This window comes from Bradyrhizobium genomosp. III, from assembly GCF_000261705.1.
In the GTDB taxonomy this organism is placed as follows: domain Bacteria; phylum Pseudomonadota; class Alphaproteobacteria; order Rhizobiales; family Xanthobacteraceae; genus Bradyrhizobium; species Bradyrhizobium ottawaense.
The window spans coordinates 1-44,360 of sequence record NZ_AJQF01000075.1; the positions used below are offsets into that span (position 1 = coordinate 1).

Annotated in this window: 44 protein-coding genes and 2 pseudogenes; 25 read left to right on the forward strand and 21 right to left on the reverse strand. The window is 61.7% G+C overall.

The genetic code is table 11. The features are described from left to right. Positions 1–377 (reverse strand): annotated as a pseudogene (locus tag IC66_RS0107330) (DNA-binding protein); the annotation flags it as partial. A 194-nt stretch (positions 378–571) separates the two neighbouring features. On the opposite strand from IC66_RS0107330, the gene IC66_RS0107335 reads away from it, so the two are divergent. Both IC66_RS0107335 and IC66_RS0107340 read left to right on the forward strand, forming a co-directional pair. Further along, positions 572–1,411 carry a universal stress protein gene (locus tag IC66_RS0107335; protein ID WP_038947180.1) on the forward strand — a complete coding sequence of 280 codons (840 nt, stop codon included), beginning with the start codon at positions 572–574 and terminating at the stop codon, positions 1,409–1,411. Positions 1,412–1,478: 67 nt separating this feature from the next. Further along, positions 1,479–4,172 carry a bifunctional acetate--CoA ligase family protein/GNAT family N-acetyltransferase gene (locus IC66_RS0107340; protein ID WP_038947181.1) on the forward strand — a complete coding sequence of 898 codons (2,694 nt, stop codon included), beginning with the start codon at positions 1,479–1,481 and terminating at the stop codon, positions 4,170–4,172. An 11-nt stretch (positions 4,173–4,183) separates the two neighbouring features. Here IC66_RS0107340 and IC66_RS0107345 read toward each other — a convergent pair whose 3' ends face one another. Then, a complete protein-coding gene (locus IC66_RS0107345; protein ID WP_038947182.1) occupies positions 4,184–4,672 on the reverse strand; it encodes a hypothetical protein in 489 nt (162 codons plus the stop codon). After that, positions 4,673–4,948: a hypothetical protein gene (locus IC66_RS0107350; protein ID WP_038947183.1), complete on the reverse strand. Its 276-nt coding sequence runs from the start codon at positions 4,946–4,948 to the stop codon at positions 4,673–4,675. It lies immediately after the preceding gene. A gap of 175 nt (positions 4,949–5,123) precedes the next feature. On the opposite strand from IC66_RS0107350, the gene IC66_RS0107355 reads away from it, so the two are divergent. Genes IC66_RS0107355 through IC66_RS0107365 form a run of 3 tightly spaced genes read left to right on the forward strand, consistent with a single transcriptional unit; the run spans position 5,124 to position 8,137 of the window. Continuing rightward, positions 5,124–6,260: an ABC transporter permease gene (locus IC66_RS0107355; RefSeq protein ID WP_028142570.1), complete on the forward strand. Its 1,137-nt coding sequence runs from the start codon at positions 5,124–5,126 to the stop codon at positions 6,258–6,260. Positions 6,261–6,262: 2 nt separating this feature from the next. After that, positions 6,263–7,030 carry an ABC transporter ATP-binding protein gene (locus IC66_RS0107360; protein WP_038947184.1) on the forward strand — a complete coding sequence of 256 codons (768 nt, stop codon included), beginning with the start codon at positions 6,263–6,265 and terminating at the stop codon, positions 7,028–7,030. 3 nt (positions 7,031–7,033) lie between these two features. Continuing rightward, positions 7,034–8,137, forward strand: a complete 1,104-nt coding sequence (locus IC66_RS0107365) for an ABC-type transport auxiliary lipoprotein family protein (protein WP_038947186.1) — start codon at positions 7,034–7,036, stop codon at positions 8,135–8,137. Between the two features lie 6 nt (positions 8,138–8,143). Here the strand turns inward: IC66_RS0107365 and IC66_RS0107370 are convergent, their stop codons facing one another. Continuing rightward, positions 8,144–8,461, reverse strand: a complete 318-nt coding sequence (locus IC66_RS0107370) for a c-type cytochrome (RefSeq protein ID WP_028142567.1) — start codon at positions 8,459–8,461, stop codon at positions 8,144–8,146. A gap of 153 nt (positions 8,462–8,614) precedes the next feature. On the opposite strand from IC66_RS0107370, the gene IC66_RS0107375 reads away from it, so the two are divergent. Both IC66_RS0107375 and IC66_RS0107385 read left to right on the forward strand, forming a co-directional pair. Beyond that, positions 8,615–9,328, forward strand: coding sequence for a helix-turn-helix domain-containing protein (locus tag IC66_RS0107375; protein WP_028142566.1), 714 nt, complete (start codon positions 8,615–8,617; stop codon positions 9,326–9,328). A gap of 495 nt (positions 9,329–9,823) precedes the next feature. After that, a complete protein-coding gene (locus tag IC66_RS0107385) occupies positions 9,824–10,552 on the forward strand; it encodes a Crp/Fnr family transcriptional regulator (protein WP_028142565.1) in 729 nt (242 codons plus the stop codon). A 10-nt stretch (positions 10,553–10,562) separates the two neighbouring features. Here the strand turns inward: IC66_RS0107385 and IC66_RS0107390 are convergent, their stop codons facing one another. Further along, positions 10,563–11,339 (reverse strand): cyclase family protein, encoded by a 777-nt coding sequence (locus tag IC66_RS0107390; protein WP_028142564.1) that lies wholly within the window; start codon positions 11,337–11,339, stop codon positions 10,563–10,565. A gap of 292 nt (positions 11,340–11,631) precedes the next feature. Between IC66_RS0107390 and IC66_RS0107395 the strand changes: the two genes are divergently transcribed. The 4 genes from IC66_RS0107395 to IC66_RS0107410 all read left to right on the forward strand — a co-directional run bounded on the left by IC66_RS0107395 (position 11,632) and on the right by IC66_RS0107410 (position 15,330). Continuing rightward, complete coding sequence (locus IC66_RS0107395) at positions 11,632–12,603, forward strand: TRAP transporter substrate-binding protein (RefSeq protein ID WP_028142563.1); 972 nt, start codon at positions 11,632–11,634, stop codon at positions 12,601–12,603. Between the two features lie 64 nt (positions 12,604–12,667). Next, complete coding sequence (locus IC66_RS0107400) at positions 12,668–13,219, forward strand: TRAP transporter small permease (RefSeq protein ID WP_028142562.1); 552 nt, start codon at positions 12,668–12,670, stop codon at positions 13,217–13,219. Beyond that, complete coding sequence (locus IC66_RS0107405) at positions 13,210–14,502, forward strand: TRAP transporter large permease (RefSeq protein WP_028142561.1); 1,293 nt, start codon at positions 13,210–13,212, stop codon at positions 14,500–14,502. The genes IC66_RS0107400 and IC66_RS0107405 overlap by 10 nt, the downstream gene beginning before the upstream one ends. 21 nt (positions 14,503–14,523) lie before the next feature. Further along, positions 14,524–15,330, forward strand: coding sequence for an SDR family NAD(P)-dependent oxidoreductase (locus IC66_RS0107410; protein WP_028142560.1), 807 nt, complete (start codon positions 14,524–14,526; stop codon positions 15,328–15,330). 13 nt (positions 15,331–15,343) lie between these two features. Here IC66_RS0107410 and IC66_RS0107415 read toward each other — a convergent pair whose 3' ends face one another. Genes IC66_RS0107415 through IC66_RS0107430 form a run of 4 tightly spaced genes read right to left on the reverse strand, consistent with a single transcriptional unit; the run spans position 15,344 to position 19,628 of the window. Then, positions 15,344–16,042, reverse strand: coding sequence for a molybdate ABC transporter substrate-binding protein (locus tag IC66_RS0107415; RefSeq protein WP_028142559.1), 699 nt, complete (start codon positions 16,040–16,042; stop codon positions 15,344–15,346). Further along, the gene (locus IC66_RS0107420) at positions 16,039–18,171 is read right to left on the reverse strand and encodes a xanthine dehydrogenase family protein molybdopterin-binding subunit (protein WP_038947188.1); all 2,133 of its coding nucleotides are present in this window, start codon (positions 18,169–18,171) and stop codon (positions 16,039–16,041) included. The genes IC66_RS0107415 and IC66_RS0107420 overlap by 4 nt, the downstream gene beginning before the upstream one ends. Then, positions 18,168–18,638 carry a (2Fe-2S)-binding protein gene (locus tag IC66_RS0107425; protein ID WP_038947189.1) on the reverse strand — a complete coding sequence of 157 codons (471 nt, stop codon included), beginning with the start codon at positions 18,636–18,638 and terminating at the stop codon, positions 18,168–18,170. Before IC66_RS0107425 ends, IC66_RS0107420 begins: the two co-directional genes overlap by 4 nt. Before the next feature lie 15 nt (positions 18,639–18,653). After that, on the reverse strand, positions 18,654–19,628 hold the full coding sequence (locus IC66_RS0107430) for a tripartite tricarboxylate transporter substrate binding protein (RefSeq protein ID WP_038947190.1): 975 nt from the start codon (positions 19,626–19,628) through the stop codon (positions 18,654–18,656). Positions 19,629–19,862: 234 nt separating this feature from the next. On the opposite strand from IC66_RS0107430, the gene IC66_RS0107435 reads away from it, so the two are divergent. Continuing rightward, positions 19,863–21,953, forward strand: coding sequence for a molybdopterin oxidoreductase family protein (locus IC66_RS0107435; RefSeq protein WP_038947191.1), 2,091 nt, complete (start codon positions 19,863–19,865; stop codon positions 21,951–21,953). Here IC66_RS0107435 and IC66_RS0107440 read toward each other — a convergent pair. Then, entirely contained in the window at positions 21,950–23,341 is a 1,392-nt protein-coding gene (locus tag IC66_RS0107440) for a caspase family protein (protein WP_193375306.1), read from the reverse strand. The genes IC66_RS0107435 and IC66_RS0107440 overlap by 4 nt on opposite strands. Positions 23,342–23,509: 168 nt before the next feature. Here IC66_RS0107440 and IC66_RS0107445 point away from each other — a divergent pair, with 168 nt between their 5' ends. From IC66_RS0107445 to IC66_RS0107480, 11 genes are all read left to right on the forward strand, one after another. After that, entirely contained in the window at positions 23,510–24,292 is a 783-nt protein-coding gene (locus IC66_RS0107445; RefSeq protein ID WP_038947193.1) for an enoyl-CoA hydratase/isomerase family protein, read from the forward strand. A gap of 560 nt (positions 24,293–24,852) precedes the next feature. Further along, entirely contained in the window at positions 24,853–26,103 is a 1,251-nt protein-coding gene (locus tag IC66_RS0107450; protein ID WP_038947195.1) for a tyrosine-type recombinase/integrase, read from the forward strand. Positions 26,104–26,105: 2 nt separating this feature from the next. Beyond that, complete coding sequence (locus IC66_RS46110; protein ID WP_157158024.1) at positions 26,106–26,645, forward strand: hypothetical protein; 540 nt, start codon at positions 26,106–26,108, stop codon at positions 26,643–26,645. A 155-nt stretch (positions 26,646–26,800) separates the two neighbouring features. After that, on the forward strand, positions 26,801–27,070 hold the full coding sequence (locus tag IC66_RS43195; protein WP_083859266.1) for a hypothetical protein: 270 nt from the start codon (positions 26,801–26,803) through the stop codon (positions 27,068–27,070). Positions 27,071–27,198: 128 nt separating this feature from the next. Further along, on the forward strand, positions 27,199–27,516 hold the full coding sequence (locus IC66_RS46115; protein ID WP_157158025.1) for a hypothetical protein: 318 nt from the start codon (positions 27,199–27,201) through the stop codon (positions 27,514–27,516). Then, a complete protein-coding gene (locus tag IC66_RS43200) occupies positions 27,513–28,430 on the forward strand; it encodes a DUF7146 domain-containing protein (RefSeq protein ID WP_083859267.1) in 918 nt (305 codons plus the stop codon). The genes IC66_RS46115 and IC66_RS43200 overlap by 4 nt, the downstream gene beginning before the upstream one ends. Beyond that, positions 28,427–30,199 (forward strand): hypothetical protein, encoded by a 1,773-nt coding sequence (locus IC66_RS0107460; RefSeq protein WP_049806474.1) that lies wholly within the window; start codon positions 28,427–28,429, stop codon positions 30,197–30,199. Before IC66_RS43200 ends, IC66_RS0107460 begins: the two co-directional genes overlap by 4 nt. A 425-nt stretch (positions 30,200–30,624) precedes the next feature. Then, a complete protein-coding gene (locus IC66_RS0107465; RefSeq protein WP_038947198.1) occupies positions 30,625–30,954 on the forward strand; it encodes a hypothetical protein in 330 nt (109 codons plus the stop codon). A gap of 623 nt (positions 30,955–31,577) precedes the next feature. Continuing rightward, positions 31,578–31,832 (forward strand): hypothetical protein, encoded by a 255-nt coding sequence (locus IC66_RS0107470; protein WP_157158026.1) that lies wholly within the window; start codon positions 31,578–31,580, stop codon positions 31,830–31,832. Beyond that, positions 31,829–32,536 carry a hypothetical protein gene (locus IC66_RS0107475; RefSeq protein ID WP_038947200.1) on the forward strand — a complete coding sequence of 236 codons (708 nt, stop codon included), beginning with the start codon at positions 31,829–31,831 and terminating at the stop codon, positions 32,534–32,536. Before IC66_RS0107470 ends, IC66_RS0107475 begins: the two co-directional genes overlap by 4 nt. 9 nt (positions 32,537–32,545) lie before the next feature. After that, on the forward strand, positions 32,546–32,992 hold the full coding sequence (locus IC66_RS0107480) for a helix-turn-helix domain-containing protein (RefSeq protein ID WP_038947201.1): 447 nt from the start codon (positions 32,546–32,548) through the stop codon (positions 32,990–32,992). A gap of 223 nt (positions 32,993–33,215) precedes the next feature. Here IC66_RS0107480 and IC66_RS43205 read toward each other — a convergent pair whose 3' ends face one another. Beyond that, complete coding sequence (locus IC66_RS43205; protein WP_083859268.1) at positions 33,216–33,677, reverse strand: hypothetical protein; 462 nt, start codon at positions 33,675–33,677, stop codon at positions 33,216–33,218. Between the two features lie 206 nt (positions 33,678–33,883). After that, complete coding sequence (locus IC66_RS43210; RefSeq protein ID WP_157158027.1) at positions 33,884–34,192, reverse strand: hypothetical protein; 309 nt, start codon at positions 34,190–34,192, stop codon at positions 33,884–33,886. 246 nt (positions 34,193–34,438) lie between these two features. Here IC66_RS43210 and IC66_RS43215 point away from each other — a divergent pair, with 246 nt between their 5' ends. Next, a complete protein-coding gene (locus IC66_RS43215; protein ID WP_083859269.1) occupies positions 34,439–34,660 on the forward strand; it encodes a LuxR C-terminal-related transcriptional regulator in 222 nt (73 codons plus the stop codon). Positions 34,661–35,141: 481 nt separating this feature from the next. Then, the gene (locus IC66_RS48165) at positions 35,142–36,347 is read left to right on the forward strand and encodes a DUF4424 family protein (protein WP_049806475.1); all 1,206 of its coding nucleotides are present in this window, start codon (positions 35,142–35,144) and stop codon (positions 36,345–36,347) included. 49 nt (positions 36,348–36,396) lie between these two features. Here IC66_RS48165 and IC66_RS46120 read toward each other — a convergent pair whose 3' ends face one another. The 9 genes and pseudogenes from IC66_RS46120 to IC66_RS0107550 all read right to left on the reverse strand — a co-directional run. After that, entirely contained in the window at positions 36,397–36,690 is a 294-nt protein-coding gene (locus tag IC66_RS46120) for a hypothetical protein (protein ID WP_157158028.1), read from the reverse strand. 467 nt (positions 36,691–37,157) lie between these two features. After that, positions 37,158–37,610, reverse strand: a complete 453-nt coding sequence (locus tag IC66_RS0107515; protein WP_038947206.1) for a DUF2441 domain-containing protein — start codon at positions 37,608–37,610, stop codon at positions 37,158–37,160. 280 nt (positions 37,611–37,890) lie between these two features. Next, a complete protein-coding gene (locus tag IC66_RS0107520; RefSeq protein WP_038947207.1) occupies positions 37,891–38,490 on the reverse strand; it encodes a hypothetical protein in 600 nt (199 codons plus the stop codon). Positions 38,491–38,539: 49 nt separating this feature from the next. Beyond that, positions 38,540–39,202, reverse strand: coding sequence for a GNAT family N-acetyltransferase (locus IC66_RS0107525; protein ID WP_157158029.1), 663 nt, complete (start codon positions 39,200–39,202; stop codon positions 38,540–38,542). Positions 39,203–39,256: 54 nt separating this feature from the next. Beyond that, positions 39,257–39,736, reverse strand: coding sequence for a RipA family octameric membrane protein (locus IC66_RS0107530; RefSeq protein WP_038947209.1), 480 nt, complete (start codon positions 39,734–39,736; stop codon positions 39,257–39,259). Positions 39,737–39,849: 113 nt separating this feature from the next. Beyond that, positions 39,850–41,844, reverse strand: a complete 1,995-nt coding sequence (locus IC66_RS0107535) for a DUF262 domain-containing protein (RefSeq protein ID WP_049806477.1) — start codon at positions 41,842–41,844, stop codon at positions 39,850–39,852. A gap of 64 nt (positions 41,845–41,908) precedes the next feature. Then, positions 41,909–42,736, reverse strand: a complete 828-nt coding sequence (locus tag IC66_RS0107540; RefSeq protein WP_157158030.1) for a DUF3800 domain-containing protein — start codon at positions 42,734–42,736, stop codon at positions 41,909–41,911. A gap of 873 nt (positions 42,737–43,609) precedes the next feature. Beyond that, positions 43,610–44,038, reverse strand: coding sequence for a GlcG/HbpS family heme-binding protein (locus tag IC66_RS0107545; RefSeq protein ID WP_018319272.1), 429 nt, complete (start codon positions 44,036–44,038; stop codon positions 43,610–43,612). Continuing rightward, positions 44,031–44,360: pseudogene (locus tag IC66_RS0107550) on the reverse strand (FAD-binding oxidoreductase); the annotation flags it as partial. The pseudogene IC66_RS0107550 and the gene IC66_RS0107545, both read right to left, overlap by 8 nt.

The following is a 44,360-nucleotide window of genomic DNA, read 5'->3' on the forward strand; positions in this document are numbered from 1 at the left end:
GGGCCGGCCTTTGCCAGATGATCGAGCGTCCGGTTTTCGTCGAAGCGCGCCATCTCCACCGCATATTCCACCGGCAGGCCCTGTCCGTCGACCTTCAACGATCCGTCCGCCTCTTCGGTGATCGCGACGACCCGGTGGTAGATCTGTGGCGCCAGCGGCCGGTTGATCCGGATTTCCTCCTCGCAGGCCGCCTTACGTTTCTCGAGCGTCGAATAGTCGAGGAAGGGAAACTGCACAGCCCGCTTGATCTTCAGCGCTCGCTTGCCTTCGAGAAAGACCGAAGCTGCGTGCGTGTCGACCCGCTTCACGCCCGGATGCCTGCCAGAATCGGAGAGCGCCGCAAAGATCCGGTCCTGGGTCGCAGAATCGTCTGTCATTCCCGCTGGCACATCCAGATGCGTCGGAAGGCGGCCCGTCCGCCGACCAAGGTAACCCTTAGAAGCAGATCGCGGCCAGTCCTTGACGTCGGTTAACCCCTGTTACTGGTGAACTGGACGAGGTTCCCTTGGCTTGACCAGGATCAAGCATCCGGGCGAACGCGGGCGTATTCTGACGACCAAGGAGAATCCCGATGCCCATCAAGGATGTCTTTCTGCCGCTTGTCGGCCAGCCCCGCGGATCGGCCCTGATTGCGATCGAGAAATGCGTGGCCGTCGCCGCCGACCTCGGCGCCAGGATCACGGGGCTCGCGCTCGAGGAAGACATTTTCGAGCGGCCGAAGGTGATGCTGTCTCATGATCGCGATTCCGCGGAGGCCGGCGTTTCGCGTGAGGCGAACGAGACGCAGCAGCTCCTCGATGCCTTCACCAGCGCGGCGTCCCGCGCCAACATTCGCGCCCAGAGCAGAACGGGCAAGGTACCGGCGGACCAGATCGCGGCGATCCTGGCCGAGCATGCCCGTTTCAGCGATCTCACGCTGTTTCCCGTGAAGCCGCACGACAGCCGAACGGAGCACATCATCGAAACTCTCCTGTTCGAATCCGGGCGGCCGCTGCTGCTCTGCCCGGAGCAGCGTGCGGAGCAGCTGCGGCCGGAATTCGAGAACGTCATGATCGCCTGGGATCATTCTGCCCGCGCTGCGCGTGCGGTCGGCGACGCTTTGCCCATTCTTCAGGCTGCCACCGTGGTCCGCGTGGTGACGGTCGCAGAGGACAAGGCTGACGCTGTCGCGCAATCCGGCGCGGCTCTCGTCGACCATCTGAGAGAACACGGGGTCTATGCCTCCTTCGAAACGGTGACCGGCAACGGCAGCTCGATCGGCAAGGTACTGGGAAGTTGGGCGAATTCCCATGGCATGGATGCCATCGTGATGGGCGCCTACCATCATTCACGCCTGAACGAGATCGTGTGGGGCGGTGTGACAAAGACCGTCATTGGCCAGCCACCATGCTGGGTTATGATCTCGCACTAGGCTCGCCAATTTTCCCGGCCTGATCGTCAACCATCGGAACCGCCGTTGACCCGGCGCATTTGCTTTCATGTCAACCTATCGTCTCAACAATCTGCTGGCGCCGCGTTCAGTTGCGCTCGTTGGCGCGAGCGCCCGTCCGGTCTCAGTCGGACGCGCCGTTCTGGAGAACATTCACAAGGCCGAATTCAAGGGGCGCTTCGGCCTCGTCAATCCACGCCATGCCGAAATCGGCGGCGTCGCGGCGGTGAAGAGCCTGGACAGCTTGGACTTCGTGCCCGAGCTCGTGGTCATCACCGCGCCGGCGCGCGAGATTCCCGGTATCATCGACCAGGCCGGGCGTCGCGGATCGGCGGGCGCGCTGATCGTCTCGGCCGGGCTCGGCCACGGACCGGGCTCTCTGCACGAGGCTGCAATCGCGGCGGCCCGCAAATACGGCATGCGGCTGATCGGACCGAATTGCCTCGGCATCATGATGCCCGGGGTCAGCCTGAATGCCAGCTTTGCCGCGCACATGCCGGGGGCGGGCAGCCTCGCGCTGATCTCGCAATCGGGCGCGATTGCTGCCGGCATGGTCGACTGGGCTGCACAGCGCGGCGTCGGCTTTTCCGGCATCGTCTCCATCGGCGATCAGATCGACGTCGATATCGCCGATCTGCTCGACTATTTCGCGATGGATCACAAGACTCGCGCGATCCTGCTCTACATCGAATCCATCAAGGACGCGCGCAAGTTCATGTCGGCAGCGCGTGCCGCCGCGCGCGTGAAGCCCGTCGTCGTAGTGAAGTCGGGGCGCATGGCGCAGGGCGCAAAGGCGGCCGCCACGCATACCGGCGCGCTCGCCGGCGCGGACGCGGTCTATGACGCGGCGTTCCGCCGCGCGGGTGTCCTGCGGGTCTCCGATCTGCGTGAGCTGTTCGATTGTGCCGAGACGCTCGGCCGCGTCGAATCGCCGACGGGAAAGCGTCTCGCCATCCTGACCAACGGTGGCGGCATCGGCGTCCTCGCCGTCGATCGATTGGTCGAACTCGGCGGAATCCCGGCGACCATCTCGCCGGAGGTGCGCAAGACGCTCGATGCGGCCCTGCCGCCGACCTGGTCCGGTGCAAATCCCGTCGACATCGTGGGCGACGCCGACGCCTCGCGCTACGCGGCGGCGCTCGAGGTGCTGCTGGCCGATCGCGACAATGACGCGGTGCTGGTCCTCAACGTGCAAACGGCGATCGCCTCGGCCGCCGAGATTGCCACGACCGTGACCGAGCTCGTCGCTAAATATCGCGAGAAGCACCGCCGATGGGCCAAGCCCGTATTGGCCGCCTGGGTCGGGGCCGATCAGGACATCATCCAGGCGCTTTCCGGCGCCGGTATGCCCAACTATCCGACCGAGGACGACGCCGTGCGCGGCTTCATGCATCTGGTCCGGCACCGAGAAGTGGTGGAGGAGCTGAGCCAGGTTCCTCCCGCGATGCCCGATACGTTCGTGCCGGATGCCCGGGGGGCGAGGCAGATCGTCACCGCCGCGATCGCCGATGGCCGTGAATGGCTCGAACCGGTCGAGATCAGGCACCTGCTCGAAGCTTACGACATCGCCATGGTGCCGACCTATGCGGCGACCGATGTCGAGCAGGCGGTGGCCTATGCGAAGGAAATCTTCGCGCAGGGCGGCACCGTGGTGCTGAAGATCATGTCGCGGGACATCATCCACAAATCCGATGTCGGTGGCGTCGTGCTCAATCTGACGACGCCGGAGGCCGTGCGAGCGGCCACCTCCGACATTCTCGCCCGGGCGAGAAAGCTGCGGCCCGAGGCCCGCATCGGCGGCGTCATCGTCCAGGCGATGGTCGTCAAGGCGAAGGCGCGCGAGCTGATCCTGGGCCTCGCCGACGATCCCACCTTCGGCACCGTCGTCGTGTTCGGCCGCGGTGGCACGGCGGTGGAGATCATCAACGACAAGGCGCTGGCGCTGCCCCCGCTGGACTTGCAGCTCGCTCGCGATCTGATCGACCGCACCCGCGTGTCGCGGCTGCTAAAGGCCTATCGTGATGTGCCGGCGGTCAAGCAGGACGCCGTCGCCATGGTGCTGGTCAAGCTGGCGCAGATGGCGGCCGACATTCCCGAGATCCGCGAATTCGACATCAATCCGCTGCTGGCGGACGAAACCGGCGTGACCGCGGTCGATGCCCGCGTCGCGGTCGGGCCGCCGCAACGAAAGTTCGTCGGCTCAGGCCCGGCCAATTTCGCCGTTCGCGCCTATCCGTCGCAATGGGAGCGGCGCCTCAAGCTCAAGGACGACTGGCGCATCTTCGTGCGGCCCATGCGCCCCGAGGACGAGCCGACCATCCACGAATTCCTGCGTCACGTCACGCCGCACGACCTTCGCCTGCGGTTCTTCGCACCGATGAAGGAGTTTACCCACGAGTTCATCGCGCGCCTGACCCAGCTCGACTATGCGCGCGCGATGGCCTTCATCGCCTTCGACGAGGCCACCGGCGAAATGGTCGGCGTGGTCCGGCTCCATTCGGATTCGATCTACGAGAGCGGCGAATACGCGATTTTGCTCCGGTCCGATCTCAAGGGCAGGGGGCTCGGCTGGGCCCTCATGCAGCTGATCATCGACTACGCGCGGTCGGAGGGACTGAAGATCATATCGGGCGACGTGCTCAAGGAGAACAGCGTGATGCTCGAGATGTGCCGGCACCTCGGCTTCGAGGTCAAGCCGGACCCGGCCGAGCCCGATATCTGCGACGTCAAATTGAAGCTGTGAGCGCGCCTGCTTCACGAGCGCGCTTCAGCCGAATTCGCCGCGGCGGATGATTTGGCCGTGGTCCGCAAATTCCTGATGATGATCGCGATCAACGGCACCAGCACCGGCACGATCGTGCTGAGCGGATGATGTACCGCGCCTGACACCTGGGCCTGGAGCGCGCGCGCCTCGAGCTGAAGGGCTTCGATGGAGGTGTCGTGAATTTCGTTGGCGAGCTCGATATCGCGGCCTGACGGAGCGCGGCCGGCGATTGCGAACAGAGCGGCCGCGATGGCGAAATTGACGGCGCCGAGGATGGCCGCCGCGGCAATCGCGCTCCAGATCTGCACCAGCGCGAAATAGGCCGACAGTTCCAGCATCAGAAGCCCGAACGCCGCGATCAGGGCCGCAAAGGCACGCAGGCCGAGGCCAACAAGCAGATGGCGCAGCCTGATGTCCGCGATGATCCTGTCGGTGCGCCACAACGCGCGCAGATGTTTGACCACATTCTCGGTATTCACCTAGTGTCTCCTCAGCATGAAGCCGACAACGACGCCGAGCGCGAAGGCGGAGGCGAGCGATGTGATCGGACGGTCCGCAATGAGACCCTGAAGCTGCGCCTGCTCTTCGTCCACGGTCTCGCCGAGCTCGGTCAGCGCCGCCCTGATCTGATGGGCGAGGGCCTCGGCGCGGTCCTTCGAGCTCTCGAACATTTCCTCGCCGGCGGTCCTCAGCAAGCGTGTGACGTCAACCTTCAGTGCCCGCAATTCTTCGCTCATCCTGTCTCTGTCGAACATGGACTTGATATCCCCATTGAATGGACGCAAGCCTAGGGCCCGCGCGCGCGATCGCGCTTGATTTGCGTCAATCGGGCAGCGCAGTTCAGCTCTTGAGACAGGTCAAGCGGGCCGCCATATGCTGGCCTAGAAATGCCGTCTGAATGGGGACCGATTGTCCCGATGAGGTGGAAGCGTGAACCACGAACCGCTGTTGCTCGCGACGCCGTCCGGCGACGTGCTGAACCTGCGCCCTGAAGGGCCCTGGACCGCCGCGAATGTGGTCACGCTCGAGACATTGTCCCGGTCGGTCGGTGCCGACGTCGATCGCTCGCGCGTCGTCACCCTGGACATGTCGGGCGTCAGTGCGCTCGACACGCTCGGTGCCTGGGTCCTGGAAAAGCTGTCGCGCAGGGCCGCAACATCGGGCAGGTCGGCCGAATTCGTCGGCGTCGCCGATCATTTCAGCGGGCTGCTGGATGAGGTGCGCCAGGTCAACCGCCACACGCCGGCCCCGACGGCTGCGCCCAATCCGGTGCTGGCGAGGCTGGGCGATCTCGGCAAGTCCACGGCCGACGCGCGGGAAGACGTCACGATCTTCCTGCAGATGCTCGGCGCATTGTTCATGGCCGTGATAGGCGTGCTGCGTCGGCCGCGTTCGCTGCGGCTGACCTCGCTGGTGTATCAGCTCTACCGCATCGGGTGGCAGGCGATCCCCATCGTCGCGCTGATCACCTTCCTGATCGGCGCCATCATCGCACAGCAGGGCTTCTTCCACTTCCGCAGGTTCGGCGCGGAGTCCTACACCGTCGATATGGTCGGCATCCTGGTGCTGCGCGAGCTCGGCGTGCTGATCGTCGCCATCATGGTCGCGGGACGGTCGGGAAGCGCCTACACCGCCGAGCTCGGCTCGATGAAGATGCGCGAGGAGATCGACGCGCTCTCGACCATGGGGCTCGATCCCGTCGACGTCCTGATCCTGCCGCGCGTTGCGGCCCTGGTCATTGCGCTGCCGATCCTCACTTTCATCGGATCGGTCGCCGCGCTCTATGGCGGCGGTCTCGTCGCGCAGTTCTATGGCGACATGGGGCCGGCGATCTACATCGCGCGGCTGCACGAGGCCATCTCCGTTACCCATTTCGAGGTGGGCATCCTGAAGGCGCCGTTCATGGCGCTGGTGATCGGAATCGTGGCCTGCAGCGAGGGCTTGCGCGTCAAGGGCAGCGCGGAGTCGCTGGGGCGGCAGACCACGACGTCGGTGGTGAAGTCGATCTTCCTGGTGATCGTGCTCGACGGCCTGTTCGCGATCTTCTTTGCCTCGATCGGAATGTGACGATGGACGTATCGCAAGACGAGTTCGCGATCCGCGTCCGTGATCTCGTGGTCGGATTCGGCCGCCAGACCGTGCTCGACCATTTGTCGCTCGACGTTCGCCGCGGCGAGATCCTCGGGCTGGTGGGGGCGTCCGGCGGCGGCAAGTCGGTGCTGATGCGCACCATCATCGGCCTCATTCCGCGCCAGGGCGGGACCATCGAGGTCATGGGCCAGCCCACAGGCGGCCACGGCCGCGGCGCAGCCACGACCTGGGGCATCCTGTTCCAGCAAGGCGCGCTGTTCTCCTCGCTGACGGTCCGCCAGAACGTCCAGTTTCCCTTACGCGAAAATCTTGTCCTGTCGCAGGAGCTGATGGACGAGATCGCGATCGCCAAGCTCGAGATGGTCGGCTTGCGCGCCCAGGACGCCGACAAATATCCGGCGGAGCTGTCGGGCGGCATGACCAAGCGCGTGGCGCTGGCGCGCGCACTCGCGCTCGATCCGCCGATCCTGTTCCTGGACGAGCCGACCTCCGGCCTCGATCCGATCGCCGCCGGCGATTTCGACGCGCTGATCGCGACGCTGCAAAAGACGCTGGGGCTGACCGTGTTCATGGTGACCCACGACCTTGCGAGCCTGACCACGGTCTGTGACCGCGTCGCCGCGCTCGCCGACGGCAAGATCGTGGCGATCGGCCCGATGCGCGAATTGCTGCAATCCGAGCATCCCTGGGTGCGCGCCTATTTCCACGGCAAGCGCTCGCAGATGCTGCAACACGAGATGAGATGAGACATGGAAACCCGCGCTCCCTACGTGCTGATCGGCAGTTTCGTGCTGGCCGCGATCCTCGCGGTGTTCGGCTTCGTCTATTGGCTGAACAACACCGGCGGCATCGGACCGCGCACGAACTACCACGTGCAATTCCAGGGGCCGGTCCCGGGCCTCCTGGTCGGCGCCGGTGTGCTGTTCAACGGCATCCGTGTCGGTGAGGTGACCCAGCTCGCGCTCGCGCCGGATAACCCGCGCTTCGTCAATGCGACGATCTCGGTTGCGACCGCCACGCCGGTGCGTTCCGACACCAGGGTCGGCCTCGAATTCCAGGGCCTGACCGGCGTGCCGGTGGTGACGTTGGAGGGCGGGGTGATCGTTGCCAAATCCGGCGAGCCCGTGACCTTGATGGCCGACGCCGGCGCCGGCCAGAGCATGACGCAGGCGGCGCGCGATGCGCTGCGACGGGTCGACACGGTGCTTCAGGACAATTCCGGCCCGCTGAAGGACACCATCGCGAATTTCAGGACGTTCTCCGACGGCCTCGCGCGCAACACCGGCAAGCTCGACGGCATCATTGCGGGCCTGGAGAAGATGACCGGCGGTGGGACGCCCGCGCAGAAAATAACCTACGACCTGCGCACGCCGAAGAATCTCGGGCCGGCCGGCAAGACGCTCTCCGCTTCCCTGGCCATTCCCGAGCCGACCGCGGTCGCAATGCTGCAGACCCAGCGCATGCTGTTCGCGCCCGTCGGGGACAGACCGGGCTTTGCGGATTTCCTCTGGGCCGACAGCATTCCAAAATTGGTGCAGGCACGCCTGATCGACAGTTTTGAGAATTACGACATCGCCCACGCCCCCCTACGCACGACCGACCTCGGTCAGGCGGATTACCAGCTCCTGATCGACATCCGGCGCTTTCGGATCGCCACGGAGGGCGAGACACGGGTGGAGATCGAACTGTCGGCGCGGATCGTCGATAAGAACGGCAAGGTGGTGGCATCCCGCCTGGTCGAGACCAGCGAAAAGCTCGACAAGGTCGAGCCGGCCGCTGCAGTCGCCGCCTTCGATGCAGCCTTTGCCCGCATCGCCAAGGAGCTGATCGGGTGGAGCGTGCAGGCAGTGTGACGCCGTCTATTCCAGCGTCTTCAGGTAGGACAGGAGATCGTGGATCTGGTCCGGACTGAGCTCGAAGGCCGGCATGTCGTCGTGACCGGTGTAGATCCCTTCGGCCAGCGCCTCACCAAGGGTCTCGATCGGATAACGCCGGTGCAGCGTGCGTAGCGGAGGCGCGCCCTCGAGCGGGCTGTGGGAGACGCGGTCGATCGCGTGACAGCGTGCGCAATTGGCCCGTGCGAAGGCCTTGCCGCGTTGTTCGGCGGTCGGGGCCGCCAGCGCAGGCGTCATCAGAAGCAGCCCAATCAGGCCGTGACGCAGGGCAGCTTGCAGCATGGAAAGTGATCCCGTCGAACTCTGGAAGCAGAATATGACGGGGATGCCACTCAAATTTGATCTCTGTCAATTGGCTTTGGCGCAGTGCAGTAAAATGCACGGGCGCGGTGGACCCGACCCGGTGTCGGGAGCAGCCGGCGCGGGGAGCGGTGGATGAAGCCTTCCGTGGTCACGATTGAGCCGAACGGGCATTTTTGCAGCGATTGCGCCGTACGCGGAGCGGCGGTTTGTTCGTCGCTGGATGCGGCCGAGCTCAGGGAATTCGAGCATCTCGGCCGCCGCGTTCATTTTGACTCCGGCGAGACCGTGTTCTCCGAGGAGGACATGACGACCTCGTTCTACAACGTCCTCGAAGGCGTCATGCGGCTGTACAAGCTGCTGCCCGACGGCCGGCGGCAGATCGTCGGTTTTGCCTTGCCCGGCGATTTCCTGGGGATGAACATCTCCGGCCGGCACAATTTTTCGGCCGATGCGATCGGCGCGGTGACCGTGTGCCAGTTTGCCAAAGCGCCCTTCGGCCGCTTCATCGAGGACCGGCCGCAGCTGCTCAGGCGGATCAACGAGCTGGCCATCCGCGAATTGAGCCAGGCACGCGACCATATGGTCCTGCTCGGCCGACGCTCGGCCGACGAGAAGGTCGCGACCTTCCTGCTCGGCTGGCGGGAAAGGCAGGTCGCGCTCAAGGGTCTGTCCGACACGGTCCCGCTTCCGATGAGCCGTCAGGACATCGCCGACTATCTCGGCCTGACCATCGAAACCGTCAGTCGCACCTTCACCAAGCTGGAGCGTCACGGCGTGATCGAGATCATTCACGGCGGCATCAGCCTGCTCGATCCTGTCCGTGCCGAGGCGCTGGCCGCAGCCTGATAGCCCATCCGCAACGCCCCCGACGTTTTTGATCTCGATCAATGACGCTGGCCTGCTGCAGCAAAATAATGCCCCAGACCTTTGGGAGGGGATAATGCCCGCTGATGCGTTGCTGGTGACCATCGTCGTCGTCGCGATCTTCGTCGCATTCGCCCGCAGCTCTGGCTTGGGCAGACCGGCAAACCAGTGCAGGCCGGCTCGATCCGGATTCCAAGCGCTGACCTCCTGAGGTCTTGATCCGCTCAGACGCGCCAACAGCCGACGCTTGGCCGGCTTGGCCTTCGCCAGCGCCTCAACGCAAGCGCGGCTTGCGCTGCCTGCAACTCTGCATCGACCGGACCGCATCGGCGCATCCTTCGGATGCAGGCTTTCGGCTTGAACGCGGCCTTTTCGGGGCATTTGCCACAAATCGCGCGGGTGCTTTCCGGTTGAAAAGCCTGATAACGTTGACTACGCAGGAACCTCAGTGCCTCGCAGTCTTAGGAGCCCCGCGGCGTGCCTCAGGACAAGACCGGCGACCCCCGACAGTCGGCGGGCAATAAACTATCGGTCCTGCGCAAGCACCCGATCTTCGCGGATCTGGAGCCGGAAGCGCTCGATCAGCTTTGCCGCTACGCCAAGCACACCACCGTGAAGCGCGGCGCGACGATCGCTGCCAAGGGCGATCCCGGCAACAATCTGTTTGCGGTGATCACGGGGACAGTGAAGATTTCCTCCTCGTCGCCCGACGGACGGAACGCCATTCTCAATCTGATCGGTCCCGGAGAAATCTTCGGCGAGATCGCGGTGCTTGACGGCGCTCCCCGGTCAGCCGATGCGACCGCCAACACCAATTGCGAGCTCTACATCATCGATCGCCGGGACTTCCTCCCGTTCGTGAAGAGCCAGCCGGCGCTGGCGATGAAATTCATCGAGCTGCTCTGCGCCCGTCTGCGCTGGACCAGCCAGCAGGTCGAGCAGGTCATCCTGCAAAATCTGCCGGGGCGGCTGGCGAGCGCGCTGCTCGGTCTCACCGAGGAGCGCAAGTTCGACTCCGGCAGCGGCACGCTCGCCATCACGCAGCAGGAGATCAGCGAGATGGTGGGGATGACGCGCGAGAGCATCAACAAGCAATTGCGCGCCTGGGCCGGCCGCAACTGGGTTCGCCTCGAGCACGGCGCCATCGTCGTGCTCGATACGGATGCGCTGCGCGAACTCGCCGAGAGCGGCCTCGACGGCGAGTGAGCGCGTACGCCTAGCCATCGATGATGGCGACTGCGCGGGTCCAGCCCGCGGAGGCGCGTTCGATCTTCACCGGAAAGCACGAGACCGTGAAGCCGGTCGAGGGCAGCTGGTCGAGATTGTGCAGTTTCTCCAGATGGCAATAGCCGATGTGCCGTCCCGCCTTGTGGCCTTCCCAGATCAGGCCGGCATCTTTTGTCTCGGCATATTTCTTCGCGGTGTAGAGGAACGGCGCGTCCCAGCTCCAGCCGTCCGTGCCGGTCAGCCGCACCCCGCGTTCGAGCAGATACATGGTGGCCTCATAGCCCATGCCGCAGCCGGAATTGACGTAGTCGGCCTTGCCGAATTTGGCGCCGGCGCTGGTGTTGACGACCACGATCTCTAGCGGCGACAGCGCGTGCCCGATGCGCTTCAGCTCCTTCTCGACGTCCTCAGCACTCGCCACGTAGCCGTCGGGCAGATGCCGGAAGTCGAGCTTCACGCCGGGCTGAAAGCACCATTCCAGCGGCACCTCGTCGATCGTCCAAGACCGCTCGCCGCGGTTCATGGTCGGATGGAAGTGCCAGGGCGCATCGAGATGCGTGCCGTTATGGGTCGACAGCGAGACCTGCTCGACGGCCCAGCCCTGGCCATCGGGCAAATCCTGCGCCTTGAGGCCGTCGAAAAACTGCAGCATGCGCGGCAGGCCCTGCTGGTGATCGATGTACTGGATGGTCGGATGGTTGCCCGGCGGATCGGCCGTCACGTCGTTTCTGAGCGGCACCGAGATATCGATCAGCTTCCGCGGCATGGGCATTCCTTCGAAATAGTCCGCTGTTTCGGACATCTTGAGGGGCCTCTCTTGGTCGCGTCAAGTCACGTGCCGGCGACGCAAGCCGTCCCGCCGGCTTCCACGACGACGCGAATTGCGCCAGATTGATCGATGCAACTGCTGCATCGATCAATGCCGGATTTGGCTTGGACATGGAATGCCGCGCGCCCTAGGGACGACATTGGCGCTTGACTTCACACCTGAAGGGGAGCGACCCAAGGCGGCCTGCAGCCTGCCGACAACGACATAATCAACCCAGGAGGAAGCCCAGATGAAGACACTCACCGGTATCATCGCAGCCGTTGCATTGGTGCTCTCAGCGCCGCTGGCGACCGCACGCGACTTCCGCTCCGCCGACATCCATCCCGCCGATTATCCGACCGTCGAGGCCGTCAAGTTCATGGGCAAGCAGCTCGCGGCGGCGAGCGGCGGCAAGCTCGGCGTGAAGGTGTTTCCGAACGGAGCCCTGGGCTCGGAGAAGGACACCATCGAGCAACTCAAGATCGGCGCGCTCGACATGATGCGGATCAACGCGTCGCCGCTCAACAACTTCGTGCCGGAAACGATCGCATTGTGCCTGCCGTTCGTCTTCCGCGACACGCAGCACATGCGCACCGTCCTCGACGGGCCGATCGGCGATGAGATCCTGGCGGCGATGGAGCCCGCAGGCCTGGTCGGCCTTGCCTATTACGATAGCGGCGCCCGGTCCATTTACACCGTGAAGGCGCCGGTCAAGTCGCTCGCGGACCTGAAGGGTCTGAAGATTCGTGTCCAGCAGTCCGATTTGTGGGTGGGCATGATCCAGAGCCTCGGCGCCAACCCGACGCCGATGCCGTATGGCGAGGTCTACACCGCGCTCAAGACCGGCCTGGTGGATGCAGCCGAAAACAACTGGCCTTCTTACGAGTCGTCGCGCCATTTCGAGGCCGCCAAGTTCTACAACATCACCGAGCACTCCCTGGCACCCGAAGTTCTGGTGATGTCCAAGAAGGTCTGGGACACGCTGAGCAAGGAGGATCAGGCGATGGTCCGCAAGGCGGCCAAGGAATCGGTACCAGTCATGCGCAAGCTCTGGGACGAGCGTGAGCAGGCGTCCCGTAAGACGGTCGAGGCCGCCGGCGTTCAGGTCGTGACGATCGCCAACAAGGCGGAATTCGTCGACGCGATGAAGCCGGTGTACCAGAAGTTTGCGGGTGACGAGAAGCTGCAGGGCCTCGTCAAGCGTATCCAGGACACGAAGTAACGCCACAGCGTCGGGTCCGGCGTCGCCGCGAAGGCGACCCGGACCCTTGCAAGGAGACGCGGGAATGACAGACCCACACGTCGCAGACCACGAGCAGGGGGCGGTTGCCGTACGCCCGGCGACCGGCTTGCTGTCGCGCGTCAATGCCGTCGTCGCGCGCGCGGGCATGTATCTGTCCGTGAGCGGACTGCTCCTCATCGTCACCGTCGTGTTCTATCAGGTGTTCGGTCGTTACGTGCTCAATTCGAGCCCGACCTGGACGGAGAACCTTGCGCTGGTTCTCATCCTGTATGTCACGCTGATCGGCGCCGCCGTCGGCGTGCGCGATGCCGGACACATCGGCATGGACAGCCTGCTGGTGATGCTTCCGGATCACGCGCGAGAGAAGATCGAGCTCGTCATCCACGTCCTGGTGGCCGCGTTTGGCGTCGCGATGGCCTATAACGGCTGGATTCTCGGCGCATCCGTGGGGACCGTGAAGATTCCCAATCTCGGCCTCCCCGAGGTCATCCGCTACGTCCCGCTGATCGCCTCCGGCGTCCTGATCGTCTCCTTTTCAATCGAGCACATCATTGCTCTCCTGCGCGGCGAAGAGGTCGTCCCCTCATGGAACTGATCATCCTCGGCGCCACGTTCTTCGGCTTCCTGATCCTCGGCGTCCCGGTTGCCTTCGCGATCGGTCTTTCGGCGATCTGCACCATCCTCTACGAAGGTCTGCCGGTCGCCGTCATCTTCCAGCAGATGATGTCGGGGATGAACATCTTCTCGTTCCTTGCGATTCCCTTCTTCGTCTTCAGCGGTGAGCTGATGCTGCATGGCGGCGTCGCCGACAAGATCGTGCAGCTCGCCAAGAATCTCGTCGGTCACATCCGCGGCGGGCTCGGCATGTCGAACGTGGTCGCCTGCACCCTGTTCGGCGGCGTCTCCGGATCGCCCGTGGCCGACGTGTCGGCGATGGGCGCGGTGATGATCCCGATGATGAAAAAGGAGGGGTTCGACACCGACTACGCCGTCAATGTCACGACCCACGCTTCGCTGGTGGGCGCCTTGATGCCGACCAGCCACAACATGATCATTTATGCCCTGGCAGCCGGGGGCAAGGTATCGATCGGCGCGCTGATCGCCGCGGGCCTCCTGCCGGCAATCGTGTTGATGGCGTGCATGCTGGTCGCCGCTTATGGCGTTGCCGTGAAGCGCGGCTATCCGGCCGGCAAGTTCCCGGGCTGGGCCGAGGTTTTCCGCTCGCTCGCGGCCGCGCTGCCGGGCCTTCTGATCGTCGGCATCATCCTGGCGGGCATCCTGTCCGGCGTCTTCACGGCAACCGAATCTGCCGCCGTCGCGGTCACCTATACGATGCTGCTGACGTTCTTCATCTACCGCACCATGACCTGGAGCAACTTCCTGCGCGCCGCCGCCAAGGCGGTGAAGACGACGGGCGTGGTGCTGCTGCTGATCGGCGTCTCCACCATGTTCCAGTATCTGATGGGGCTGTACGAGGTGGCGGACCTCGCCGGCGACCTGATGAGCAAGGTCTCCACGCAGCCCTGGGTCATCTTCCTGCTCATCAACGTCATCCTGTTCGTGCTCGGCACGTTCATGGACATGGCCGCGACCATCCTGATCTGCACCCCGATCTTCCTGCCGATTGCGATGAAGGCGGGCATGGATCCGGTGCAGTTCGGCATGCTGATGCTGATCAATTGCGCCCTCGGGCTGAACACCCCGCCGGTCGGAACCACGCAGTTCGTCGGTTGCGCCATCGGCGGCATTTCGGTGGGCGCGGTGATGCGCACCATCCTGCCGTTCTACGCCGCGCTGATCGCAGCACTGATGTTCGTGACCTACGTCCCTGCATTCTCGCTGTGGCTGCCCCGCCTGCTGATGGGTTACAAGGGCTAGCAGCTACAGGAGAAGCCATCAGTGACTGACTATCGCAAGCTCTTTGATCTCACCGGCAAGACGGCCGTGGTGCTCGGCGCCGCGTCGGGCATCGGCAAATCGTCGGCCGAGGCGCTGGCTGGGCTCGGGGCCCGCGTCGTCTGCGCCGATCGCGCGCTTGACGCCGCGGAGGCGACCGCCGCCGGGATTCGCGACAAGGGCGACTGGGCGGAAGCAGCCAGCTGTGACGCCGCGAGCGCTGCGGACGTCAATGCGCTGGCCAAAACCGTGATGCAGAAATTTGCCCGGCTCGACATCGCGGTGACCACGCCCGGGCTCAACATCCGCAAGACCATCCTCGACTACACCGAGGAGGACCTCGACCGTGTCCTCAACCTCAACGTCAAGGGCACGGTGTGGTTCTTCCAGGCCTTCGGCCGCATCATGGTCGCGCAAAAGGGCGGCAGCATCATCGCCTGCTCGTCGGTGCGCGCCGTGACCATCGAGCCTGGCCTCGGCGTCTACGGCTCAACCAAGGCGGCCATCGGCCTGCTGGTGAAGGGCTTTGCCTCCGAGGTCGGCCATGCCGGCGTGCGCGTCAACGCGATCGCGCCGAGCATCGCCGAAACCGCGCTGACCGGCCCGTTCAAGCAGCGCCCCGACATCTACAATCTCTACGCCGGCCACACCGTGTTCAACCGCTGGAGCAGCGCCGACGAGGTCGCGACCGCAGTGGCCTATCTTGCTTCGGATGCCGCCAGCTATGTCAGCGGCAGCACGCTGTTCGTCGATGGCGGCTGGACCGCCGTCGACGGCCCGCCGACAGGCCTCACCCAGCTGCACAAATAGGGCGTCATCGGCTTTAGCCGGTAAAGCCAGCGCGCTGGCGCAGGTCCTTCCGATCTGCGCCGGTCAGCAACGCGATCAGCGCGGCCGCCTCTGTCGGATGCGCTGCCCGCATTGTCACGCCGGCCGTATACATCGTCACGAGTTCGCAGCCGGGCGGCAGCGCCCCTGACAATGCAATGCGGTCTGTCGCGATGATCTCGGTCGCCTGCGTGCATCCGATCGGCTTTGCCGCGCCAGATGCCGCGAGCTCCCGCATCGCGGTTGCACCGTTCGGAAATATCTTCAGGCGCGATGCCACCTCATAGCCGATGCCGAGCTGGTCCAGCACTTTTGCGAAATGCTGGCCCGCGGTCGAGGCCTTGGTGTCAGGGACATAGATTGCATCGGCGCCGCGCAGCACCCCGCGCAGATCGGCCTCGGTCTTCACCGTCACCTTGGCATCGCGGCTGCGGACCGCCAGCGCGGTCTCGACCCGGCCGACATCCGTGATCGATGAGGGGACGACGAGCTTCTCCTCGGCCAGCCTCGCAAGCAGCGCCTGCGTCAGGATCACGAGATCGGCCGGCGTGCTCGCGCGCAGCTTGTCCGCCATCACGCCGACCGCGCCGAACTCGCCGTCGATACCGAGGCCGGTTTGCGCCTTGAAAGCCTCGGTAACGCCGCGCACCAGGCCTTGTGCCGCGCCGCCGCTCAAAACGTTCACTGTCGTCAAGGCGCACGCTCCATCGCTGCAATGATCTTGTCGCGCGTGATCGGCAGGTCGCGCACACGCACGCCGAGGCAATCATACACCGCATTGGCGATCGCCGCCGTCACCGGGCCGTGCGCGGCTTCGCCGGCGCCGACCGGCTCGATCTCCGGCCGCTGGATGATCTCGACGTCCACGGCCGGCACCTCGCTGAAGGTCAGGATCGGATAGTCCGTCCAGGAGGTCGAGGTGATGCCGGTGCGGTCGAACCGGACGCGCTCCTTCAGCACCCAGCTCGTGGCCTGGATCGCGCCGCCCTCGATCTGGTTGACCACGCCGTCCGGATTGATGGCCTCGCCGACGTCGACTGCAAGCGTCAGCCGCTTGACGCGGATGTCGTCGGTGCCCTCGATCTCGGCAATCGCAGCGCAATAGGCGCCCATGTTCTTGTAGCGGGCAAAGCCGACGCCGTGACCGATGCCGGGCTGCTTCTGCGGCTTCCATGCGGCGCGTCGCGCCGCAGCGCTGATGACATCGTGCGCCCGCTCGTCACGCAAATGCCGCAGACGGAACGCGATCGGATCTTCGCCGCGCAGGGCAGCGATCTCGTCGAGCAGGGACTCGATGGCGAACACGTTGCCTTGCCCGCCCAGCGTCCGCAGCGCCGAGGTGCGCACCGGCATGGTCAGCAGCCGGTGGCTCGTGATCGTCCAGGCCGGGAAGTCGTAGAGCGGGACGGAGTTGCGGTCGCCGCCGCCGCCATTGGCGGCCGGCGGGTTTGTCGAGATCATGCGGGGATAGGGATTGGCGATCTCGGTTGCGGCAAGCAGCGCCGGCTGCGCCGCGCGTCCCGGCCTTGCTGCATGGCCGTTGCTCCAGATCGCGTGGCGCCAGCCGGCGATCTCGTTGCCTGCATCGAGATCGGCCTCGATCTCGATGGCCATCGCCGCCCCAAAGGGCGCGTGGGACATCTCGTCGTGCCGTGACCACTGCACGCGCACCGGACGGCCACCGGCCGCCTTCGCCAGCAGCACGGCGTCGAGCGCGACGTCGTCGGCCGCATTGTGTCCGTAGCAGCCGGCGCCCTCGATGTGCTCGACGACGATGTTCTCGGCCGGCAGCTTCAGCACGATCGCGAGATCGGCGCGCAGGAGGTAGACGCCCTGGCTGTGCGTCCAGACATGGACACGGTCACTATCCCATCGGCCGATGGCGCAGGACGGGGCAATCGAGGCGTGGGCGATGTAGGGGCGGGTGTATTGCCGGCGGAGGGTCTGGACGGGCTTGCGCGACGGCTCCGCCATCCTGGTGTCGATGATGCTGCTCTCGACCGGCTGGCTCTTCAAAAAGCCCGCCAGATCGTCTTCATCGGGCAGCGGCTCGCCGGCCGACCATGTCGCGCTCTTGCGCAAGGCCTTGAGCGCTGCGTCCGCGGCCGCCTCGTTGTCGGCGACCACGCCGGCAAAGCCGCCGTCGCGGACGATCGCAATGAGGCCGGGGACTGCGCGTGCAGCCTCCTCATTCAGTGCGATCAATTTGGCGCCCGAGATATCCGGCCGCAGTACCCGTCCGTGCACCAGTCCCGGCAGCGCAAGGTCGTGGATGAAACGCGGCCGCGCGAACACCTTGTCGGGAATGTCGACACGTTGGACCGAATGTCCGGCGACGGTGCGCCCGGCGGCACTCTTCGCTGTCGGGCCTGCGGTTGCGTCGTGGTCGAGCGAGACCTCGCCCATCAACTCCCAATAGCTGGTCCTGACATTGCCGGGACCCAAGATGGTGCCGTCATCGATATCGAGCAGCGCGGCATCGACGCCTAGACGTTCCGATGCCGCACGAAGGAAGCGCTGGCGCACCTCGGCACAGACCTGACGCAGCGCGCGGCCGGACTGCTGGATCGAGAGACTGCCGGAGGTGACGCCTTCGTTCGGGCTCGTCGCCGTCGAGGCACGGATCATGTCAACGCGGCTGATCTCGACATCGAGCTCGTCCGCCGCGATCTGCGCCAGCGCCGTGACGATGCCCTGGCCGATCTCGACCTTGCCGGGTGAGATCGCCACACGGCCGCCATCGGTGAACCGCACCCAGGACGACAGCTTGGGATTGGCCACGAGGCTCACCGGCAGCTTCGGGGCAGGGGACGACGTGCTCATGATGCCGCCATCTCTGCTGCCGCATGCAGCACGGCGCGGACCATGCGGTTGTGCGATCCGCACCTGCACAGATTGCGATCGAGCGCCGCTCTGACCTCCGCCTCCGTCGGGGACGGATTGCGCTGCAGCAGCGCCGCCGCGCTGATCAGGATCCCCGCGACGCAATAGCCGCACTGCATCGCCTGTCCGGCGATGAAGGCACGTTGCAGCGGGTGCGGCTGCTCCACTGTCCCGAGGCCTTCCACCGTGACGACGTCCTTGTCCGCGACCGACCACATCGGCATGTCGCAGGAGGTCATCGCGCGGTCACCGACCATGACGTGACAGGCGCCGCACTCACCGGCGCCGCAGCCGAAATGGGCCCCCGTCGCGCCGAGACGGCCGCGCAGCACATCGAGCAGCGTCTGATGGGGATCGGAATCCACGGTCGTGGCTGCGCCGTTGAGCCGGAATTGAATGGTCGGCATGATCGCTCTGCGGCCTCAGGACTTGTCGAACTTCTTGACGACGTCGGCCCATTTCTCGATGTCGCCGCGCAGGAATTTGTCGAACTGTTCCGGCGTCATCGACATGGGCACGGCGCCCTGTTCTGTCCAGAGCTTGACGATGTCGGGCCGCTTCACCATTGCGTTGACGGCGGCATTGAGCTTATCGATCACGGGCTTCGGTGTGCCGACCGGCGCCATCAGGCCGAGCCAGATGGTCGCCTCGTAGCCTGCTACACCGGCTTCGCCTGCTGTCGGCACGTTCGGCAGCACGGTCGAACGCTGCTTGCCGGTGGTTGCGAGCGCGCGAACTTGATTTTCGCCGATGTTCGGCGCCATCGCCGGCACCGCGTCGATCATCATCTGCACCTGTCCGCCGATCACGCCGCTGCGTGCCTCGCCGCTGTTGCGATAGGGAACGTGCACGACATCGAGGCCGGCCATGGCTTTGAACAACTCGCCGGCCATGTGGTAGGGCGTGCCCTGACCGGAGGAGGCGTAGTTCAGCTTGCCCGGCTGCGCCTTGGCGAGCGCGATGAACTCGGCCAGCGTCTTCGCCGGGACTTGCGGGTTCACCACGATGACAAGATCGGAATAATTCACCGGCGCGATCGGCGCGAGGTCGCGCATCAGCTCATACTTGCGCTTGTCCGCCGTCAGCAGCGATTCATTCGCGGTCTGGGTGTTGGACATCATCAGCAGCGTGTAGCCGTCGGCCGGCGACTTCGCAGCTTCGACCGTGCCGATGACACCGCCGGCACCGGTGCGGTTCTCGACCACGAAGGGCTGACCAAAACTCTCCTGGAGCACGTTGCCGATCAGCCGGGCGGCGACGTCGGCCGGCCCGCCCGCGCCGAACGGCACGACAATCCGGACCGAATGGCTGGGATAATCCTGCGCGAATGAGGGGGCTGCGGAGACTACGGCAAGCAAGCCGGCCGCCAATGCCAGCACGGATCGTCGGGCGATCATGCCCACCTCCCTGATATCGTTCTTGTTGGCCGGCACTGTAGCGGCAGGGAATGCGGACTGTCGACGCCTCACAAAGCCGATCGCATCAGGGAATATCGGGCGGTTTTCGGTGTGACCGCGCCGCCTTCGCGGCTGCAGCAGGAACCCGCGGCGCGCGCGCCTTGAGCAAATCGCATGGGCCGTGCCGGATAAATGCGCTCGGCTGGCTGGTATTTTGGTGTTACGAACTGGGCCATGAACCAGCACGCCAAAATCGAAATCCGCCATTCGACCTGTCCGCATGATTGCCCCTCGGCCTGTGCCCTCGATGTCGAGGTGATCGAAGGCCGCAGCATCGGCCGTGTCCGCGGTTCGAAAAAGCAGACCTACACGGCCGGCGTCGTCTGCGCCAAGGTCGCCCGTTACGCCGAGCGCATCCATCACCCCGAGCGGGTCACGTTTCCGATGCGCCGCATTGGGCCGAAGGGCTCGGGGCAATTCGCGCGCATCTCCTGGGACGAGGCGCTGGACGAGATCGGGCATCGCTTCAATCAAGCCGAACGCGAGTTCGGCGCGGAATCGATCTGGCCCTATTACTACGCCGGCACGATGGGCCTCGTGATGCGGGACGGGCTCAACCGTCTCACGCATGTGAAAAAGTATTCGCGCTTTTATCAGACCATCTGCGCCAATGTTGCGCGCATCGGATTCGCGATCGGCACCGGCAAGATCGCCGGCGTCGATCCGCGCGAGATGGCGCTGTCCGACCTCGTCGTGATCTGGGGCACCAATCCCGTCAACACCCAGGTCAACGTGATGACGCACGCCTCCCGTGCGCGCAAGGAGCGCGGCGCGAAAATTGCGGCGGTCGACATCTACGACAACGAGACCATGAAGCAGGCCGACATCAAGATCATCCTGCGGCCCGGCACCGACGGCGCCTTTGCCTGCGGCGTGATGCATGTCCTGTTCCGTGACGGTTACGCCGACCGCGCCTATCTGGACAAATACACCGACTGCCCCGCCGAGCTCGAAGCGCATCTGGAGACGCGCACGCCGGAATGGGCGTCCGCGATTTGCGGCGTTCCGGTGGCGGAAATCGAAGCCTTCGCGAAAGCGGTTGGCGAGACCAAGCGCACCTTCTTCCGCTTTGGCTACGGCTTTACGCGCAGTCGCAATGGTGCCACGCAGATGCACGCGGCAAATTGCATTCCCGCGGTGACCGGCGCCTGGCAGTATGAGGGCGGCGGCGCCTTCTTCAACAATTACGCGCTGTGGCATTTCAATGAATCCATCATCGAGGGCCACGACGCCATCGACCCGAGCATCCGTGCGCTCGACCAGTCCAAGATCGGCCGCATCCTCACCGGCGATGCCGAGGCCCTGCGCGGCAAGGGGCCGGTCAAGGCGATGCTGATCCAGAACACCAATCCGATGACGGTGGCGCCGGAGCAGGCGCTGGTCCGGCAGGGCTTTGCGCGCGAGGATCTGTTCGTCGCGGTGCACGAGCAGTTCATGACCGAGACGGCGAAGATGGCGGACATCGTGCTGCCGGCGACCATGTTCATGGAGCATGACGATCTCTATTACGGCGGCGGCCATCAGCACATCTCGGTCGGACCGAAGCTGATCGACCCGCCCGGCGAATGCCGCTCCAACCACGAGGTCCTGCAAGGGCTGGCGCCGCGGCTCGGCGCAAAACATCAGGGCTTCGAGATGACGCCGCGCGAGCTGATCGACGCGACCTTGAAGCTCAGCAACCATGGCGACATCGGCGGTCTCGAAGCGGACCTCTGGCGCGACCTGCAACCGGACTTCCGCACCTCGCATTATCTCGACGGCTTTGCCCATGCGGACGGGAAATTCCACTTCAGGGCCGATTGGGCGCATCCGCCGTTCGGCGTGACCATGGGCGATTTCGACAAGATGCCGTCGCTGCCGGACCATTGGGCGGTGATCGAGCACACCGACCAGACCCATCCGTTCCGGCTCGCGACCAGCCCCTCGCGCAGCTTCCTCAACACCACCTTCAACGAGACGCCGTCCTCGCAGGCACGCGAGGGCAAGGCGAGCGTGATGATCCATCCCCTGGATGCCGCCGCGCTCGACATCGCCGACGGCGATGCGGTGACGCTCGGCAATCCCCGCGGCGAGACCACGCTGGTGGCGACGCTGTTCGACGGCGTGCGGCGCGGCGTGCTGATCGCGGAGTCCGTTCATCCCAACAAGAACCATATCGGCGGCCGCGGCATCAACATGCTGACCGGCGCCGAGGCCGTGGCGCCGATCGGTGGGGCCGCGTTCCACGACAACAAGGTCTGGATCAGGAAAGCCGCTCCCGTCTAAGGAGTGCATTCCGTGACGCCGTATCCTGCGAACTCCTTCGCAATGTTCGGGTTCATGGACTTTGCCTGCGCGATATCGGTGGCGCCGTCACCGCCGCTCCTGCGGGTGGCGATGCCGCGGCCGAACAGCGACGATGACGAGCGCGGGTTGCGCTGGATCGCGTCGGTGTAGTCCTTGATCGCCTCAGCGGTCCGGCCGAGCTTGAGGTTGACGAGCCCGCGGCTGTCGAGTGCATCGCTCAATCCAGGATCGACCTGGAGCGCCAGATTGCAGTCGGCGAGCGCGCCCTGCAGATCGCCGGTCGCGGCGCGCGTCCAGCAGCGATTGTTGAGCGCCTCGCCATCCCCGGGATTCCTGCGGATCACGACGTCGAAATCCTGCATGGCGAGCGCGTAGGCGCGCTTGATCGCGTAGACTTGGCCGCGCTTGTAACGCGAGGCGACGTCATTGGGATTCGCCGCGATCTTGCGGCTGAGATCGGCGATGACGGGATCCCTGGCGAGATCGTCCGCGCTCGGGAGCGGCTCTGCCTGCGGCGCCTCGCAGACCGGTTTCTGCGGCTCGGGTTTCTGAGGCTCCGGCTTGGTCGGATCGCCAGCCTTGGTGTCGGGCGGCCGCGTCACTGAACCCGCGAACGAGAATTCCGTGGTCAGCGAGGACGACAGCCACGGCACCTGCTCGCGCTTGGTGGCGGCGACGACGCCGTTCTTGGTGTTGGTCAGGGCCTGCTCGGCGCTGATGTTCGGCGCGCGCATCTCGCGCAGCAACTCGGCGACGAACAGGCCATGCTCGGTCTTGCCGCTGGCCGCGACCGCACCGAGCGCGGCGGAGTAGAGCACGAGCGAATTGCTCGGCGCGATCGCCGGCGCAAGGCCCGCCGAATAGCGGCGGAAGCGCCGCTCGAACGGGTTGCGGCGCGAGGCTTCGATCAGCGCGATCTTGATCGCGGCGCCGCGCGTGTTCATCTCGGCGAGGATGCTGTCGAGGCTGAAGCCGTCGCGCGCCACATCCGGCTCGGTCCAGATCTGCGCGTCGACCGGAAGCAAATAGGTCTGCCGGTTGGACTGGATGGCAAAACCGTCGAAGAAGATCAGCGCCACCGCGCCGCGTTGGATACGGGCATAGAACCGATCCAGCACCTGCCGCATGGCGTCGGCCGTGAGATTGTTCTGCCGGTCGACGACGAAGCCGTCGCGCTTCAATTCTTCAGTGACGTCCTGGGTGTCGTTGGCGACCTCGTTCAGCACGAACTCGTTGTCGGGGTATCTTGCATTGCCGATCACCAGCGCCAGCTTCGCGGCATCGGCCGCGTGGCTTGCGCGGCCTGCGCCCAGCGCGAGCAAGCCTGTCAGCAACAAAATCATCGCGGCGCGCATGAAATGGCTCATCGGTGATCAAAATCTCCAGTCAGGATAGCGGCCGTCACCCGCAATTCAATCGCCAAGCGAATTTGCGCCCACACGCTATGGTGACACGGCGTTGCAGATTGCCCTTGCGCGCGCCGCCCGTCCTGCCGCAAATGGCTGCAAAACGGATGGCAAGGAAGCGAGCGTACCATGACCGACACCACAGCAATCATCACCGAGAAGCGCGGGCAGGCGTTCTGGATCACCATCAACCGGCCGGAGAAACGCAACGCGCTGAACGGCGAGGTCATCGCCGGCATCACCAAAGGCTATCGCGACGCGCACGACGACAAGGACGTCCGCGTCATCGTGCTGACGGGCGCGGGCGACAAGGCGTTCTGCGCGGGCGCCGATCTGCAGAATTCCGGCGCGGCTTTCGCGATGGATCATTCCAAACCAAATGTCGACTATGCCGATCTGTTACGTTTGTCACAGAACGCCACCAAACCGGCGATTGCGCGGGTCGGCGGCGTCTGCATGGCCGGCGGCATGGGCCTGCTCTGCATGACCGACATGGCGGTCGCGGCCGATCACGTCGTCTTCGGCCTGCCGGAGGTGAAGGTCGGCGTGTTCCCGATGCAGGTGCTGAGCCTGTTGCAGAACATTGCGCCGCCGCGCCTCGTCAACGAATGGGCGCTCACCGGCGAGCCGTTCGATGCCAAGACGGCGCAGGCCGCGGGTCTGCTCAACTACGTCGTGCCCACCGCCGAGCTCGATGCCAAGGTCGACTGGCTGATCGGCCGCATCGTCGACAAATCCCCGACCGCGATCCGCCGAGGCAAATACGCCATGCGCGCCATCGCCTCGATGTCGTTCGACGAGAGCATCGCCTACACCGAAAGCCAGATCGCGCTGCTCGCGATGACCGAGGACGCCAAGGAAGGGTTGAAGGCGTTCAGCGAGAAGCGGAAGCCGGTCTGGACGGGACGGTGAGGGGGATAAATTGGTGCTTGCAATGACGGAGGGAGGTGACGGTGCCGCTTTCTCTCTCGTGTCCCGGACGCGCTGCAACGCTCTTGCGTTGCTGCGCAGAGCCGGGACCCAGGAGGCGGCAAAGTAGGCGGCGAGATGGGCCCCGGCTCTGCAGCGCACCGCCGAAGGGGCGCTGCGCTGCGTCCGGGGCACGAGGGTGTGCTCAACCAACTTCACATCTCGAACAGCAGACACGCCTTCGCCTTCCCGCGGCGCATTTCGCCCGGGGTTTGCTGATCGCTTCACGCCCTCTTCGAAGAAAGGGCGCAGGGAAGGCCGGGCGCCGGCTGGCACCCGCAAGACTCCCGTGCAAGAATGATGCACACGCAAGGCACAGGAGAAATACAGGGCAGCCCAACGTCCGGCCTTCCCTGCGCAGGGGACAATAAATACCCATATGGATTTCTAGAGACTCAGGTGGAGTCTCTAAGCCATTGACCTGCCATAGATTGTCGCCATTAAATGCCACATAGGTTCGTTGGCATTCCCACACATCATCGCGACACTTCACGAGACACACCATGGCACGCAAGGTCCGCCACTCGGCGCTGGAGAGCAGAAGCGCTCGATTGAAATTGCGAGCTCGCCGCCGGCCGTACAGCGGTCCGTCGCTCGCGCGGGGCGTTTCCTTGCTCTACAGACGCAACGCGACCAACGGCACCTGGGTGTTGAAGGCCAGCGACGGCCATGGCGCCTACTGGACCAAGGCGTTTGCCGAAGCCGACGACTTTGACGAGAGCAACGGCAAAAACGTACTCACGTTCTTCGAGGCGCAGGACGTCGCGAAAAAGCTGGCGCGCGGCGAGGACGGCAGCGCCGATAGCGCGCCGACAACTATCGACACGGCGCTGAAGGCCTACAAGGCCGACCTGATCGCGCGCAGCGCAAATCCCTACAACGCGGAGCACCCGCGCCTGCATCTCAGCAGCGCGCTGTTGGCCAAGCCCGTGGCCCTGCTGGCATCAAAAGAGCTGAAGGCGTGGCGAGACAGCCTGATCGGCACGATGAAGCCGAGCACGATCAACCGGCTGTGCCGCTGCATCTGCGCCGCGCTGACACTGGCGGCGCAGCACGACGATCGCATCAAGAATAGCGACGCATGGGAGACCGGACTAGCCGGATTGCCCGACGCACAGGAAGCTCGCAATGTCATTCTATCCGACGAGAAGGTGCGCGAGTTTGTCGCCGCCGCTTACGATATCGATCATCAATTCGGCTTGCTCATCGATCTGCTCGCTGTAACCGGCGTAAGGCCGAGCCAGGCCGTGCGGCTGCGCCTCGAGGACCTAAACGACCATCCGCTGCGGCCGAAACTGATGATGCCGAAATCCGCAAAGGGCGGCGGACGCAATCGCGCGCAAAAGCAGTTCCAGCGCTACAGCGTGCCGATCACTGCGCAATTGTCATCCGCGCTGAAGGCGGCAGCGAAGGGCCGCGCCGACGATGCACCCTTGCTGCTGCAAAGCGACGGACGCGTGTGGGATAAGAATCCGGGCCAGAACTGTCATCGGCAGGTGGATAAGGTCGTCACCATGATCGACCTCGACCCTGCCGATGTGACGATGTACGCGCTGCGGCATTCGTCTATCGTCCGGATGCTGTTGCAGAACGTGCCGATCAGGCTGGTGGCATCGCTGCACGACACGTCGGTAACGATGATCGAACGAAACTATAGCAAGTTCATCACCGAGCATAGCGACGACATCTCCCGCCGCGCGCTACTGCAACATGAGCCGCCGAGCGGCGAGAACATCGTCGCGCTGGCGAGCTAGTTATGCCACGCCCGTTGTTCGAGGTTTGCCGCGAGCTGAACCGGAACCGCAAGCGCGGACCATCGAATTTGCTGGATCAGATCCTTACCGAAGCGGAGCGCCAGCTATCGTCCCCGGCTCGGCTCCGCAAGGAGCTTATCGCCCGCCTCGGATTAACACCTCTACAGCAGGTCGTGGCCGCCGCAGCCAAACCCAGGCGGGTATCGCTGACGCAGCAAGCGATTGCTGACTTAGCCCGACAGTACGATCTTGCCGCCCGTGTCGTGGGTACCTCGCGTCCAATGACACCAGTTCCACCAACGAAGAAAAAGCGAAAGCCCGGAGGAGGCCGTCATCGCTTGCTTACGCAAGAGCAGATCAATAGCGGCATCAATCTCCTTCTCGACTCAAGTCGCCTAGCTGGCATGTCAGAAAAAGAAGCGCTTAGAACTCTGCGCGATGCGGGGATTGAGGCCAGCGGAAGCACGCTGCGTCGGCACATCATCAGGCCGGCACGGTCGCTTGCCCGGACGAACGTCAAGGGCTTTTGCCGGTCAAAATAAGGAAATCTGCTGTCAGATTAAGCGCCGACGAAATGCACGAAGCAACGTCTGCTTTTTTGGTCGAAGATTTCTTGTTTTGACTCACCTTACCCTTTGATCCAGGAGCGCGCTTGGCTTGATCTTCCTATGCATCGACACGCATTCGGAGGACATGTATGGCCCGCCCGGAAATTACTGGAAAGAAACATGGCCCTGCCGAGGACGTTGATGCGTTCAGCGTCTCCAGCTTTTGCCGCCGCCACGGCATCTCCCCTCAGCTCTTTTACAAGCTTAAGCCGCAAGGCCTGATGCCGACTACGTTCCGACTCGGCACCCGCGTTTTGATTTCGCGAGAAAGCGCAGAACGCTGGCGCGCCGAACGCGATTCGGCCAGTGCCGGGAAAAAAGCGACCAAGCCAAAGCAATCACGGTACGCCAACCCCTGAAACGAAGAAGGCCGCTCGGCGGGTATCCACCGAGACGGCCGGGACGCGAGGCTCTAACGTCCTCCTTATAATCCCGGCACTCTCGGCCAGCAAGTTCCCGCAGCGGTCTCGTTCATGCGAGACCCGTCATGCGCAACACCATTTCTGACGATCCCACCTGGTTCAACGCCAATCCCCGCCGTCGACACCGGGTGCGACCGATCAGCTTTGCGGAATTGCTTCAGGGCGTATCTAACGATGCGCCGTCTGACTGCGTGAGGCTGGCAGCGGTCCGTCGAGTCACCCCCCTAAAGCTGATGGTCCTCTACACGATTGATTGCATGTCAATCGAACATGCGGCTTTGCTTGAGCTTGGCGCTTTCGAGGTCTTCGAACCTGCACTGTCACTGATTCCGCCGGACCTAGAGCGCCAATTGCGTGCCGATGCTGAGGATAGTTGGTCATGAGCAGCGCGAGAGCCGCCGACATCGCGCGCATGCTTGGCGGCGCCAAGCGGAACAGTCGCGGCTGGCTGGCGCAATGCTGCTGTCATAAGGACCGAGTACCGTCGTTGTCGCTGTGCGACGGCGACGAGGGCCGGCTGCTGATGCACTGCTTTGCTGGATGCGATTGGCGCGATATCCTCGCTGAGCTGCTGCGACGCGGCTGGATCGAAGATCGCGAGTCGCCCCGGTCGTTTCACGGTAAACCGCGGCCTCGCAAACCTGAGGCTGCGCCCGAGACTGCAAGCGCGACACAAAATAGAAGCGCTGGTGCGCGCCGGATCTGGCGCGAAGCAAGCGATCCGCGCGGTACTTTGGCAGAGCGGTATTTGAATCGCCGTGGGCTAGAACTCAGCGACAGTCTATGTGGGAGTGTGCTGAGGTTTCATGCTGGCATCAAGCTCATGGAGACCGACGAGGGCATCAGCATCTTCAGGCCTGCTCTGATCGTCGCCTTCCGGCCCGTCCTCAACGACGAAGAAACCGAACCACCGACAGCGATTCATCGGGTCTTTCTCAACCAGGACGGTAGCAAGATCGAAAAGAAAATGCTCGGCCCGGTGACCGGCTGCGCCATCAAACTCGACGCTGACGAAACGCTGAGCCACGGTCTCGGAGTTTGCGAAGGTCTGGAGACCGCGCTAGCAGTGCGCGCCACGGGTTGGCGGCCAGTATGGGCGGTCGGTTCTGCCGGCGCTATCGCCAAGCTCGCGCCTATTCCCGGCATCGCGTGCCTGACGATCTTTGCCGACCATGACGAGAGCGGCAAAGGGACGGAGGACGCAATCGAATGCGCCCACGCATGGCAGGCGGCAGGCCACGAAGTGACGATCAGAACCCCGCACACCATGGATTCAGACTGGCTGGACGTGTCATGACATCCCCCGAAGGATTCTTCGACGCCCGTGGCTCCGCGGAGCATTTCGAGCCTGGCTGGAAACGCAGCATTCCCAGACGTTTCCACCCTGGCACGGGTTGGTACTGGGACTTCAACGAGGCGGAGCCGCAAGACTGGTCGTCTGAGGATGCCAATGAGCAATCCGCAAATGACGATTGGGAAGAAGGTGATGAAACGGTGGTCAATGAAGCCCCTGTCGCTGACCCGGTGCCGATCATCCGAATTCACCCGCGCATTTCGCAGCTGACCACTGAGGCGCAGCAAATGTTGATCGACGCCGAGGTGCCGTTCTATCAGCGAGCCGGCGAACTGGTGCGACCGATCGCCCGAACAGTGAGAGCGGCACATGGTCGGCTCACCAAAACGGTGCAGTTGAAATCCATTAACCGGGTCTACATGCGTGACACACTCTGCCGGCACGCCCGCTGGCAACGGTTTGATGCGAGAAAACAGGAATGGGCTTGGGCAGTCGCGCCGATGAATGTCGCCGACACCTTGCTGGCGCGCGACGGCGTCTGGCCATTTGCGGATATTGTCGGCGTGATCGCGTGTCCCACCATGCGACCCGATGGATCGCTGTTGGTCAAGCAGGGTTACGATAAGGCGACGCGTTTGATCTTGGTCGAGCCACCACCCATGCCGGGAATTTCGGATCAGCCAACGCGCGAAGACGCATTGCGGGCGCTGGCGCTGCTCGAAGGCCTGGTGTGCGAGTCACCATTCGAGGACGACGCCTCGAAATCGGTCGCGCTCTCCGGCCTGATCACCCCCGTGGTGCGGGGTGCCATGACCGTGGTGCCGATGCACGTTTCATCCGCACCTACCGCCGGCACCGGAAAAAGCTTCCTGTGGGACCTGGCTGCTGCGATCTCGACTGGCCATCGGCGGATACCGGTTATCTCGGCAGGCAACGAGGAGGAAACTGAAAAGCGTCTGGGCGGCATTCTGCTGACGGGGCAGCCACTGATCTCGATTGACAACGTCAACGGGCCCCTCAAGGGCGAATTTTTGGCCCAGGCCATCGAGCAGCACCATCTCGATTTGCGGCCGCTGGGCGGCTCTAGGATCGTCAAGGTTGAAGCCGGCAGCACCTCGATCTACGCCACCGGCAACAACATCATCATCGTCGGTGCCGACCTTTGTCGCCGCGCCATCACGTGCCGGCTCGACGCGAAGCTTGAAGCCCCGCAGTTGCGGCAGTTCAAGAACGATCCGATCAGAGCGATTCTTCGTGATCGCGGCAAGTATATAGCTGCGTGCCTGACGATCTGCCGGTCCTATGTTGTGGCTGGCCACCCTGGGAAATTGCCGAGGCTGAACTCCTTCGAAGGCTGGTCGGACCTTGTTCGCTCGGCGCTGGTGTGGCTCGGGAAGTCGGACCCGCTCGACACGCTTGAGGAGATGAAGGCCGAAGATCCGGAACGCGAGTTGCTGGGCGAATTGTTGCAGGCCTGGGCTAAACATCACGGTGTCGGCTTTGGCAGCGCGGTGCCCCTTAAGGTCATTGTTGAGAAGGCCGAGAAGATGCACTTGGCCGGCGGATTTGCCGCACGCTCCGAACCGGTATTCCCTGAGCTGAATGTCGCTGTCCGCGCTGCGTCCGAGACGATTGGCAACGCCAAGATAGACGTCCGGACATTTGGCAATTGGTGCCGAGGCAACAAGGGCCGGATTGTGGAGGGTTTCCTGCTCAAGAACAAGCCAAGCAATCGCGGTGGGGCGGCAACTTGGTGGGTCGAGCGTCAATGATGGGTGTGATGGATGTCGAAGGGTCAGTTTCAGCCAATCCTGGTTTAAGTGTCACCTTCCATTCTGACACTTGAACCCGCGTTGAGTTAAACACACCTATCAAGACCCATCGACACCCTTCATTGCGGCCGTGCGTTTGAACGACTGAAACGCAGCCCGCAAAGACTTGGCGCGTTTACACCATGGCGGTCCGGCAGATATCAGCTAGAGTCAGTCTCTAGTGACTCTAGAAAAAACGCTGGCATTCCATGGGAAACGCCGCCGAAGAGCTGAGACGCCGCAGACTAGCCAATCTTAGGCCTCGACCGCGCGTCAAGGGCCAGCCCAATAGGATCAGTAGAGATCTGCGGCAGGCCATTATCGATGCTGGAACTCTCCATGGCGCAGACGGCCAAGGTGAAGGCGGTTTAGCGGGATATTTGTTCATGCTCGCAGGCAGATATCCCAAGGCCTACGCATCATTGCTTGGCAGGTTGATCCCGCTTCAACTCGACGGCGCGATCAATTCTGTCTCCGAAGTCCGCATTGTTTCCGTGCCGAGCGGCCACCACCTGGGCGCGGAAGCCATTGCTGGAATGAGCGCCCTGTCTGACACTCCTCTCGATCACGATGGTGATGCTCAGGACACCCTCATCGAAGCTGCCTCTGATGTGGACCAGTTCGGCAGTGTGGACGACACTGTCGAGCACAGCGAGGCAAAGGCCCGTGGCAGGGCGATCGTCCGCTCTTTGTTGAAGCCGATAGCTGGCTCCTAAGAGACGTTTCCCGCGCCGCCGCTGCCCTCGCACCTGCCATCGGCTCTACGCCGCTCCGGCCGGCTCCACGCCCCGGCAACCGACCTTCCAATTGCGGAGCAAGTGAGTCTCTCTGGTCGTCGCCCTGGGGTCGAGGTTGGTCATTTCCCTAGCAAGGAGGTTACGCGGACAGAAAACCAAACGATATCAGCTGTCCTGTCGTGCTGTGCTCTCTGGAGTGTCGCGAAACGCTGTCACGGCAGCCCGTTTCTTGGCGTTGAGCACCACCGCGATTGAGCGCATTCAAGCCTGAACGCCTGCGCGGAGTGGACGTCCATCCGGCACCCAATGGACCAGGACGCGTCCCCTTTCAGGGGGGGAGGTGTTGCCCCTCCGGCTCCGACTTTGCGTCGGGCGGCCCTCCGATCCGACAATTCCTCGACTTAAATTGTTGCAGTACAGCGTGCGTATTGGCAACATCTCCGACAACCCAGACGGCATCAGCCATGCTGCCGCTGCTGTGTTTCCCGTGAAATCGCATTGTTCATGTCGCGTGCTTGGGCAAGCCGCCATGCCTTCTGCCCTCTATACCAAAATAGTGGTAAGGTGACGCCGGGTGCGTCGCTGACCGAAGGACAATCGGAATGCCCGCCGACCGCTCTCAAATTCACCGAGGCGCTTTTCTGATGGGCGCTGCGCATCCTGCCGTTTCGAAGCGCGCCGCGGACAAGCTGCGAGCCGAATTCCCGCTGTTTGAAGGAGTCCTTGAGGCGGCCGGACCGCTCCCGACGCCCGCTGAGCTTGAGCGGTTGGCGGCTGAGCGCGCTGCGCTCGCGGAACGTCTGGAAAGGCTCAAGCGCCGAATTGCCGAACTTCGCGCGGCGGAGAAGCGCAAATGACCGCCCTACAGATGCAGCTTGAGCTTAAGCGCCTTGCGCTGAGGCATGGCGCGACCGAAACCGCCTCTCACATTCACCCGCTTCAGCCAGCCACCGACCACGATTTGATCTTTGTAGGGCTGGCCGCGACGTCGGATATCGATCAGGCTCGCATGAGATTCCGTCCGTGGTGTTTTAGCTTCCTGCCGTGGCAGAAGCTGCCGCCTTTGCTTTTCAGGCACTCGGAGCCGGCTGGCGAGCTTCTTGAAATGAGCCACGATGATCGCGGCAATCTCGCGGTTCGTGCGCGGGTTTCGCATTCTCTCGCCAAAAGATGCTCTCATTTTTCGGTGGCTGCGACGGTTCAAGAGTGGGAGTTGCGCGATATTAACGACCCCGCGAACTTCCATGGATTGATCAAGTGCTGCGCCATTGACGAAATTTCGATCACGGACCGTCCGTGCAACACCGAGGCGAAAGTTCTGTACCGCTATCGGCCGTCGCCAGCGGTTGAACTGTACGACATCGCAAAGCAGGGCGTCATCTGCATCACGAAGATTATTACTTTGATGGCGAGCATGCCGGTCGCGCCGGTAGCGCTACCGCCGCCGACAAAGCCACGACATGCGACCAGGCCACGGCATGCGCCGGCGCACATTATCAGCCGCCGACCAAAATCACAGTTCACCGCGCTTGCTGAAGAATTGAACTCGCGCGCAGGATAGGAGTCGACCATGAGCGCTGAAATCGACACCGGTACAGACGTGCTGCGCAGGGCGTTGCAAGCGCGCAACAAAAGCCCGAACGCCATGGCGCTCATCGCCAGCGAGATCGACGGCGTCGGCGTCTCGACGCTGGAAGATTTCAGCAATGGAAAGGCTAAGCTCGGCGTCGAGACGTTGCAGGCGCTCGCCAAAATCTTGTTCGATGCCGAGTTTGACCCGACGCTGAACGTATTGCGCAGCGCGAACAAGGCTCAACCCATCACCATGGGCAGCGCGCCGCCGCCGTTCGATCCCGAGAAGCACCCGAGCTATCATCCCGCGCCGGCCGGTCCATGGACGAAGGGACGCATCACGGGCTTACCGCACTCGCCGCCGAAGAGGCGGCCTGGATGGCTCGGCAGTCCAAGTTTGGAGCCGACTATACGTCAGGCATCCGTGCTTTTCCCGCCTAAGTAGTTGTGCTTTTATGCCCCGTGCACCAGTTGTGGGGGAGTGCTATGGCCGGCCATCAGCATATTTTCACCGCTGCCTACATCGCGCTCGCGATCCTAAATACGGCACTTGCGACGATGGCCATCTTTTCGTTTTAGCCCCTCTGATGCGGCGGCTAAACGCGGACCGCCGGCTGATCGACGGCCGGTTTTAGGCGGCGCTGCTGCGCCGACAGCTATAAGGCGTCCTAGTGTGGAGTAGGACTCGTCGATGCAGATCGGTCGCACGCCCGATACATGTCCATAAGAGGTCTACCCTCCAGGAATACCGCACGAGGCCTTAAGCCGCCTTGCTTGTCGAGCCAGCGCTGAATCGCATCAGGATACATCGAATACAGCATCCGGGTCGCGCTTCGGTGGGTGAAGGTACGTCCGGTTCGGTCAAAATCCCACGCCGCATGAAAAGCGAGTTTTGCCCTCGGAGTAACGCAGATTTTTTCCGGGGTAATTGTTGCGAGCACTATCGTGCAGGCCGAGGCGCAAAGGCCGTCGATCATCACCGACTGATTCGAGGCCCGCAATTTTTCGTATCGGTCAATGTAATCGCCAATTGAGCCGCCTTGATCATGCGTAATGCGAACAGAAGCCTCGCTGCTTCTGACGCACGTGAACAGCAGCAAAACCGCAAGTAACCCCGCCCGATGGTCCATCGAGATCTGTCCTGCGATTGCAGTGGAATAAGCGCTGCGGCAGGGCGCAATGCTCTACCGCAAAGCGCGGCTTACGGATCAGTAGCGGTAACCGTATGGGTATTGACCCGGGCAGACCCAATTCCCGTATGTGTCATAGAAGCAATTATTGTTATTGCCGTAGTAGCCATAGGCACCGGCCGCAGCAGCTCCCACTGCTGCTGCACCTAGCCCGTACGCTGCGCCCCTGTAAGCCCCACGATAAGCTGCATTGCGGTATACTCCGCGACGAACTGCCGTGCGCGCAATGGGGCGGCCGGGTATGGGTCGATAGCCATAGCCGCGACCAGCGACGCCATATCGGCCTCCTCGAACATGAGCGACGCGTGCGCCGCCACCGTGAAATCCTCCAGCGCGCATGCCGCCTCCATGAAACCCACCGCCGCCGCGGAACCCACCGCCTCCACCTCGGCGAGCAAATGCATCATCGGGAATGAGACTGACAGTGACCAGAACAAGAGCTGCCAAAGCGGCAAGAAGGCATCGAAGCATGGCTGTCCTCCAAGGTAGGGTGCCGCGCAGGAGCGACGTGGTGCCCGCTCAAAATAGTCGACACCCGGCACGAGCCTTTGCTTGTGCCCAAGTCTGCACTTGATTTAGATCAATAGCTCGCAAGCCTTTGCCTTGCTTTCGCGGGCGCACTCTGTCCAAAAATACACACAAGCGCTGTCCTTTGTCGTAGTAGACAGGGTGGGCGTTTGCTTGTTCAGCTGCGAGCCGCCATGAGCAATTTCCCGCTAAGTCCACGCGAAAAGCAATTACTCCGCCGAATGGCCGCCGGAAAAACGGACGCGCAGATCGCTGAGCGGTTTGGAGGTGGCGTAAAGCGCGTTGCCGACCAGCGAGCCCGGTTGCTCAACAAGCTCGGCGTCAGGGAGCCCGACGAGATCGCTGAAGCGGCCGAACGGCTGGCGAGCTGGCGCACCTACCGAGGCGTGACGTAAGGCGCGATGAGCTTGCCCTGCGGTCGGCGCGAGAGCGCCGAGCTCGTGAAAAATTGCCGCGCCGGGGCTTACGCCTTCAGGGTAGCCGATCCGCTCCCAGGCAACTCTGCCGGAGGGACGAGGCTAGCGAAGAAAGTCGGGTTGGTTGGTAACCCATCTTTCAACCCCCTGGCCGGTAGGGACTGCCCAGTAAAGTGTCGTGCCACGCGATTGCGTTTCCGACACATCAATAAACACGGACATCGGATTGGACTTACGAAAGCTAGCTTTCCGCATCGAGCAGCACGGCCGCTCCGGCCACATACTTTGCCGCCCGCAGCCGATTCGTTCCTGGCGAGATTCTCTTGATGTAACTCAACAAAGGTTGATCATTAGAGCTTAAGCAGGCATGAACACCCTCACGAACTAACTTCGCCGACGCGCAGTGCTAGGGCCATCGCCGGGTGAGACTTTGAAGATAATTATAAGGAAAGCACTTCGTGTGGCTCTATTCGCCACGATCTCGCTCGCCTCGACAGCAGTCAACGCTAATGACACAACCGCTGAACTGGCAACAGGCGGCCTGCTATTCACGAAGTCTCCCGATATCGAAATGCGATCCGAGGATCTCTTCATATCAATGACCGAGATTCGGGTTCAGTACAGGTTCTTCAACCACTCAAGCCGGGATGTCATCACGCAGGTGGCTTTCCCAATGCCGGATCTCCCGTTTGGCACCGGATCGGACATAGCGATCCCGACAGGTGACCCTGAAAACATTCTTGGCTTCACGACGACGGTCAACAGCAAGCAGGTGGCTGCGCTCGTGGAACGGAAAGCTGTGCTCAACGGGATCGACAAGACGGAGGTATTACGTCAATTGGGCGTACCCCTCGCACCGCGATCCGATCAAAAGCACAACTATCTTTCTCAGGAGACATGGGATCAACTTACCCGAGATGGCCTGATTGAAGCCAGCCCACGTAGCGACGGATCCATCATTCCGCTCTGGACGCTGAAGACGACGTACTACTGGGAGCAGAGATTTCCGGCGGGTCAGGAGTTGGTCGTATCCCATCGCTATTCGCCGAGCGTGGGCGGCGTGGTGCCGATGCCAACGTCAGCTTTCCTCAATCAGCCGTCTATTTTGCAGATTGATCAATCGAAGCAGCTCAATCGGTTCTGCATTGATCAGGATTTTCTGAATGCCATGGTCCGGCCACCCAACGCGATGTGGGAGCAGCGCTATATCGAGTACATTCTGAATACCGGCGCAAATTGGTCCGGCCCCATCAGGGATTTCCGGTTGGTGATCGACAAAGGCTCGCCGAACAACCTGATAAGCTTCTGTGGGCAAGGCGTTCGCAAGATCAGTTCAACTCAATTCGAAGTCCGCGTTTCGAACTTTGTCCCGAATTCCAATCTCAGTGTGCTGATCCTGACACCGGCTCAAGTGGACCTCGGCCAAGCGCGGGATGCCGGCTCGCCCACAGACGTGACGAGTCTCGACTGCAACGCACTTTGGTATCAGAGAAACAGCATCTTCAAAGCCGGCGGGTACTGCTTCCGCACGCCGCGAGCGACAAACGCATTTGGTAATGCCGGCTGTAAGTACGATAATATTGCCGACGTGCCCCTTTCGGATCGGGACCGGCAGCTGGTGCGAGCGATCCAGGCTACCGAACGCGCCAAACGCTGTTCGCTGTAAGTTTGGAACCTGCGCATGGTCGAAGCCGGCTTCCGAACAACAGGTTTGGTCATCGCTTCAAATTGCATTGAATGCGACGGCCACCTTGTTCGAAGTCGGCATAGCCCTTCGTGGCCGTGCAAAATTCGAATGAATCGCCGGCCTTCTCCGCAATCCATCCCATTCTTCCGCAGTCTTCCTGTGGTTTGATTTTGTAGACGTTTCCCTTCCAGGCAAGAATATTCTGCTCGTCATCCACTTTCAGTGGGTAAGGCTGTCCGCGATCGGTACAAGTGTAGTTATAGATGCTGGCACAAGCCGAGCTAGTGAAAAGCGCCATCGTAACGATCATCAGACTTTTCATGTTCCGTACTCACATTGACCGACATGTGTTGCCGGCTGTCTCAGTTGACACACCTTTTGGTGAGTTGAGCTGACCGATGTCAATTTTGGCGATTGTCCTCTATCCATTTCAATAAGCCGAAAATGTACGACGTGTTCTGTGACAATTCACCGAGGAACCCACGAGCTGTCTCCCCAGCGCAATAGGCAGGCCAGTGCTCCGCGATCCTCAAGAACTCCTTTTTGCTGATCGATCGCGGCTTGGCGATTGACTGCGAGTAGATCGTGATCGATTGCGGCCTCGTATCATAGATTTTGAATGGAATGCCGTATCCGCTTTCGCGGCCCCATGCTCTGATCTCGGTCTCCGAGCGGAGCCGAACAGCATCTCTCCATAGTTGCTCGGCGCTCATAGTCCTCGCTTTCCCTAGTAAGCTTGAAGCCTTCAGCTAAGACCTAATAAAGGCTGAATAGATTGCACGATTGCTATCAAGCTAGCTGCTTGTCGATCCGCAGGCGCGACATAGTTAACCGCTCTCGCAATTTCAAATTTGTTTCAGGATGAGGCATGACGTCGCCCCTCCAATACCGCCTGGCCCAATCATTCGTATTGTCGTAGGGGCCTGTTCCCTTCCAATCGGCCTCGTGCGTTGGCGCGCCCTTATCAATCAGCGCAACTTCGTAAAGCACAGAGATCTTGGCGAAGTTCGCAACATAGTACTGTGCCTCAGCCAGCTCATCTATCACGAACGCGCACTCGAAGCGTGATGGCAAGCCTGGGAATTCGGCCTGTCTAACGTCTTCCAAGATTGCCTCCCGTTGCCAATCCCTATGACCGGCACCAATCAGCCGGACCATTCGGCCCCAGTTGCCTGGACGCACTACTGATCCAGCATCCAACATCATCGTGCAGGCGAAGTATGCCATAATCTCCTCACTCATGCTGGGGCGATCCACCCCTCGACCTACGTTCTTTCATCGACATCGTGCCGGGGTGGACCGATCCTCTTCCGTCTGCCCCGCTCACGCCCCTCAGCACCTCAACTGCCGATCTGCAATGTCTTCGCCTCGTCCCAAGGTGCGCCATCCGCACCTCGCGCTTCTCGTCAGTCGTGAGGCCCCCGGCATTTTCTTCGGGTGCATCGGCTCGACCACCGCGTTGGAGAGTGATCAAATAGAGATCTCACAAAATTCCTCATAGTTGCAACCAAGCCGCAGCGCCTCACAATTCCCGATAGTCGCGTTGCAAATAAACTTGCCTTTCGCTGGACAAACGGTCTGAGACTGCGTTGAGGAAGTCACACGTTATCGATACCAATGATCTGACTCTGATTAAGGTGAGTGGGTCTTTTTCGCTGCGTATCAAGATAACCGGCTCTGTCGATTCAACAGGTTTTCTACGACGTTTTTCAATAAGCAGCAGCAAGTCATCGGTCGAGGATACCAGCAGATGCTCAAAGTCATCCGACGAGCGGCAGATTCGCAGTTCTGCGGAGTGCAGTATCCTGCTCAAGGTCTGATAGAGCGTGATTGCCTCCGTCTCTTCCACGAAAAAGGGCGCAGTTGGTGGCGACAAGAATTTGCACAACGGGATCACTCTCGCGCGCATGTCCTTTACTGCATCGCATGCTTCAGCAAAGTTTCGCGTTGATGCTGCAAAAACCAAGAGGTCGCGCCTAAACAAGAGCTCCGCAACTTGATCGACGTCATCTTCGACGTCATGGCCGCCGCCAAGATCGCGAGCCCTCGTTGAACCAAATGCGTGCAATCGAGTGAGAGACTCAATTACTTGATCGTAGAGAAAGATTAGCTCGCGGCTCATGATGGCGACCTCAAACCTTTGTCAAGCGCAAGTCTCCCTCAGGCGTGGTCTACTTTTGCCAGCGGAGTTTGGTGCGGTTGCCGTCATCATCGGTCTTAACAAAGCCAAAACGCAGAAAGCGTGCAACCATCGAACTCTTGTTATCTGATCGGACGTCGGTGATTATCGGCGCCCCGATTTCCTTCAACTTCGATATCAGAGCCGATGAGACGTGCTGACCACGGGCAGCTTTGGAAACACCAAGGTAGACGAGCGAAAGGGTTTCCTTGTCGTGTGGCTCAGCAAGTGCGTAGCCCACGATGTTGCCGCGTGCATCGACCGCGATCAATGACTGGCCACTCGCTACATATCGGGTGATGTATGCTGTGGTTTGCGGGCGAACGGCTGTCGGAACCTCTCGGGCTACCTCTGCGAAAACCAGCAGAATGCCAACCTCGTCGTCGGGAACAGCGATTCGATAGACCACATTTCCAGTTATCGTCGCGGCAGGACCGAATTCGGTAAAGCCCCCGAGTTGTTCAACTGGAATTAGATCCAATATCCTACCGATTTCGTCGCGTTCACCTTCGACAATTAGGTTGGCGATCACTCCGCCTCCCGGTAGAGAGTCTTGGCGATCGAAGACGATGGTGCAGCCCAGACCATTGATAGTTGCCTTGACCGCTCCGAGACTTTCCAGTGTTATATTTGGCGCGTGCAACATCGCTCGCATTGGTTATCGCTCCGCATGATCGCGACAGTCTGTCCTCGCTTTTTCTTACTTTCGTCAAAGCAGCACTGCTCCTTTGGAGATCAGATATGCATAAGCGGCTAATGCGACGAAAGCGCAAAACGCAAGCAGGTACACGATTGCAATCAGAACTGTGTGTCCGCGAAGCATCTTCAGCAGTCTTCGGTCATTCTCGCGGTGCTCGATCGTAAATGGACCGGGGAAAAGATCGAGTCGCCTAAAGCTTGAGAAGAGAAGATGCTGTTCGAGCAACATTAGAGCCCGCTCTGCAACATCAATCATCTGTCTGTTGCGACGGTCGAGTCCAAAGAACACGATCACGAGTAGTGCACCGGCGCATGGAGCTAGAATGCTCGGCAACACGCCAATCGAGCCCCTTTCTTTGATGAGGTAGAAGCACCCACCAAAAATGAACGGAGACAGAATTGCAAAGAAATGGAATAATTGAGTCCGCTGCCTCGCATGGAAATCGAAGTAGCGCCACGATAGCTCGAAGCGCATCTTTTCGAATTCCATCGTTGCGCGTGCATCCTCCGGTGGGGTGGACCGATTTAGAATTTCGGTAAGCGACATTCTTCACCAGGCATTTCGCGAGTGGTCTTCAGATAAAACGGCGGCGCATGCGAGCGTTAAGCTAAAGTCCACCAGCCCTTTCCTTTGTCCGCATTTCTAAACAAGCTATGCCGCTTTCGGTGCGCGCCCGAGTCTTCGCTATTCTCCTCCAGGGTTTTCCTCACGATAGCTTCAAAGTTTTGGGGCACACTCCTTCTGGCATCACGTCTTACTTGTTCTACCTTGACATAGAGATCCGATAAGGAGGCCTTGCCCTCAAGCTCCTTGAGTGCACGAAGAGTGTCGCTCAGCCATGTACCCTCCTCGATTTCAACCGGCTTCGTTGCACTGAGGGGCTTAGACCGGAATTCGTCTGCCCTTTCGAGCAGACTTACCTCCAATTTCCATAGTTTTCCCAATGCTTGTATCAGAGTGCTTTGTCGTTCCTCCAAGAACTGCACATTCCAAGTCCGGGTTTGCAAGACTGCTTGTGTTAGAGGAAATGGAGAGGAGCCGTCTTCGGAAGCGAAATACTGCGTCTTCTTCCGATCGAAATCCCAATTCGAGGCTTTAGTATTTATCCGTCGCGTCAGAAGAACAAGGTTGGCGAGGCGGTGGGTCCATTCCTTCCTCTCCTGCTCAGCAGGGAAGACTTGAGCCCAGGCGGACCCTTCATTTACGGTCTGCGGTAGCACATGTTCGATGGATACAATATCGTCGTACGTTGCGCCGCCACTAGAGAGGGCCTCGTCGAGGCGAAGAAGCACAGGCTTGCAAACCCGAGTTTTAGTGTACAGCGGACCGGACAGGGCTTCCAAGAACTGAAACTGCTCTATCTCGCTCAATTCGAGTCCAAACGTCGGGGCAGGCTTCTCTGGGCGAGGGTCGATCATGTCCATGACATCCACATTTCGGGCGATGCGGACGTTCACCTCGGCCCTGATGCAAAACAAAAAATAGGTCAGTCGCTCTAGATCAATCAAAAACTTTGCAATGAGGTCTCCATCTTGCATCTTCCAAAGACACAGGATCGCGGCAGGCACCCAATCTTTATTGTCCACTCTATCGAGGGACTGGACCGCTCGGTATGCCTCGAGTCCAAATCGATTTCGTAGAAGCTGTCGATTAGAGAGAAGTGAATATGCTTCGGCCAACGGCTCCAAAGTATCTGTCATAAACAGATCGGCATCACCCTTGAACGGCTTCACGTGGCTTGGGAAACCGTCTTCCAGCGCAACGCGGGGCTTGTCCCTCTCAAAGATCATCCTGATGTGACCGAACAGTTCGACCATTTTCTCTCGACCAAGGCGCTGTTCGATAGCTTCCCACCGACTTGCGAGATCTAGCTCTCTCGCTTGCCCCGCTCGATCAAGTAAGTCCGCTTTCAGAATGTCAGTTGCGGTAAGGTCGAGGCCTCTCGCATTCAATACTCTGAATATGCGGCGAGCCGACTCAGGAGTGGGAACGGCGACGGCAACGACGTAGCAGCGCTGTATTATGAACGCCACCAGCTTATTCCTGCGCTCTTCGTCCATTTTAATAAGTTGCCGTCTGAAGTAGCTCGCGTTTTCCGCTATGCGCTGCTGGCTGCCCTGAAGCTTGGTCGGGTCAGGCAATTCGTTGGTAGCGTCCGGAATCTGAATGAACTTCGAGAAGAAGGCTCGATCTTGAGAGCGGAGGAGCAGCCGATAACGATCAACTGTCCCGCTATCTGGATTTGCTCTCTGAAAAACGAAACTTCTGCGACTAATGCGGACCTCCTCACTTGAGGTGAGGTCTCGAAGAACGCTGATTAGGATCGTGAGGGTTGTGAGTCTTTGCTGCCCGTCGACTACTAATGATTTCGGGTCAGCGGGCGACTTTATTAGAACAATGCTGCCGAGGAAATAAACACCTCCGCTGATCTCCGTATTATCCATTGCCTCCAGCAGATCAGTTAATAGCTCAGTCGCTTGCTCCTCTTCCCAAGCATACGGTCTTTGATAGGGCGGAATTTCGAACCCGTAGCTGTCGCTGAAGATCTTTCCGATGGTTTGTTCGTGCGCTTCAATAAGTCCCAGTTGAACAGACACCTTGCCAGCCTCGCTCGATTAAGTTGATGTATGTTTATAAGTGACGGCTTCAGCGAACACGCCCTCACGGCCAGAACCTGTAGCCATAGTATTCAAAGATCTGCCTCTGCCGATCGTTCAGCTTCGCCTTCCATGTTGGCGTAGGTTGGAGTGCCACTCCATAATCCATACAGGCGCCATTCTCCTTTGCCATGATCGGTTCGAGAAGTTTGGCGAACTCGTTATTCCACCTTGTTGGTGGAAGAGTATCAGACGCTTGATAAAACGCGCTGGTAACAGCGTCAGCAAGTTGGGAGCCGGCGCATGAAGCGTGCGTGACCGCTTCGTTTAGGCGCCAATCCAGCACCTCCCATCGAATACTGCGTTTAGAAAGAACTAGGGTGTCGCTTTTGGATTGGACCTTAAGCAGCTCTTGGTACGCGGCCGTTTGTGAATAGGAATGCGTTTTCCGCTCGCTGTAGACAATCTTGAGGAGCCGGCCCTTTGCGCGTTCCTTCTTGGCATGGCGAAAGCAAAAATCGGTCACTCGTTCTAACAGCAAGCGGAGGCAGAAATTGTAGAACCATTGTCGCGACTGAACGCGCTCGGCATTGACGTTGCGATACCTACGCATGTTCTTCTTGTTAGATGCGAGTACGAATCCACGCAGAGGGAGTCGGGAGATTTCACTCAGCGCGGTACGCTTTTGTGTGGCCGTCAAGTATCTGTAGTGGAGGTCGGTGCGCTTGCATTGGGCCTTTGATAAGATTGCGCGTACCCAATCGATTGTTTGGGGTTCCAGCTCTGAGCGCATAACGACCGCACCGAGGCAAAGCCATTCCGTCGCGCCAGCAGGATCGATCGGGCGCACGTTTTTGAGCCCAGGATCACCCGCCTCGTCGATGAATGCCACGTAGTACGGATCTAAGACTTGAGTCGACATAGCACGCAACTATGGCGTGTCCGCAGCTCGCGGATCAATCCCATTGGCTTGATGTGCAGGGGCTATAAACAGAGATCCACAAAAGAGCAAAGATCGCTGCTCCGCAATCTAAGGGACTTTATCCACAAGAAGCCGGCGCACGCGAAGCTTGCGCTGATTGAGACACAAAGGAGGACACATAAAATCTATCTATCTAATATCGTTAACCTTTTCGGCCATAACTATTCCCTGCGCAGTGGTTTGACGGCTTATGCGTGCTCTCCCCGGAGACGAGTTCTGTCTTGCCTCCGTCACTTCCGCGAAAGTCACGGACGCGCCTCGGTCGAAGCGACGCCGCATTCGCGGGGCTTGACCGTAGCAACGACGGCCAGGACCACACGGTTTTGCCGTACGCAGGCTTCCCGCTCTGCCCCAGGGCGTCTTCGCCCAAGGGCCTGGCAGGCATCGAGCGCCGTTCGTACAACGCGGCTTGCGGGACGCTCACAGGGTTCGGCTCAATCCATCGCCCCGCCCTGCGTCTCACATCCGCGACGGCGCTGCCCAGCGTCCACCGCAGCCCGATCCGCGGTTCGTGACGACGTACGACCGCCCCTTGTCACGAGATCAGGATGGGGCGACAATGCGATAAATCAGAAATTCTGTAAAGGCGAATATTTTGGGATGTGACGGTTGACCGAGCGATGGGTGTTTCGCCCGTCGGGTGGCGCAAGGGCTTGTAGGTGTCGTAGGGTGGATTAGCGTCAGCGTAATCCACCACTGTCTGTCCCGCAGAAGCGGAAGAGGTGGGTTACGCCCTGCGGCCGCGCTTTGCGCGCCCACAGGGCTAACCCACCCTACGGGACCTTACCCCGCGTTCGGCTTCAGCCCCGCGGCCTGGATGCCCGCCACCGCGCAGGCCTCGTCATTGTCGGAGGTGTCGCCGGAGACGCCGACGGCGCCGAGCAGCGTCGCGCCGTCCATGATCAGGACGCCGCCGGGGACCGGCACCAGCGCGCCCTTGGCGATGGTGTTCACGGCGTCGATGAAAAAGGCCTGCTCCTGGGCGCGCTGGAACAGCGCGCGCGAGCCCATGCCCATGGCGAGCGCGCCATAGGCCTTGCCATGCGCGATCTCGCCGCGCATCAGGCTGGTGCCGTCCTGCGCAGCGGCGAGCTTGAGCACGCCGCGCGCGTCGAGGATGGTGACGACCAGCGGCTTCAGCTTGAGTTCGCCGGCCTTCGCGAAGGCGGCGTCCAGGATCTTGCGGGCGGTGTCGAGGGTGAGGTCAGCCATGGCTGGTTTCCTTTGCAGCAGTTGAGGTGGAATTGGTTTCAGTACGATCGAGGCTCATCGCCAGCACGCGCGCGACGTGAAGCGCCTCGCGCCGGGTGCCGTCATGGATCTGGTGGCGGCAGGAGGTGCCGTCGGCGACGACGAGAGTCGTCGGGTCTGCGCGCCGCACGGCCGGCAGCAGCGACAGCTCGGCCATCTCGATCGAGGCATCATAGGTGTCCGCGCCATAGCCGAACGCGCCGGCCATGCCGCAGCAGCTCGACTCGATGGTCTCGACCGCGAGGCCCGGGACGAGCCGCAGCACCTGCTCGACCGGCTTTTA

What these genes read in the sequence shown, in the direction of transcription:
- IC66_RS0107335 (WP_038947180.1), top strand. Translation starts at nt 572, where the DNA reads ATGCCCATCAAGGATGTCTTTCTGCCGCTTGTCGGCCAGCCCCGCGGA.
- IC66_RS0107340 (WP_038947181.1), top strand. Translation starts at nt 1,479, where the DNA reads ATGTCAACCTATCGTCTCAACAATCTGCTGGCGCCGCGTTCAGTTGCG.
- IC66_RS0107350 (WP_038947183.1), bottom strand. Translation starts at nt 4,948, where the DNA reads ATGTTCGACAGAGACAGGATGAGCGAAGAATTGCGGGCACTGAAGGTT.
- IC66_RS0107360 (WP_038947184.1), top strand. Translation starts at nt 6,263, where the DNA reads ATGGACGTATCGCAAGACGAGTTCGCGATCCGCGTCCGTGATCTCGTG.
- IC66_RS0107365 (WP_038947186.1), top strand. Translation starts at nt 7,034, where the DNA reads ATGGAAACCCGCGCTCCCTACGTGCTGATCGGCAGTTTCGTGCTGGCC.
- IC66_RS0107370 (WP_028142567.1), bottom strand. Translation starts at nt 8,461, where the DNA reads ATGCTGCAAGCTGCCCTGCGTCACGGCCTGATTGGGCTGCTTCTGATG.
- IC66_RS0107375 (WP_028142566.1), top strand. Translation starts at nt 8,615, where the DNA reads ATGAAGCCTTCCGTGGTCACGATTGAGCCGAACGGGCATTTTTGCAGC.
- IC66_RS0107390 (WP_028142564.1), bottom strand. Translation starts at nt 11,339, where the DNA reads ATGCCGCGGAAGCTGATCGATATCTCGGTGCCGCTCAGAAACGACGTG.
- IC66_RS0107395 (WP_028142563.1), top strand. Translation starts at nt 11,632, where the DNA reads ATGAAGACACTCACCGGTATCATCGCAGCCGTTGCATTGGTGCTCTCA.
- IC66_RS0107400 (WP_028142562.1), top strand. Translation starts at nt 12,668, where the DNA reads ATGACAGACCCACACGTCGCAGACCACGAGCAGGGGGCGGTTGCCGTA.
- IC66_RS0107405 (WP_028142561.1), top strand. Translation starts at nt 13,210, where the DNA reads ATGGAACTGATCATCCTCGGCGCCACGTTCTTCGGCTTCCTGATCCTC.
- IC66_RS0107420 (WP_038947188.1), bottom strand. Translation starts at nt 18,171, where the DNA reads ATGAGCACGTCGTCCCCTGCCCCGAAGCTGCCGGTGAGCCTCGTGGCC.
- IC66_RS0107425 (WP_038947189.1), bottom strand. Translation starts at nt 18,638, where the DNA reads ATGCCGACCATTCAATTCCGGCTCAACGGCGCAGCCACGACCGTGGAT.
- IC66_RS0107430 (WP_038947190.1), bottom strand. Translation starts at nt 19,628, where the DNA reads ATGATCGCCCGACGATCCGTGCTGGCATTGGCGGCCGGCTTGCTTGCC.
- IC66_RS0107435 (WP_038947191.1), top strand. Translation starts at nt 19,863, where the DNA reads ATGAACCAGCACGCCAAAATCGAAATCCGCCATTCGACCTGTCCGCAT.
- IC66_RS0107440 (WP_193375306.1), bottom strand. Translation starts at nt 23,341, where the DNA reads ATGAGCCATTTCATGCGCGCCGCGATGATTTTGTTGCTGACAGGCTTG.
- IC66_RS0107445 (WP_038947193.1), top strand. Translation starts at nt 23,510, where the DNA reads ATGACCGACACCACAGCAATCATCACCGAGAAGCGCGGGCAGGCGTTC.
- IC66_RS0107450 (WP_038947195.1), top strand. Translation starts at nt 24,853, where the DNA reads ATGGCACGCAAGGTCCGCCACTCGGCGCTGGAGAGCAGAAGCGCTCGA.
- IC66_RS46110 (WP_157158024.1), top strand. Translation starts at nt 26,106, where the DNA reads ATGCCACGCCCGTTGTTCGAGGTTTGCCGCGAGCTGAACCGGAACCGC.
- IC66_RS43195 (WP_083859266.1), top strand. Translation starts at nt 26,801, where the DNA reads ATGGCCCGCCCGGAAATTACTGGAAAGAAACATGGCCCTGCCGAGGAC.
- IC66_RS46115 (WP_157158025.1), top strand. Translation starts at nt 27,199, where the DNA reads ATGCGCAACACCATTTCTGACGATCCCACCTGGTTCAACGCCAATCCC.
- IC66_RS43200 (WP_083859267.1), top strand. Translation starts at nt 27,513, where the DNA reads ATGAGCAGCGCGAGAGCCGCCGACATCGCGCGCATGCTTGGCGGCGCC.
- IC66_RS0107460 (WP_049806474.1), top strand. Translation starts at nt 28,427, where the DNA reads ATGACATCCCCCGAAGGATTCTTCGACGCCCGTGGCTCCGCGGAGCAT.
- IC66_RS0107465 (WP_038947198.1), top strand. Translation starts at nt 30,625, where the DNA reads ATGCTCGCAGGCAGATATCCCAAGGCCTACGCATCATTGCTTGGCAGG.
- IC66_RS0107470 (WP_157158026.1), top strand. Translation starts at nt 31,578, where the DNA reads ATGCCCGCCGACCGCTCTCAAATTCACCGAGGCGCTTTTCTGATGGGC.
- IC66_RS0107475 (WP_038947200.1), top strand. Translation starts at nt 31,829, where the DNA reads ATGACCGCCCTACAGATGCAGCTTGAGCTTAAGCGCCTTGCGCTGAGG.
- IC66_RS0107480 (WP_038947201.1), top strand. Translation starts at nt 32,546, where the DNA reads ATGAGCGCTGAAATCGACACCGGTACAGACGTGCTGCGCAGGGCGTTG.
- IC66_RS43205 (WP_083859268.1), bottom strand. Translation starts at nt 33,677, where the DNA reads ATGGACCATCGGGCGGGGTTACTTGCGGTTTTGCTGCTGTTCACGTGC.
- IC66_RS43215 (WP_083859269.1), top strand. Translation starts at nt 34,439, where the DNA reads ATGAGCAATTTCCCGCTAAGTCCACGCGAAAAGCAATTACTCCGCCGA.
- IC66_RS46120 (WP_157158028.1), bottom strand. Translation starts at nt 36,690, where the DNA reads ATGAAAAGTCTGATGATCGTTACGATGGCGCTTTTCACTAGCTCGGCT.
- IC66_RS0107515 (WP_038947206.1), bottom strand. Translation starts at nt 37,610, where the DNA reads ATGAGTGAGGAGATTATGGCATACTTCGCCTGCACGATGATGTTGGAT.
- IC66_RS0107520 (WP_038947207.1), bottom strand. Translation starts at nt 38,490, where the DNA reads ATGAGCCGCGAGCTAATCTTTCTCTACGATCAAGTAATTGAGTCTCTC.
- IC66_RS0107525 (WP_157158029.1), bottom strand. Translation starts at nt 39,202, where the DNA reads ATGCGAGCGATGTTGCACGCGCCAAATATAACACTGGAAAGTCTCGGA.
- IC66_RS0107530 (WP_038947209.1), bottom strand. Translation starts at nt 39,736, where the DNA reads ATGGAATTCGAAAAGATGCGCTTCGAGCTATCGTGGCGCTACTTCGAT.
- IC66_RS0107545 (WP_018319272.1), bottom strand. Translation starts at nt 44,038, where the DNA reads ATGGCTGACCTCACCCTCGACACCGCCCGCAAGATCCTGGACGCCGCC.